The organism is Mesorhizobium sp. CA15, from assembly GCF_020165215.1.
Lineage (GTDB): Bacteria > Pseudomonadota > Alphaproteobacteria > Rhizobiales > Rhizobiaceae > Mesorhizobium.
This window is the reverse complement of the sequence record NZ_JAIUHQ010000005.1, coordinates 170,124-226,976: the sequence shown is the minus strand read 5'-3', so window position 1 is coordinate 226,976 and position 56,853 is coordinate 170,124. Positions and strand designations below refer to the sequence as shown.

General features: G+C 64.5%; 60 protein-coding genes (2 of these 60 running past the window's edge). 41 read left to right on the top strand and 19 right to left on the bottom strand.

Translation table 11 applies throughout. The features are described from left to right. From LB515_RS12115 to LB515_RS12100, 4 genes are all read right to left on the bottom strand, one after another. Positions 1-112, bottom strand: the start of a protein-coding gene (locus LB515_RS12115; RefSeq protein WP_224603474.1) for an ABC transporter permease. The gene continues 701 nt to the left of window position 1, outside the view; only the first 112 of its 813 coding nucleotides appear in the window; it begins with the start codon at positions 110-112; the stop codon falls past the left edge of the window. After that, complete coding sequence (locus tag LB515_RS12110) at positions 105-1,052, bottom strand: ABC transporter permease (protein WP_224707850.1); 948 nt, start codon at positions 1,050-1,052, stop codon at positions 105-107. The genes LB515_RS12115 and LB515_RS12110 overlap by 8 nt, the downstream gene beginning before the upstream one ends. Then, on the bottom strand, positions 1,052-2,155 hold the full coding sequence (locus LB515_RS12105; RefSeq protein WP_224707849.1) for an ABC transporter ATP-binding protein: 1,104 nt from the start codon (positions 2,153-2,155) through the stop codon (positions 1,052-1,054). The genes LB515_RS12110 and LB515_RS12105 overlap by 1 nt, the downstream gene beginning before the upstream one ends. A gap of 139 nt (positions 2,156-2,294) precedes the next feature. Beyond that, entirely contained in the window at positions 2,295-3,962 is a 1,668-nt protein-coding gene (locus tag LB515_RS12100; RefSeq protein ID WP_224707848.1) for an amidohydrolase, read from the bottom strand. Positions 3,963-4,212: 250 nt separating this feature from the next. Here LB515_RS12100 and LB515_RS12095 point away from each other — a divergent pair, with 250 nt between their 5' ends. The 4 genes from LB515_RS12095 (at position 4,213) to LB515_RS12080 (ending at position 7,853) form a co-directional block, all read left to right on the top strand. After that, on the top strand, positions 4,213-4,866 hold the full coding sequence (locus LB515_RS12095) for a TetR/AcrR family transcriptional regulator (protein WP_140689327.1): 654 nt from the start codon (positions 4,213-4,215) through the stop codon (positions 4,864-4,866). Positions 4,867-4,908: 42 nt separating this feature from the next. After that, a complete protein-coding gene (locus LB515_RS12090) occupies positions 4,909-5,940 on the top strand; it encodes a histone deacetylase family protein (RefSeq protein ID WP_224707847.1) in 1,032 nt (343 codons plus the stop codon). Between the two features lie 435 nt (positions 5,941-6,375). Beyond that, positions 6,376-7,086, top strand: a complete 711-nt coding sequence (locus LB515_RS12085; protein WP_140842032.1) for a helix-turn-helix transcriptional regulator — start codon at positions 6,376-6,378, stop codon at positions 7,084-7,086. After that, positions 7,083-7,853 carry a helix-turn-helix transcriptional regulator gene (locus LB515_RS12080; RefSeq protein WP_140541759.1) on the top strand — a complete coding sequence of 257 codons (771 nt, stop codon included), beginning with the start codon at positions 7,083-7,085 and terminating at the stop codon, positions 7,851-7,853. The genes LB515_RS12085 and LB515_RS12080 overlap by 4 nt, the downstream gene beginning before the upstream one ends. Before the next feature lie 161 nt (positions 7,854-8,014). On the opposite strand, the gene LB515_RS12075 is transcribed toward LB515_RS12080, so the two are convergent. Genes LB515_RS12075 through motA form a run of 6 tightly spaced genes read right to left on the bottom strand, consistent with a single transcriptional unit; the run spans position 8,015 to position 12,899 of the window. Further along, entirely contained in the window at positions 8,015-8,452 is a 438-nt protein-coding gene (locus LB515_RS12075; RefSeq protein ID WP_095766394.1) for a hypothetical protein, read from the bottom strand. Between the two features lie 17 nt (positions 8,453-8,469). Beyond that, a complete protein-coding gene (flhB, locus tag LB515_RS12070) occupies positions 8,470-9,552 on the bottom strand; it encodes a flagellar biosynthesis protein FlhB (RefSeq protein ID WP_095766393.1) in 1,083 nt (360 codons plus the stop codon). A 24-nt stretch (positions 9,553-9,576) separates the two neighbouring features. Next, positions 9,577-10,599, bottom strand: coding sequence for a flagellar motor switch protein FliG (locus tag LB515_RS12065; RefSeq protein ID WP_224707846.1), 1,023 nt, complete (start codon positions 10,597-10,599; stop codon positions 9,577-9,579). A gap of 43 nt (positions 10,600-10,642) precedes the next feature. Then, complete coding sequence (gene fliN / locus LB515_RS12060) at positions 10,643-11,023, bottom strand: flagellar motor switch protein FliN (RefSeq protein ID WP_140541755.1); 381 nt, start codon at positions 11,021-11,023, stop codon at positions 10,643-10,645. Positions 11,024-11,053: 30 nt separating this feature from the next. Further along, positions 11,054-11,989 (bottom strand): FliM/FliN family flagellar motor switch protein, encoded by a 936-nt coding sequence (locus LB515_RS12055; RefSeq protein ID WP_224707845.1) that lies wholly within the window; start codon positions 11,987-11,989, stop codon positions 11,054-11,056. Between the two features lie 34 nt (positions 11,990-12,023). After that, positions 12,024-12,899 carry a flagellar motor stator protein MotA gene (gene motA, locus LB515_RS12050; RefSeq protein WP_095766389.1) on the bottom strand — a complete coding sequence of 292 codons (876 nt, stop codon included), beginning with the start codon at positions 12,897-12,899 and terminating at the stop codon, positions 12,024-12,026. Positions 12,900-13,047: 148 nt separating this feature from the next. Between motA and LB515_RS12045 the strand changes: the two genes are divergently transcribed. The 32 genes from LB515_RS12045 to LB515_RS11890 all read left to right on the top strand — a co-directional run bounded on the left by LB515_RS12045 (position 13,048) and on the right by LB515_RS11890 (position 43,567). Next, positions 13,048-14,169 (top strand): DUF1217 domain-containing protein, encoded by a 1,122-nt coding sequence (locus LB515_RS12045; protein WP_224603453.1) that lies wholly within the window; start codon positions 13,048-13,050, stop codon positions 14,167-14,169. 7 nt (positions 14,170-14,176) lie between these two features. Beyond that, a complete protein-coding gene (gene flgF, locus LB515_RS12040) occupies positions 14,177-14,899 on the top strand; it encodes a flagellar basal-body rod protein FlgF (RefSeq protein ID WP_140688792.1) in 723 nt (240 codons plus the stop codon). A 4-nt stretch (positions 14,900-14,903) separates the two neighbouring features. Beyond that, on the top strand, positions 14,904-16,310 hold the full coding sequence (gene fliI, locus LB515_RS12035; RefSeq protein ID WP_224707844.1) for a flagellar protein export ATPase FliI: 1,407 nt from the start codon (positions 14,904-14,906) through the stop codon (positions 16,308-16,310). Continuing rightward, on the top strand, positions 16,291-17,067 hold the full coding sequence (locus tag LB515_RS12030) for a hypothetical protein (protein ID WP_224707843.1): 777 nt from the start codon (positions 16,291-16,293) through the stop codon (positions 17,065-17,067). The genes fliI and LB515_RS12030 overlap by 20 nt, the downstream gene beginning before the upstream one ends. A 192-nt stretch (positions 17,068-17,259) precedes the next feature. Further along, positions 17,260-17,640, top strand: coding sequence for a flagellar basal body rod protein FlgB (flgB, locus tag LB515_RS12025; RefSeq protein ID WP_140542872.1), 381 nt, complete (start codon positions 17,260-17,262; stop codon positions 17,638-17,640). A 2-nt stretch (positions 17,641-17,642) separates the two neighbouring features. After that, on the top strand, positions 17,643-18,059 hold the full coding sequence (gene flgC, locus LB515_RS12020; RefSeq protein ID WP_095766383.1) for a flagellar basal body rod protein FlgC: 417 nt from the start codon (positions 17,643-17,645) through the stop codon (positions 18,057-18,059). Next, the gene (locus LB515_RS12015; RefSeq protein WP_095766382.1) at positions 18,059-18,388 is read left to right on the top strand and encodes a flagellar hook-basal body complex protein FliE; all 330 of its coding nucleotides are present in this window, start codon (positions 18,059-18,061) and stop codon (positions 18,386-18,388) included. Before flgC ends, LB515_RS12015 begins: the two co-directional genes overlap by 1 nt. A gap of 4 nt (positions 18,389-18,392) precedes the next feature. Further along, entirely contained in the window at positions 18,393-19,181 is a 789-nt protein-coding gene (gene flgG, locus LB515_RS12010; protein ID WP_095766381.1) for a flagellar basal-body rod protein FlgG, read from the top strand. A 6-nt stretch (positions 19,182-19,187) separates the two neighbouring features. Further along, positions 19,188-19,709 (top strand): flagellar basal body P-ring formation chaperone FlgA, encoded by a 522-nt coding sequence (gene flgA, locus LB515_RS12005; protein ID WP_224707842.1) that lies wholly within the window; start codon positions 19,188-19,190, stop codon positions 19,707-19,709. Positions 19,710-19,858: 149 nt separating this feature from the next. Beyond that, positions 19,859-20,947, top strand: a complete 1,089-nt coding sequence (locus LB515_RS12000) for a flagellar basal body P-ring protein FlgI (protein WP_224707900.1) — start codon at positions 19,859-19,861, stop codon at positions 20,945-20,947. A gap of 2 nt (positions 20,948-20,949) precedes the next feature. After that, positions 20,950-21,561 (top strand): MotE family protein, encoded by a 612-nt coding sequence (locus LB515_RS11995; protein ID WP_411969129.1) that lies wholly within the window; start codon positions 20,950-20,952, stop codon positions 21,559-21,561. Continuing rightward, positions 21,558-22,262, top strand: coding sequence for a flagellar basal body L-ring protein FlgH (flgH, locus tag LB515_RS11990; RefSeq protein ID WP_224707841.1), 705 nt, complete (start codon positions 21,558-21,560; stop codon positions 22,260-22,262). Before LB515_RS11995 ends, flgH begins: the two co-directional genes overlap by 4 nt. An 18-nt stretch (positions 22,263-22,280) precedes the next feature. Further along, entirely contained in the window at positions 22,281-22,775 is a 495-nt protein-coding gene (fliL, locus tag LB515_RS11985) for a flagellar basal body-associated protein FliL (protein ID WP_224707840.1), read from the top strand. Next, the gene (gene fliP, locus LB515_RS11980; protein ID WP_095766375.1) at positions 22,772-23,503 is read left to right on the top strand and encodes a flagellar type III secretion system pore protein FliP; all 732 of its coding nucleotides are present in this window, start codon (positions 22,772-22,774) and stop codon (positions 23,501-23,503) included. Before fliL ends, fliP begins: the two co-directional genes overlap by 4 nt. A gap of 245 nt (positions 23,504-23,748) precedes the next feature. Beyond that, positions 23,749-24,744 carry a flagellin gene (locus LB515_RS11975; protein ID WP_140842058.1) on the top strand — a complete coding sequence of 332 codons (996 nt, stop codon included), beginning with the start codon at positions 23,749-23,751 and terminating at the stop codon, positions 24,742-24,744. Between the two features lie 259 nt (positions 24,745-25,003). Then, positions 25,004-26,074, top strand: a complete 1,071-nt coding sequence (locus LB515_RS11970) for a flagellin (protein WP_224707839.1) — start codon at positions 25,004-25,006, stop codon at positions 26,072-26,074. A 162-nt stretch (positions 26,075-26,236) separates the two neighbouring features. Beyond that, positions 26,237-27,895, top strand: coding sequence for a flagellar basal-body MS-ring/collar protein FliF (fliF, locus tag LB515_RS11965; RefSeq protein ID WP_224524342.1), 1,659 nt, complete (start codon positions 26,237-26,239; stop codon positions 27,893-27,895). Between the two features lie 3 nt (positions 27,896-27,898). Then, positions 27,899-28,525, top strand: a complete 627-nt coding sequence (locus LB515_RS11960; RefSeq protein ID WP_224524338.1) for a hypothetical protein — start codon at positions 27,899-27,901, stop codon at positions 28,523-28,525. Next, on the top strand, positions 28,522-29,940 hold the full coding sequence (locus LB515_RS11955) for a MotB family protein (protein ID WP_224707838.1): 1,419 nt from the start codon (positions 28,522-28,524) through the stop codon (positions 29,938-29,940). The genes LB515_RS11960 and LB515_RS11955 overlap by 4 nt, the downstream gene beginning before the upstream one ends. Beyond that, positions 29,937-31,379, top strand: coding sequence for a chemotaxis protein MotC (locus LB515_RS11950; protein WP_224707837.1), 1,443 nt, complete (start codon positions 29,937-29,939; stop codon positions 31,377-31,379). Before LB515_RS11955 ends, LB515_RS11950 begins: the two co-directional genes overlap by 4 nt. Further along, positions 31,376-32,725: a flagellar hook-length control protein FliK gene (locus LB515_RS11945; RefSeq protein ID WP_224707836.1), complete on the top strand. Its 1,350-nt coding sequence runs from the start codon at positions 31,376-31,378 to the stop codon at positions 32,723-32,725. Before LB515_RS11950 ends, LB515_RS11945 begins: the two co-directional genes overlap by 4 nt. Further along, on the top strand, positions 32,655-33,245 hold the full coding sequence (locus LB515_RS11940; RefSeq protein WP_224707835.1) for a transglycosylase SLT domain-containing protein: 591 nt from the start codon (positions 32,655-32,657) through the stop codon (positions 33,243-33,245). Before LB515_RS11945 ends, LB515_RS11940 begins: the two co-directional genes overlap by 71 nt. A gap of 222 nt (positions 33,246-33,467) precedes the next feature. Continuing rightward, a complete protein-coding gene (locus tag LB515_RS11935) occupies positions 33,468-34,136 on the top strand; it encodes a response regulator transcription factor (protein WP_095766367.1) in 669 nt (222 codons plus the stop codon). A gap of 214 nt (positions 34,137-34,350) precedes the next feature. Beyond that, positions 34,351-35,604 carry a flagellar hook protein FlgE gene (locus tag LB515_RS11930; RefSeq protein ID WP_095766366.1) on the top strand — a complete coding sequence of 418 codons (1,254 nt, stop codon included), beginning with the start codon at positions 34,351-34,353 and terminating at the stop codon, positions 35,602-35,604. A gap of 29 nt (positions 35,605-35,633) precedes the next feature. Beyond that, positions 35,634-37,085 (top strand): flagellar hook-associated protein FlgK, encoded by a 1,452-nt coding sequence (gene flgK, locus LB515_RS11925; RefSeq protein ID WP_224707834.1) that lies wholly within the window; start codon positions 35,634-35,636, stop codon positions 37,083-37,085. 3 nt (positions 37,086-37,088) lie between these two features. Beyond that, on the top strand, positions 37,089-38,138 hold the full coding sequence (locus tag LB515_RS11920) for a flagellar hook-associated family protein (RefSeq protein ID WP_224707833.1): 1,050 nt from the start codon (positions 37,089-37,091) through the stop codon (positions 38,136-38,138). Positions 38,139-38,169: 31 nt separating this feature from the next. Further along, positions 38,170-38,517, top strand: coding sequence for a flagellar biosynthesis regulator FlaF (gene flaF, locus LB515_RS11915; protein ID WP_040989989.1), 348 nt, complete (start codon positions 38,170-38,172; stop codon positions 38,515-38,517). Further along, entirely contained in the window at positions 38,514-38,951 is a 438-nt protein-coding gene (gene flbT, locus LB515_RS11910; RefSeq protein ID WP_095766363.1) for a flagellar biosynthesis repressor FlbT, read from the top strand. The genes flaF and flbT overlap by 4 nt, the downstream gene beginning before the upstream one ends. Position 38,952: 1 nt before the next feature. Beyond that, on the top strand, positions 38,953-39,360 hold the full coding sequence (flgD, locus tag LB515_RS11905) for a flagellar hook assembly protein FlgD (RefSeq protein ID WP_224707832.1): 408 nt from the start codon (positions 38,953-38,955) through the stop codon (positions 39,358-39,360). Positions 39,361-39,481: 121 nt separating this feature from the next. Beyond that, positions 39,482-39,748 carry a flagellar biosynthesis protein FliQ gene (gene fliQ, locus LB515_RS11900; RefSeq protein ID WP_095766361.1) on the top strand — a complete coding sequence of 89 codons (267 nt, stop codon included), beginning with the start codon at positions 39,482-39,484 and terminating at the stop codon, positions 39,746-39,748. Positions 39,749-39,907: 159 nt separating this feature from the next. Further along, positions 39,908-41,773 carry an asparagine synthase (glutamine-hydrolyzing) gene (asnB, locus tag LB515_RS11895; RefSeq protein WP_224707831.1) on the top strand — a complete coding sequence of 622 codons (1,866 nt, stop codon included), beginning with the start codon at positions 39,908-39,910 and terminating at the stop codon, positions 41,771-41,773. Between the two features lie 150 nt (positions 41,774-41,923). After that, positions 41,924-43,567, top strand: coding sequence for an MFS transporter (locus tag LB515_RS11890; RefSeq protein WP_224707830.1), 1,644 nt, complete (start codon positions 41,924-41,926; stop codon positions 43,565-43,567). A 13-nt stretch (positions 43,568-43,580) separates the two neighbouring features. Here LB515_RS11890 and LB515_RS11885 read toward each other — a convergent pair whose 3' ends face one another. From LB515_RS11885 to LB515_RS11845, 9 genes are all read right to left on the bottom strand, one after another. Beyond that, entirely contained in the window at positions 43,581-43,949 is a 369-nt protein-coding gene (locus LB515_RS11885; RefSeq protein WP_224707829.1) for a cupin domain-containing protein, read from the bottom strand. Positions 43,950-43,951: 2 nt separating this feature from the next. Beyond that, positions 43,952-45,337, bottom strand: coding sequence for an NAD(P)/FAD-dependent oxidoreductase (locus LB515_RS11880; RefSeq protein ID WP_224707828.1), 1,386 nt, complete (start codon positions 45,335-45,337; stop codon positions 43,952-43,954). 78 nt (positions 45,338-45,415) lie between these two features. Next, entirely contained in the window at positions 45,416-46,528 is a 1,113-nt protein-coding gene (locus LB515_RS11875) for an ABC transporter ATP-binding protein (protein WP_224524300.1), read from the bottom strand. Beyond that, the gene (locus tag LB515_RS11870) at positions 46,525-47,322 is read right to left on the bottom strand and encodes an ABC transporter permease (protein WP_224707827.1); all 798 of its coding nucleotides are present in this window, start codon (positions 47,320-47,322) and stop codon (positions 46,525-46,527) included. Before LB515_RS11870 ends, LB515_RS11875 begins: the two co-directional genes overlap by 4 nt. Beyond that, positions 47,322-48,191, bottom strand: a complete 870-nt coding sequence (locus LB515_RS11865) for an ABC transporter permease (protein ID WP_224524293.1) — start codon at positions 48,189-48,191, stop codon at positions 47,322-47,324. Before LB515_RS11865 ends, LB515_RS11870 begins: the two co-directional genes overlap by 1 nt. Positions 48,192-48,213: 22 nt before the next feature. Beyond that, positions 48,214-49,287 (bottom strand): extracellular solute-binding protein, encoded by a 1,074-nt coding sequence (locus LB515_RS11860; protein ID WP_224707826.1) that lies wholly within the window; start codon positions 49,285-49,287, stop codon positions 48,214-48,216. Between the two features lie 38 nt (positions 49,288-49,325). Next, positions 49,326-49,994 (bottom strand): helix-turn-helix domain-containing protein, encoded by a 669-nt coding sequence (locus LB515_RS11855; RefSeq protein ID WP_224543354.1) that lies wholly within the window; start codon positions 49,992-49,994, stop codon positions 49,326-49,328. 119 nt (positions 49,995-50,113) lie between these two features. Further along, the gene (locus tag LB515_RS11850; RefSeq protein ID WP_224707825.1) at positions 50,114-51,895 is read right to left on the bottom strand and encodes a chloride channel protein; all 1,782 of its coding nucleotides are present in this window, start codon (positions 51,893-51,895) and stop codon (positions 50,114-50,116) included. Positions 51,896-52,217: 322 nt separating this feature from the next. Continuing rightward, on the bottom strand, positions 52,218-52,517 hold the full coding sequence (locus LB515_RS11845; RefSeq protein WP_224707824.1) for a putative quinol monooxygenase: 300 nt from the start codon (positions 52,515-52,517) through the stop codon (positions 52,218-52,220). Positions 52,518-52,640: 123 nt separating this feature from the next. Between LB515_RS11845 and flhA the strand changes: the two genes are divergently transcribed. The 5 genes from flhA to LB515_RS11820 form a co-directional block, all read left to right on the top strand. Next, the gene (gene flhA, locus LB515_RS11840; protein WP_095766356.1) at positions 52,641-54,728 is read left to right on the top strand and encodes a flagellar biosynthesis protein FlhA; all 2,088 of its coding nucleotides are present in this window, start codon (positions 52,641-52,643) and stop codon (positions 54,726-54,728) included. Next, entirely contained in the window at positions 54,725-55,477 is a 753-nt protein-coding gene (gene fliR, locus LB515_RS11835; protein ID WP_140542845.1) for a flagellar biosynthetic protein FliR, read from the top strand. The genes flhA and fliR overlap by 4 nt, the downstream gene beginning before the upstream one ends. Before the next feature lie 5 nt (positions 55,478-55,482). After that, positions 55,483-55,869 carry a hypothetical protein gene (locus LB515_RS11830; RefSeq protein ID WP_224707823.1) on the top strand — a complete coding sequence of 129 codons (387 nt, stop codon included), beginning with the start codon at positions 55,483-55,485 and terminating at the stop codon, positions 55,867-55,869. A 70-nt stretch (positions 55,870-55,939) separates the two neighbouring features. After that, positions 55,940-56,509 (top strand): rod-binding protein, encoded by a 570-nt coding sequence (locus LB515_RS11825; RefSeq protein ID WP_224707822.1) that lies wholly within the window; start codon positions 55,940-55,942, stop codon positions 56,507-56,509. 8 nt (positions 56,510-56,517) lie between these two features. Then, a protein-coding gene (locus LB515_RS11820) for a hypothetical protein (RefSeq protein WP_224707821.1) crosses the window boundary here: on the top strand, positions 56,518-56,853 show its 5' portion. 84 nt of this gene lie beyond the right edge of the window; only the first 336 of its 420 coding nucleotides appear in the window; its start codon is at positions 56,518-56,520; its stop codon lies beyond the right edge, outside the window.

Genomic DNA, 56,853 nt, shown 5'->3' with positions numbered 1-56,853 from the left:
ACGAGAAGATCATCAGGATCAGCACCGGCACATACAGAACCAGCAGGCAGATGATGGCGATCGAGCGGAAGCCCGGCTGGTCCTTGATGTCCATGACGCGGGGCTCAGCCATGCTGCACCTTCCCCGACGTGTTGCGGACATAGAAGTACAGCGCCACCAGCACCGCCGCCATCAGAATCAGCGCCTGCGCGCAGCCGAGCGGCCAGTTGCGGCCCGAACCGAATTGCTGCGCGATGAGATCGCCGATCATCAGGTGCACGCCGCCGCCCAGGATCAGCGGCGTCACATAAGCGCCGAGCGCCGGGATAAAGACGAGCAGGCAGCCGGCGATGATGCCGGGCTTGGACAGGGGGATGATCACCCGCCACAGCACCTGCCGGCGCGTCGCGTAAAGATCGTAGGCTGCCTCGACCAGGCGGAAGTCGAGTTTCTCCAGGCTCGAATAGAGCGGCAGCACCATGAACGGCAGGAAGGCGTAGAGCAGGCCGAGCTGGATGGCGAAGTTGGTGTAGAGCATCGTGATCGGCCTATCGATCACGCCGAGCGCCAGAAGCGCATTGTTGACAAGGCCCTCGTCGCGGATGATGAACATGATCGCCAGCGTGCGGACCAGGAGGTTCGACCAGAACGGGATGGTAATCAGAAGCACCCACCAGTTGCGCTGCGCCGGCGGCCGCGTCGCCATGAAATAGGCGGTCGGAAAGCCGAGCAGCAGGCAGATGATCGTCGTCACCACCGCGAACAGGAAGGAGCGCAGATAGATGATCAGGAAGTCCGGCGTGAACTGCAGCGTGTCGTCGAAAATGTCGCGCTGGAACAGGAAGTTCAGATAGGCGTCGGTCGAGAACTGCCACTGCACGCCGCCATAAGGCGCAGCGACGAGGAACGAGTAAACGCAGATGATGAGAAGCGGCAGCACGCCGAAAATGCCGATGATGATCAGCGCCGGAAGTGACAAGAGCCGGTTGCGCCGCGCGCTGGTTTTCACCGCCTGGGCTTCAAACAGCGCGGCCTTGGAGAGCGGGGCTGAGGAGAGAGCAGCTGTCGTCATCAGTCTTTCAGGACGCGGGCGGCGTCCTCCTCGAACTGGATGCCGACCTTGGCGCCGGTCTCGTACGTCACCGCGGTCGAACGGCTGTTCTGGTGGCGCACGATGAAATTCTCGCCGTCGCCGTCGAGTTTTACGTGGAAATGGGTGTCGGTGCCGAAATAGACGATGTTGGAGAGCGTGCCGGTAATCGTGCCCTTGGTCGGATCGGGAACCAGATCGGCATGCTCGGGACGCACCACCAGCGTCACCTCGCCGGTCGGATTGAAGCCTTCTGGATAGCCGGCACTGATCGTGGCGCTGCTGGCGAATTTGACCGTCGCCACGCCGCCCTGCTTCGACACCACCGTGCCAGGCAGGAAATTCGTTTCGCCGATGAAGTCGGCGACGAAGCGTTCGGCAGGCCGGTCATAGATGTCGCGCGGCGTGCCGACCTGCAAGATCTTGCCGGCCGACATCACCGCGATGCGGTCGGACATGGTCAGCGCTTCCTCCTGGTCATGGGTGACGAAGATGAAGGTGATGCCGGTCTCGTTCTGCAGCCGCTTCAGCTCGATCTGCATTTCCTTGCGCAGCTTGTAGTCCAGCGCCGAGAGCGGCTCGTCGAGCAAGAGCACTTTCGGCTGCGGCGCCAGCGCCCGGGCCAGCGCCACGCGCTGCTGCTGGCCGCCTGAAATCTGGCTGGTGCGGCGGGCCTTCAGCGCCTCCATCTTGACCAGCTTCAGCATCTGAGCGACGCGCGCCTCGATCTCGGCTTTCGGCTTGCCGAGCATCTCCAGTCCGAAGCCGATATTCTGCGCCACCGTCATATGCGGGAAGAGCGCATAACTTTGGAAGACGGTGTTGACCGGGCGTTTGTAGGGCGGCAGCGGCGCGATGTCCTGGCCGTGCAGCAGAATTTCGCCGGCGGTTGGGAAATCGAAGCCGGCAATCAATCTCAGCAGTGTCGTCTTTCCGCATCCGGAGGGGCCGAGCAGTGTGAAAAACTCGTTCTCGCGGATCGACACCGATACCGTGTCGAGGGCGGCTACCTGGTTTTCGCCGGTTCCGAAAACCTTGCGAACACCGCGAACTTCGATCGCGTTCTTACCCGGTTGTTCCGGCACGATTACCCCATTGAGAGCGCCTGCTCTTGTCGGCAGGTGTGTTCCTGTTTGATTGTCACCACAAGCCGGCGGGCTTGGCAACTGCGGAGCAGTGACTCGATCCGAGCCCCTATTCAATTAAGCAAATCCTATGCCATCGTTAGGCTTGGTATGTGACCCTCCCTCCGCAGATGGTGGTCACCGGACGCACGGTGTGCAACGCTTCCGGCGCGGTCGCCTCGATATCGGCCGAGAGGACGACGATATCGGCGAGGTAGCCCTTCTTCAGGCGACCCTTGCGATGTTCGTTGAACTCCGCATAAGCGCCCTCCACCGTGTAGCCCTCTATTGCCTCCCGCAACGAGAAGCTCTGGTCCGGCATGCCTTCTGCCCAAGGTTTGCGCATTACTGCCGCCTGGATGGACAGGATCGGATCGACCGGCGAAACCGGCCAGTCGGACGCGAAGACGACGCGCGCGCCGGCGTTTTTCAGGGTGCGCCAGGCATAGCTCAACGGCCACTTGTCGCGACCGATGCGCGAGATCGTCGGCTCCATTGGGAAGTTCAGCGCGCCTGGCGGATGCGCCGGCTGCATCGAGGCCAGCACACCGAGTTCGGCGAAGCGCGGCACGTCGGGAGCCGTGATCACCTCGATATGCTCGATGCGATGCCGGCTGTCGCGTCGACCGTTCTTCTTCAGCGCCGCCTGGTAGCCGTCGAGCACCGCCCGTACGGCGCCGTCGCCGATCGAGTGCACGGCAATCTGCAGGCCGCGCCTGTCGGCCTCGACCGCCACCTCGGCGAAATGCTCGGGCGAAAACAGCGGCTCGCCGCGCCATCCGGGCCGGTCGGCATAGTCGTCGACCATCACCGCCGTCCAGGAATCCAGCACGCCGTCATAGAAGAGCTTGACCATGCCGGACGACAGCCACTCGGAATTGTAAGTCGCGGCCATCCGCGAGGCTTTTTCCAGCATGTCCAGCTTCATGAAATTCTTGAAGTGGAAGGGGATTTTGGTGCGGCACAGCAGCCGTCCCTCTTTTTCCAGCCCGGCCAGCAGCTCGAGCTGGTAGAGATTGCCGTCCATGTTCTGGATCGAGGTGATGCCATGCTTGGCGCACCATTCAAGGCCGCGATGCATCAGATCGCGATCGGCCGCCAATTCCTTCTCCGAAGGATATGGATCCGGCTCGGCACCCTCGAGGCCAAGCCGCGCCCGGCTCGCCCCGTAATGGTCGAGGACCGGTCCGAATGCCTCGCTTTCGCGCAGCTCGCCGGCGGCAAGCCCGTCGGCGCCCATGACGATCTCATTGCCCTGTCCGACCTGCCTACCCTGGAGCAAGCCGGCCTCTTCCAGCGCCTTGGTGTTCGCCCACATCGTGTGGTGGTCCGAAGCCGACATGGCGAAGGGGCGGTCGGGAATGATGCGGTCGAGATCGTGGCGCGTCACCGGCTCCGGCAGGATGGCGTAGTCGACCCCGGCGCCGATCAGCAGCCTGGCGTCCGGGCGTTTGGCCGCGAAGTCCTGGATCGCGTCGCGCAGCGCCTCGAAGCCGTGCACACCCGCCAGATGCAGATTGTCGAGCTCGGCCGCGCCGCCGAACAGATGCATATGCGCCTCGATGAAGCCCGGCAGAACGGAGCCGCCCTGTGCATCGACGACCTTTGTCGTCGGACCTTTGAGCTCCTCGATGGAAGCGCGGCTGCCAATGGCGATGATGGCGCCGTCTTTGACGGCAACGGCCTCGGCAGCGGGATTGTCATTGTCCATGGTCAGCACGCGGCCGTTGACGACCACAAGATCCGCACCACCATCCGCAACCGACATCGCGACTCCACATTTTGCTGAGGGACCGGCAACGCCAGATCCAACGAGCCGCCGCTCCACATGGACAGCGCCGTGGGACAAATCGATGCCGATGCGCCGTCTTCGAAATTCCCCTTGTTATCGTGGAAGACAGCGTGGATAAAGAATGCGACTGATTATTCGCGTTTGTCAACATGCCGGATTTAGAATGTACTGTGGACTGCACCGCGCGCCGATGGCGAGGCCGAGCGGGGAACGGGGGCAACAAGCAGTGAAGCGCAGTCTCGACCGCAAGACCAGGATAGCGCTCGAACCGCGCAAGCAGCCGCGGCAGCAACGGTCAAGCAAGGTGGTCGACAGGATTCTCGATGCGGCCCTGATCCTGACGCGAGAGCAAGGAACCAGAACGCCGACGACGCTCGCCATCGCGCAGCGCGCGGGCCTGTCGGTCGGTTCCGTCTATCAGTACTTTCCCAACAAGGAAGCCATTCTTCTGGACCTGGCCCGGCGCTGGCTGTCGTCTTTTCCCGAGGTGATCCGGAAACGCATCAACGTCCCTCGGCCGACCAACCGTGACGAGTTTCGGCGCGAGGTGCGCAAGCTCTTCGCCGACACATCGAGGCTCTATCTCGAAAACGCCACGCTGATGCCGGTGATCGAGGCAATATCCGGCAACGCCGACCTGAGGCCTATCCAGGACGAATACGACAAAGAGATCGTCGCCCTTTACGCCGCGTGGCTGCGGCATGTGAATCCGGCGCTTGAGGACAAGATCGCCAGTCGGCTCGGCGTGCTGATGATGGAAGTCGGCCATGTCTGCCGGCTTGTCGGGCTGAAGAGAGACCGCAGGACCTACGACCTCATCGAGGACGATGTGGAAACCATGTGGCTCGCCCTGGTCAGCCCCCATCTCAATCTCGAGTGATTTCGTACTTCCAATCGATTTCGCACTTCCAAGGGAGTTTCCATGAAAACTGTCTATTCGCCACTTCATGCCGGCCATTCAGGCCAGATGGAACTGGTTACGTCGGCGATCGTGCCGGGTTTCGAGAAGCCGTCGCGGGCGCAATTCATCAAGGCGCGGGTTGAGAGCGAGAAGCTCGGGCCGATCATCGGACCGGCCGAGCATGACCTCGCCGCCGCAAAGCGTGTGCATGAGGCTCACTACATCGACTTCCTGCCGACGGTGTGGCCGCAATGGGTCGCCGCCGGCTTCACGGGATCGGCGATGGGATTCACCTGGCCGACGCGCGGCCTGCGCGGCGATGTGCCGCCGAAGCGCGTCGATGCCTTGCTCGGCTATTATTCCTTCGACGCCGGCGCCACCTTCGTCGAAGGCACCTGGGCGGCGATCAAGTCGTCCTATGATGTGGCGCTGACCGCCGCCGCTTTGGTCAAGGACGGCGAGCGCAGCGCCTTCGCGCTTTGCCGCCCGCCCGGTCATCATGCCGGCGCTGCCTTTATGGGCGGCTACTGTTTCATCAACAACGCCGCCGTCGTCGCGCAGTGGTTCCGCGACCACGGCGCCAAGCGCGTTTCAATCCTCGATGTCGATTACCATCACGGCAACGGCACGCAGGAAATCTTCTATCGCCGCGGCGACGTCCAGGTGCTCAACCTTCATGGTGATCCGATGGTCGAGTATCCGTTCTTCCTTGGCCATGCCGACGAGCGCGGCGAAGGCGAAGGCGAAGGCTTCAACATCAATTACCCGATGCCTTTCGGCACCGATTGGGACGGCTGGAGCGCGTCGCTGGAGAACGCCTGCGCCAAGCTCACGGCCTACGCCCCCGATGTCGTCATCGTCTCGCTCGGCGTCGACACTTTCGAGAAGGACCCGATCAGCCAGTTCAAGCTGAAGAGCGTCGACTATCCCAAGATCGGTCGCCGTATCGCCAAGCTCGGCCTGCCGACGTTGTTCGTCATGGAAGGCGGCTACGCCGTGGAAGAGATCGGCATCAACGCTGTCGGCGTGCTGACCGGCTTCGAGGATCGCTAAGCTATCTCCTGTTCAAGGCCATACGCTCCCGGATGCAACCGGGGGCGTATTTTTTTACGACTTCGCCTCGAAATCATCGGCTCAATTCAGCTTTGAACTACCGCCAAATAACGCGAAGACCGGCTGCTGAGTCGCAATGCGAGTCCATCGGAATCGATTTTGTCAAATCGCGTTTGATGTCAGATTCATCTGCGGGTAGATTAGACCCGAATCAGCCGGTCCATGGGGGCGCGGCGACCACCCAAAGTCTCGAGTCCGGCGCCAGGCCGGCACCAGACGCGGACGGTTTCGCGTTCCCTAGAAGGATTCGGCGCGGTTGGGCGCCGTTCGCGCCCGTGAGTGTGTCTTCGTAAACGTGACGCGTTTCGGGTCCGGCCGTTGGCTTCGCCAGCACCGGGCACAAGGATCGATTCCGGCAAGAATCCAAGAATTAAAATGAGCAGTCCCGCCGCGCTTCTCCAACCCGACGCTTCAGGCTCGCGCCTGACGTCGCGCGGCGATCTCACCAGCTTCTTCATGCAGCTCGCCGCCGATATCGGCGCCGACAGCTACATGCTGGTCGCCATCGTGCACGACCAGGACCGTAACGATGCGCGCATCGTCTCCTCCAACTGGATCTTCGACGCCATCGAGCTGATCGGCAAAAGGCTGATCGCCAATTTGGCGCTAGGCCCCTTGACCGTGGCGCCGGGCGTACGCCCGAAGCCGTTGGTGGCGGCGCACGCGCCCGACGCCGGTGCGTTGCTGAACGGCGAGGAAGCCCGCCTGCTCGACGTGCTCGGTCACGCCGAAATCTATTCGCTGCGGCTCAATGTCGGCCGGCAGCGCCTGTTCGTGCTGTTCTCGGCTGCCGAGGCAGGCAGGATCGACCTGGCCGCCCTGATGAAGGCGCAGATCAAATGCTGTTATGCGCTTTCCAGCATTCCGCAGCTGATCGCGGCGGCATCCATGCAGGACCCGCTGTCGGACCGCGAGCGCGAATGTCTGTTCTGGGTTTCGGAAGGCAAGACCACCGATGAGGTGGCCGTCATCCTCGGTGTCTCGTCGAACACCGTCAACAGCTACATCACGCACGCTATCCAGAAGTTCGCGGCCAGCAACCGCGCGATGGCGATCGCGACCGCGATCAGGAGCGGCATCATTTGAAGCACGCACAGGTCAAAGAGGCGGCCGCCGCCCTTTTCAACGATCAGCGCAATCCGTTCGGCGCCTTCTCGCTCGGCTCGGAGACCCATCAAGCGGTCACCATTCCGGATGCCGTGCGTCGCTGCCGCTGGATCGCCGTCGATATCAATGCCTCGGCCTTCGGTCTCTATTTCGTCAGCCCCTCGCCCGAGCGCGCGCGTCTCGTGGCGTGTTTCGATTCCGACTATCCCGGCACCGCTGTCGCGACCAAATTCATCTCCGGCGCCAATGGCGAGGACATGGTGCGCCACAGCCGGCTCTCGACGGCGCCGCGCTGGTGGGCCGACGACGGCAGCGCCGGATCGCGGCAGGTCTTCCACTCGCTCGCCTGGGCCGAGCCGACCACGCCGCTGGCGCCCGGCACCAACGGCATCGCCTTTCCGGTGCATGCCGATCGCGGCCAATGCGGGCTGGTCGTCTTTCTCGGCTCGGAGATTGCGCTGTCCGACGAAACGCTGTGCGAGATCCACGCCCGCTCCTTCGCGCTTTTCGCGGCGGTTGCCCGCATCCGCCCCGGCGACACCGGCAGGGCGCGTTCGATCTCCAAGCGCGAGCTGGAATGCCTGAAGCTGACCGCCAACGGCAACACCAGCGAGGAGATCGCCAAGCTCCTCAAGCTCTCGGTGCATACCGCCAACCAGTACCTCACCCAGTCGACGCAGAAGCTCAACGCGGTCAACCGCAACCAGGCGGTCGCCAAGGCGTTGCGGCTCGGCTTGATCGAGTGACGTCACGCCTGCGGCGCTGAACGTGCCGCGGCTAAAGCATGTCTCCCGAAAGTGGGAACCGGTTTCGGGGCAAAGACATGCGCAAAATCAAAAGCCTAAAGCGCAGAGAGCGAATCCAAAAGATTGCGACGCGCTTTAGGTTGGCTCGCCTGCTATCAATCTCAGGGGAATGCCAGCGGCTCGGTCCTGCGGATGCGAGCCTCTTCGATCGCGTCCTCGAGCAAGGCCGTGTTGTGCTCGGGCGTCTCGCCAGGCTTCTCGAACGACACGTAGTTGACCGTCACGGCTGCCTCGTGCTCGATCAGCGTAAGCTGGAAATAGACCGTCACGCCGCGCGGCCGAAGCTCGAGGTCGAGCACGATGCGCGGGCTGCCGCTCCAGTCGACATGCGCCTCGCCGCCATGGCCGAGCCGCAGCATGCCCGGCCGGAAGTAGAGCTCGGCCGCCGAATCCACCAGGTCCGAGAGGCAGGCGAAATGCTCAAGCCGGATGAAGGCGATATAGTCGGCAACGTCGATGAGCCTCAATTCGCCCACCACGGGCTCGATGGCGCTGGCGACGATCAGCTCGCGGGAATTGGCGTGTGGTTGCCGGTCCATGGGTTAGCGGCGTCCGTTCATTGGGTTGCTTTTCGCGCTGCCTTCTTCGAGTAGACGATCCGCACCAACTCGGCGACCGCCTGGTAGAATTGCGACGGGATCACGCTATCAACCGAAACTTGCTTGTACATGGAGCGCGCTAGCGCCACGTCCTCGAAGATCGGGATGTTGTTCTCCCTGGCGATCTCACGGATCTTGAGCGCCACCAGGTCCTGTCCCTTGGCCAGCACGATTGGCGCGGAATCCTCCTCGCGCACATATTTCAGCGCGATCGAATAGTGCGTCGGATTGGCGATCACCAGCGTGGCGCGCGGCACGGCCGTCATCATGCGTTTGCGCGCCCGGTCGCGCGCCAGCGAGCGCAGCCGCGACTTGACGATCGGATCGCCTTCCGACTGCTTCAGCTCGTCCTTGACTTCCTGCTTGGTCATGCGCAGGTCGCGCCGCCAGTGGAAACGCGACCAGACGATGTCGACCACCGCGATCAGCCCCATGACGAAGACGATCGCCACCAATATGTCGACGAAGATGCCGCGTATGACCAGGCCGAACGAGGCCGGATTGGTGATCATGCCGGCGAGGAGCTTGCGATGATCTTCCGAGAGCGTGAAGGTCAACACCGCGATAGCGAAGCCGAGTTTGGCCAGCGATCTCAGGAATTCGACCCAGCCCTGCACGCCGAACATCCGGCTCCAGCCCTTGGCGATCGAGATGCGCGACAGCTGCGGCCTGATCCGCTCGCCGACGATTTGCGGCATGTTCTGGAACACCGAGGCGCCGATGCCGGCAACCGTCAGCAGCACCAGCAGGCTGACGACGGCGCCGCCGATCTCGACCAAGACCTGCTTGTAGAGCGAGATGACGTCGGTCTCGGTGTCCATCGGCCAGGCTTCCGGCTTTTCCAGGAACGTCGACAGGAACATGCCGAGATCGACGATCGCGTCCTTGGCGTAGAAGACGGCGAAAACCAGTATGGCGAGGAAGGAGGCAAAGATCGCGGTCTCACGCGAATGGGGCAGCTTGCCCTGTTCGATCGTGTCGCGGATCTTCTTTTCTGTGGCTTCCTCTGTTTTGGAATCCTTGTCGACCGCTTCAGCCATGGCGTCCTGACCGGGCTATGATCGTCAGGCGGCTTCGGCGGTGGCGGTCTGCGTCGAGGGCAGCTCGAAAGCCCCTTCGCGCGACAGCCGGATGGCGGCGACCGATATGCTCTTGCGCGCCGCCATGATGTCGGCAAGGGCAATGCCTTCCGATCCTTGTCCGAGCTCGGATTCGATCATGCGGCGGGAGCGTGCGCCGATCGCCGAGAGCACCGATTCGGCGAGTTCCGGCGGCGCGCCGCGCAGCGCCAGCGTGACGAGCTCCGTCGACAATCCGTCGAACAGCAGAACCCGGGCTTTCTGCGGCAGCAGCGGCAGATCGTCGAAGGCGAACAGCCGCGACCTGACGCCGGCGAGATCTGGCGTGCCGGCTTCCTCCAGGTCCTGCATAAGGTCGTCCAGTTCCGGCTTCGCCATTTCATTGAGCATGCTGGCGACGCGCTCCTGGCCGGCAGTGGTGTCCCGGCTGGCCTTCTGCGACAGCACGCTCACGCGCAGCTGGTTCTCGACGATCCGCGATGCCGCGTCCGGGATGTTGGCCATTGTCACCATGCGCTTGATGATCTGGCTGCGCATCGGTTTTTCCATGGTGAGCAGCACGTTGGCGGCTGTCTGCGGCGCAAGCTTCGACAGCACCATGGCCGATGTCTGCGGATGCTCGCCCGCAAGGAAGGAGCCGAGACGCGACGGCTCGAGCTTCTCGAGGTCCGGCCATATCGGCGCAGGTCCTTCCGGGACAGGCTCGAACTTCTTGTCGCCCATGATGGCGCTCATTTCCTCGGGCGAAAGCGATTCGTTGAGGATCGTGTCCATCCGGTCGGCTGAATCGAGCAGGCCGGCGCCCTCGGTGAACTCGGCTTCGAACTCGGCGACGATGCGTTCCAGATCGGCCTGCGGAATGGTGCGTAGGAGACGCGCGCCCTCGATCAGCGCCTTCAGCTCATCCTGCTTGAAGAATTTGAGCAGGCGGCTGGCGGCGGGCTTGCCCATGGCCACCAATATGGCCGCCGCCTTTTGCGGACGTGTGAGCGCCAATGCCGTCGTCATACGTGTTGTCCTCGCTGCCGATTGGTCCGCCCGCCGGCCATTCTCAGGCGCTCTTCGTCGCGGCGATGATTTCGGTGAGCCGGATACCGAAACGCGTCGGATCGCTTTCCAGCACCGTGATCTCGCCGCGCGCTATTCTGCGGCCATTGACCACGACGTCGACCGGCTCGCCGATGCGGCGGTTGAGCGCGACGGTGGAACCCTTTTGCAGCGCCATCAGCTCCGACACGGGCATCTCCGTGCTGCCGAGGATGATCTGCACGTCGACCGGAATGGTCATGATGATCGAGGAATTGGCACCCGAATACAGCGCCCCATCCGGGCGCTTTTCCTCTTCCCGCAGCACGCCGCGCAGTTCCTCGATGGCGCGGTCGAGCTGTTCGTCGGGCTGATCGGGTTCGGCTTCCACCTTGGTTTTTGCCATCTGTCGTCTCCATGAATCCCGTGCCTGGCGTCAGCCCGGCAACAGTCCGTCGATGAAATCCTGCCCGGCATCATGCGGATGGCTGATGCGGACGGTGTAGTTCTGCCCCAGCTTGCCGAACTCGCAGACAAACAGTGTCTTGTCGCGGGCGCTGAGCCTGGCGTTGAGCTGGGCGTTCTCCTCCAATTCGATCACCTGGCCGGGCTCGAACGCGGCGAGGTCGCCGAGCGTCAGCCGGGCAAGCGGCATCGTCGCTTCGAGCCGGACGGTCGAGCGCATCACCTCTTCGGAGAAGCGGGCCCGCCAGTCGAATTCACTGGCTTCGCCTTCTTCGGTTCTGGCGGTGGCTCCGCGCGTAGACAGAAGGACGCGCTGCGGAATCATCACCGTGATGGTGCCGGTATCGGTCGGCGTGGAGACACCGAACACGATGCGGACCGCGGCGCCGTCGCGCAGCACGCGCCGCCTCGCTTCGCCGCCAGACGTCGCCTTTGGCACCGGCAGGCGCAGCTCGAGCGAGCGCTTGCCGGATCCGTTGAGCGCCGCCGCGACCTCCTGGAACACCATGGTCGCGACATCGGCCTCGATCTGCGACAGGTCGCGCTCGATCGGCGCCACCGGCTGGTCAGGATCGCCGCCGAACAGCGCGCTCACCATGACGGCCACCGCATGCGCATCCATCACCAGCGTCATAGCGTCGGCCGAGGCCGGCGAAGACACGATGGTCAGCGCGAAGGCATCGCCGGCGCGCGAACGCGCCTCTGGAACGCGGCCGACCTCTACCACTTGCAGATCGACGGTCACCGCCGCGCCGAGTTCTGCGACAAGCGCCTTCTGCAGCAACGGCAGCGCCCGCTCGGCCATGCCGCGGCCGACGCCGATCACCTGCGCCGCCTCGCCGCTGTCGCCGACGAGCCGCTCGATGATCAAGGCCCGCGTTTCTGACGGACTGGCCGGACTGGTCATGACGGCAGGCGGCCCTGTCTGGGATGGAGCATGCTCAGGCCGCCTTCTTCTCGGCGGTGCCGGCGTTCATGGTGCTCTGCTCCACCGCATCGATCGTCGGACGTTCGTAAGAGGATATGGTCTTGCGGCCGAATTCGATCGCCACCTGCGGCAGGGCGCCATTCATATACGCAAGCAGCGTCTGTTTGACGATGATGTAGAGGCGGTTCTTCTTTTCGCGCACCGTCTTGATCTTGGTGGCCACCGGACCGACCACAGCATAGGACAGAAAGATGCCGAGGAAGGTTCCAACGAGTGCCGCGCCGATCAGGCCGCCGAGGATTTCCGGCGACTGGTCCAGCGCACCCATCGCCTTCACCACGCCGAGCACGGCCGCGACGATGCCCAGCGCCGGCAGGCCGTCGCCGACCGCGACCATCGCGTGATAGGCCTTCAGCTTGTCGGTACGGATCGTCTGGATCTCCTCGTCCATCAGCGCCTCGATCTCATGCGAGCGGGCGTTGCCGATGATGATGATGCGGCAGTAGTCGCAGATGAAATGGGTCAGGTCGTGGTTCTTCAGCACGGTCGGGAAGGCCTGGAAGATGGCCGACTCCTCCGGATTGTCGATATGCGCCTCGACCTCGCTGCGCGACTTCGAGCGCAGCTCGCGCATCAGGCTGTGCAGGACGCCCAGCGTCTCGAGGTAGTCGCGCTCCTTCGGCACCGCCTGCTTGAAGGCTTCGAGAATGCCCTTGCCGGTATCCTTGACCGTCTTCATCGGATTGGCGACGAGGAAGGTGCCGAGCGCGGCGCCGCAGATCACCACCGCTTCCCACGGCTGCAGCAGCACATGCAGATGGCCGCCCATGGCCATGAAGCCGCCGAGAACGCAGCCGAGCGTCACCACAAGTCCGATCAGAATGCCCACGACAGGTCCTTCCGCATGTCACATCGTGGATCAGGGATAGTCCTCGTGCCTTGTGTGAGGCTTGAATCGCAGGCATCGGAAGCGATTCAGCTTCGCGCAAGGAAGTGACGCTATTGTGCGGGGATAGCTTCGGCCGGAGGCACGCCCTTTGCTTAGTACCTACCTCAGCTACCAGTTGATCGCCAAAGACATCCCCAAGTCTATCGCCCGCATCGAGCAGCAGCCGACGGTCGATCGCGACACCCAATACTATCTGGCCAACATCACTAAGGTGAAATCGATCGACGATTTCGTCAAAAACGACCGCCTGTTCAAATACGCCATGAAGGCTTACGGGCTGGAGAACATGGACTATGCCAAAGCCTTCATGGTCAAGGCGCTCAAGGAAGGCGTCTCCGATCCCAACAGCTTCGCCAACAAGCTGACCGACAAGCGCTACGCCCAATTCGTCCGCGCTTTCAACTTCGCGGCGGATGGCGCCGATGCGACGGTCTACAATCCGGCGCAGCAGCTGGTCACGAAGAATTACGCAATGCAGGCTGAGATCGCCGGTCTCGACCCGGATTCGGACTATGTGAAGGGCGAGACGACATATTATCTCGCCAACATCACCAAGGTGAAATCGGTCGACGACCTGATGTCGAACGACCGGCTCTACACCTACGCGCTGGCCGCATTCGGTCTCGACTCCGCCACCGAAGACAAGGGCCTGATCAGGCAGGTCCTTGAGGGCGGTGTGCGCGATCCGGACAGCGTTGCCAACAAGCAGACCAACAAGGCCTATGCCGGGCTGGCCTCGGCCCTCAACTTCGAGCAGTACGGCGCAAATGCCACCACCTATGTTCCAGCGCAGCAGCCGACCGTCGACAAATACCTGCGCCAGACCTTGGAAGAGGACGCCGGCCAGACCAACGAGGGCGTGCGGCTGGCGCTCTATTTCCAACGCAAGGCGCCGGACATCACCAGCTGGTACGACGTGCTGGCCGACACCGCTTTGGCCAGCTTGGCGCGTACCGCGCTCGGCCTGCCCGATTCCTTCGCTACCGCCGACATCGACAAGCAGGCGCAGCTGTTCGAGCAGAAGCTCGACATCAAAGACTTCACCGACCCCGAGAAGCTCAGCAAATTCCTGACCCGCTTCACCAGCATGTACGAGATCAACCACCCCACCTCGACAGCGGTGACGTCGGTCAGCGTGCTCTTCGCGCAGCCGACCAGTGTCGGCATATCCACCGACCTGATGATGGCCATGCAGCAGTTGAAGTTCTGAGAAGATCATGCAGGATAGCCTTTACGTCGCCCTTTCCTCGCAGATCGCGCTCGAGCGCCGTCTCGACACCATCGCCGACAACGTCGCCAACGCCTCGACAATCGGCTTTCGCGCCACCGGCGTGAAGTTCGAGGACGTGGTTTCGGGCACCGGGCCGAAGTCCGTTTCCTTCGCCTCCTCCGGCAAGACCTATCTTTCCGGCGCGCATGGCGCGCTGACCGAAACCGGCAACCCGTTCGACTTCGCCGTCCAGGGCGACGCCTGGTTCGCCATCGAGACGCCCGCCGGCACGGTGATGACGCGCGACGGCCGCTTCTCCATGAACGAGAACGGCGAATTGATGTCGATAGAAGGCTACCCCGTCCTGGACGGCGGCGGCGCCCCGATCCAGCTCGATCCGCGCAACGGCCCGCCCAAGGCGGGCGCCGACGGCTCGCTCAGGCAGAACGATCAGCTGGTCGGCGCGATCGGCCTCTACAATTTCGACCCCGGCGAGAATTTCGTCCGCTATGGCAATTCGGGTGTCGTTCCGGCGCGCACGCCCGAACCCGTCACCGACCGCTCGGACGTCGGTATCGCCCAAGGGTTTCTGGAAGAGTCGAACGTCAACCCGGTGCTGGAAATGACTCGGCTGATCCAGGTGCAGCGCGCTTTCGAGAACACGGCGGCGCTGATGCGGCAGACCGATTCCTCCACCGACGACGCGATCAAGACGCTCGGCTCGAAGTGACGGCATGACGACCGGCTCGTCCCTGTTGCGCGCTTCCGACAGCCCGCCGGATACCGGACGGACCGACAGGCTGGCCGCGCTCGAACGCGTCTGGCGGCGGTTCGACGATCCGCAGGCGCTGCTTTCACGCGGCGGCCGCGTCGTCGAGATCTCGCCGACGCATTACAAGGTCCGCGGCCTGTCTGGAATTGCCCGGCTCGGCGACATCGTCGAGCAGCGCGGCAAGGCCGGCGCGCGACGCGGCGAGATCGTCAAGATCGGCAGCGACGAGGTGGTGGTCGCGCCTTTCGAACGCAGCGCCGATGCCGGAATCGGCGACGCCGTCTTCCGCCGCGGCCCGCTCGCGGTCACTCCGCATGTCTCCTGGCGCGGGCGCGCCATCGATGCCTTGACGCGGGTCATCGACGGCGGACCGCCGCTGATCAGGCCCAATACCGCCGGTGCTGCGGACGGGGCGACGCCCGGCGCCTTGGCACGTCAGCGCGTCGGCACCGGCTTCCTCACCGGCGTCAGGGTCATAGACATCTTCACCCCGCTCTGCTTCGGCCAGCGTTTAGGCATCTTCGCCGGCTCCGGCGTCGGCAAGTCGACGCTGCTTGCGATGCTGGCCGGCGCCGAGGCCTTCGATACGGTGGTCGTGGCGCTGATCGGCGAGCGCGGCCGCGAGGTGCGCGAATTCCTCGAGGATACGATCGGCGCCCAGAGCATGGCCAAGACCGTCGCCGTCGTCGCCACCAGCGACGAAAGCGCCATGCTGCGCCGGCGCGCGCCCGATACAGCCATGTGCGTGGCAGAGCATTTCCGCGACGAGGGCCATCGCGTGCTGCTGGTGCTGGATTCCATCACCCGCTTCGCCCATGCGCTGCGTGAGGTGGCGACGGGGACCGGCGAGCCGCCGGTCGCGCGCGGCTATCCGGCGTCGGTGTTCACCGACCTGCCGAAGCTGCTCGAGCGAGCCGGGCCGGGGGCTGAAGGCAAGGGTTCGATCACCGCCATCATTTCCGTGCTGGTCGACGGCGACGACCATAACGATCCGGTCGCCGATTCGGTGCGCGGCATCCTCGACGGTCATGTCGTGCTCGACCGCGCACTTGCCGAGCAGGGTCGTTACCCGCCGGTCAATCCGCTGTCGTCGATCTCGCGCCTCGCCGACAAGGCTTGGAGCGCGGAGCAGCGCATGCTGGTGACAAGGCTGAAATCGATGATCGCGCGCTTCGAGGACACGCGCGACATCCGTCTGCTGGGCGCTTACCAGAGCGGCGCCGATGCCGAGCTCGACATCGCGGTGCGCCAGGTGCCGCTGATCTACGAGGCGCTCTCGCAATCGCCGAGAGACCGCGCATCGGCCGATCCGTTCGCCGATCTCGCCCGCCACCTCAAGGGGAAGCTGAATGGCGATCAAGGAGACTGAGCTCCGATACACCGAGCGCATGTTGCGCGACATGCTTGCCGAGGCCGAGGCGGCGGAGAAAGCCGCTGCCGATGAAGCAAGAATTGCCAGGAACAGAGCCGCGCGCGCCAGGACGGAGAAGGTGACGGCTCTTCCAAGCAGAGCCAACAGGCCGCATCCCGCGAGGGCGACCCCCGACATTGCACAGGCCAGTCGCGATTCGTTGCTCGATGGCCTTTTTCCCCGCACCGAGTGGCCGGAACCGCCGAAAACCCAGTTCCCGCGCCTCGCCGACAAGAGCGCGGACCGCCGCAGCGATTTCGTCATCGCCGCGCTCGGCATTACGCTCGGGCTGATCTGCGCCCTGTTTCCCTGGTACATCTTCTTCAACCAGGAGCAGTTCGGCGTTCAGGCCATCAAGTTCGGCGGCAGCGGCAGCAATTCCGGACGCGAGGGCGGCGGCGTTGTGGCCGAACGCAGCGGGCCGCTGACGGTCGAGGACATTCCAAATGCCGATATCGACCTGTTTGCCACCGGAACGGTGCAGGACGACCCCGCGCCGGCGCCCGGCGATCAGCCCTTCCCGGCCGCCGCTTCGGAATTCAAGATGGTGCATGTCGCCAACGGCCGCGCCATGATCGAGGACGATACCGGTCTGTGGATCGTGCAGCGCGGCTCCGTCCTGCCGGATTCCAGCCGCGTCGCCTCGATCGAGCAGCGCGGCGGCAAATGGGTGATCGTCACCAGCGCCGATAAGGTGATCCAGCTCTCGAAGTAGCCGCTAGAGCATGATGCCGAAAAGTGTGAAGCGGTTTTCGGACGTCGTGCTCTATTCCTTGATTTAGAAGCGGATTCAGATTTCAGGTCCATAGACCTGAAATCATACGGCTCCAGGGCGCAAGCCCACCCCGCGCAAGGTCCACGCAAGACTGGCCGCCTAGTCTTGCGCGTACTTGCCCGGGAGATTCCCATGGAACCCGTAAATCTTTTCGATCTCGCCACGCGGCAGTCGCAATGGCTGGCCGTGCGCCAGTCGGCGATTGCCTCCAACATCGCCAATGCCAACACGCCCGGCTACACCGCCAATGACGTCGAGCCCTTCGAAAAGGTCCTCGACCGGACCGCGGTGACGCTTGCCGCCACGCAGACTGGCCACCTTGGCGCCGAAAGGGCCAATGCCGGCTTCAACGTCAAGCCCGAGGACCCTGACGGCGCGATCATGCCGTCGAAGAACACCGTGGTTCTCGAACAGGAGTTGATGAAAGCCGGCGAGGTTCGCCGCTCCTTCGAGCTCAACACGGCGATCGTCAAGGCCTTCCACTCGATGATGACGATGGTGGTGAAGAGCTGATCATGGATGCGCTGACTGCAGCCCTCAAAGTCGCGGCATCCGGCCTTGGCGCCCAGTCCGAGCGGCTGCGCGTGGTCTCGGAGAACCTTGCCAACGCCCAGTCGACCGGCAGCACGCCCGGCGCCGATCCCTATCGCCGCAAGACCATCACCTTCCAGTCCGAGGTCGACCGCGCAACCGGCGGCTCGCTGGTGGAAGTCAACGCGATCTCCCGCGATCCTTCGGACTTCCCGATCGAATTCCAGCCCGGCAACGAAGCTGCCGACGCCAAAGGGTACGTCAAGATGCCCAATGTCAACACGTTGGTCGAAATGGCCGACATGAGCGAGGCGAACCGCTCCTATGAAGCCAACCTGCAGGTCATCAAGCAGGCTCGCGATCTGATTTCCATGACCATCGACCTGATGAGGAACCAGTAATGATCGGCGGTATCGGGGCAATACAATTCAAGACGGCGGTTGACGGGGCGGAGCAGGCGTCACCGAACCTGCTGCAGGGCGGCGTCGGAACGCAGACCGGCGAAAGCGTCGGCAGCAGCTTCGCCGAGGTGCTCAGCCAAGCGGCGACGAAGACCGTCAACACGCTGCAGGGCGCCGAGCAGATGTCGATACAGGCCCTGAAGGGCGACGCCGATACGCGCCAGGTCGTCGATGCGGTGCTGAGCGCCCAGCAGGCGCTGCAGACCACCATCGCGATCCGCGACAAGGTCGTCTCGGCCTATCTCGAAATCAGCCGCATGAGTATCTAGCGTCATGAAAGCCCTTGCCATCGCCGCCACCGGCATGAATGCCCAGCAGACCAACCTGGAAGTCATCGCCAACAACATCGCCAACATCAACACCACCGGCTACAAGCGGGCGCGGGCCGAATTCTCCGACCTGCTCTACCAGGTCGACCGCACCCAAGGGGTGCCCAACCGTTCCAACACCTCGCTGGTGCCGGAAGGCGTCTCGATCGGTCTTGGCGTCAAGACGACGGCGGTGCGCAACGTCCACACGCAAGGCGAGCTGACCAGCACCGGCAACAGCTTCGACCTGGCGTTGACCGGCAGGGGCTGGTTCCAGATCGAGGGCGCCGATGGAGCCACGCTCTACAGCCGCGCCGGCGCCTTCAACACCAACGCCACCGGGCAGCTCGTGACGGTCGACGGCGCCAATGTCATTCCGGCCATCTCTGTGCCGACCGACGCGGTCGAGGTGATCGTCAACAAGACAGGCCAGGTCTTCGCCCGCATCCAGGGCCAGACCGACCTCCAGCTGCTCGGCCAGCTTCAGATCGCCAACTTCGCCAACGAGGCGGGCCTGGCGCCGCTCGGCGACAACCTCTTCCAGGAAACGGCCGCCTCAGGCCCGGCCAATGTGGGCGTCCCCGGCGATCCGGGCTTCGCCACGATCCAGCAGGGCTATCTCGAATCCTCCAACGTCGATCCGGTGAAGGAAATCACCGAGCTGATTTCGGCGCAGCGCGCCTACGAAATGAATTCCAAGGTCATCCAGGCCGCCGACGACATGGCCTCGGTGGTCTCAAAGAACATCAGGTAACGGATGATGGCCTGGCCGATCTCCTCCGCACTCCGTCGCGCCGTGCTGGCCACCGCCCTGGTGGCCGCCGGCACGCCGGCTCTGGCGCAGGACCCGACCGGCCAGTCGGCAAACCAGATCGCCGCCGGCCAGGTCGTCGGCGAGGCCGTGCTGATCCCCAACCGGGTCATCTATCCCGGCGAGACCATCGAGCCCGCCTCGCTCAAGCAGGTGACGCTCATCCCCGGCAAGCACAAGCCGGACGGCATGGCGACGCGCTCGGAGGAGCTTCAGGGCAAGGTTGCCAAGCGCACGCTGCTGCCCGGCCGCTACATCCCGGTGACTGCCATCCGCGACGCCTGGCTGGTCGAGCAGGGCGCTTCCGTGCAGGTCTATTTCACCGCCGGCTCGCTCACCATTTCAGCCGCCGGCGTCACGCTGCAGCCAGGTGCTGCCGGTGACCAGATCAAGATCCGCAACACCGACAGCGGCAAGATCATCTCCGGCACGGTGATGGCCGACGGCACCATCAAGGTCGGCGCTTCGTGATGCGCGCCTTTGTTCTTCTGCTGAGCGCCGCCATCGGCCTGCAGCCGGCATTGGCGGATGGGCTGACGCCCAAGGCCAAGCGGGAGCTCGCGCAGAAAAACGGCGGTGTCTATGACGATCCGGAATACGATCCGGCCACCACCCAGCGCATGTTCCGGGTCTCGACCGGGCCAAGCACGCTGCCGCCCGGTCAGGTCGCGGCGCGCATCAAGGACATCGCCCAGCTGCAGAGCGCGCGCGACAACCAGCTCGTCGGCTATGGTCTGGTCATCGGCCTCGCCGGAACCGGCGACAGCCTGCGCAACTCGCCGTTCACCGAACAGTCGATCCGGGCCATGTTGGAGAATCTCGGCATTGCCACCGAAGACGGCCGCGCGCGCGCCAAGAACGTGGCCGCCGTCATCGTCACCGCCAACATGCCGCCCTTCGTCCAGTCGGGCAGCCGTATCGACATCGACGTCTCCTCGATGGGCGACGCCACCTCGCTCGCCGGCGGCACGCTGGTGATGACGCCGCTGAAGGCGGCCGACGGCGAAATCTATGCCGTCGGGCAGGGCTCGGTGATCGTCGGCGGTTTCACCGCCCAGGGCCAGGCCGAGCAGTTGACGCAAGGCGTGCCGACCGCCGGCCGCGTGCCGAACGGCGCCATCGTCGAGCGCTCGGTGCCGGCCGAGTTCGATGACCAGGGCGTGTTGACGCTGCAATTGCGCAATCCCGATTTCTCGACCGCCATCCGCATCGCCGACGCCATCAACGACTACACCTCGCAGCGCTTCGGGATGCGGGTCGCCGCCGAACGCGATGCCCGCACGGTGCAGATCAAGCGGCCGAGGAATGTCTCGGCCGCGCGTTTTTATGCCGAGATCGAAAATCTCGTCGTCGAATCCGACGCCCCTGCCCGCGTCGTCATCGACGAGCGCACCGGCACCATCGTCATCGGCAGCAATGTCAGGATCTCGCGCGTGGCGATCAGCCACGGCACGCTCACCGTGCGCATCACCGAAGCGCCGAAGGTGGTTCAGCCGGAACCCTTCTCCAGGGGTCACACCGCCGTCGAGCCCTTCACCGCCATCGAGGCGAGCCGGCCTGACGCCCGCGTTGCCGTGCTCGACGGTCCCGACCTCGAAACGCTGGTCTCGGGCCTCAATCGCCTCGGCGTGAAGCCCGACGGCATCATCGCCATCCTGCAAGGCATCAAATCGGCCGGCGCCTTGCAGGCCGATCTGGTTCTCCAATAGGCATGCCGATGATCGCGCTTTCCTCCCTAACACCCCGCGGTCACCTGAGCTTCCGGGCCATCGCAGCAATGGTTGCTCTGCTTGGCGGCACCGCTGCCCATGCGGACGAGGTACGACAGGTGTTGCCGGGCGGTCAGGCGCCGGTTCAGCCGGCACAGCTCACACATGAAAACGCGCCGCTTCAGCCGGCTGCGCTCGCAGGCGGCAAGGCGCCGGACGAAAGCGAGATCCAGCGCTTCTGTTCCAACATCGCGGACGCCGCGCGCGACCGCCGCTACGCTCTCCAGGCCGAGGAATTGAAGCAGCTGCAGGCCGGCATCGACGAGCGCATGAAAGCGTTGGAGGCAAAGCGGGCCGAATACGAGGAATGGCTGAAGCGCCGCGAGGTGTTCCTGGCGCGTGCCGAGGACGGCGTCGTCAAGATCTATGCCGGCATGAAGCCCGATGCCGCCGCCGAACGTCTGGCGATGGTCAACGCCGAGCTCGCGGCGGCCATCCTGATGAAGCTCGATTCGCGCAAGGCCGGCGTCATCCTGAACGAAATGGACCAGAAGGCGGCGGCGACGCTCACCGGCATCATGGCCAGCGCGGCGCGAAGGGTTGATCCGTCATGAAGTTGAAATTGCTGGCCCTGATCGCCCTCGCCACCCTGGCCGGTTGCGGTACCGATCTCAGGGAGGTCGGCAGGGAGCCCGCTTTGTCGCCGGTCGGCTCCGGCATCGGCGAAGGCGGTTCCGGCCCTTACAGCTACCCCGAGCCGCCTGCCTCCCGGCCGAAGAAATTCTCGCTGTGGGACGATCGCCAGAGCCGGCTGTTTACCGATCCGCGCGCGCTGCGCGCCGGCGACATCCTGACCGTCAACATCAGGCTCAACGACAAGGCCAATTTCAAGAACCAGAACGACCGCAGCCGCACCGCCGCGCGCAAGCTTGGCTATGACATCAATCTCGGATGGGAAAAGGCAAGCACCAACGGCAAGGGCGACGCCGGCCTGAGCTCCAGCACCGAGACCAATGCCGATGGGGAGATCAAACGTTCGGAAAACCTCGAGCTCAATGTCGCCGCCGTCGTCACAGACGTGCTGCCCAACGGCAATCTGATGATCAGGGGCTCGCAGGAGGTCCGCGTCAATTACGAGCTTCGGGTGCTGACCATCGCCGGCATGGTCCGTCCGTCCGACATCGGCGCGGAAAACACCATCCCCTACGAGCGCATCGCCGAGGCGCGCATTTCCTATGGCGGCCGTGGCCGTGTGAGCGAGGTCCAGCAGCCGGCCTATGGCCAGCAGATCCTCGACCAAGTGCTTCCCTTCTAGGACCGGGAGAGCGCTGCCGTGGCAAATGTCGAGCAAGTCCAGCCCAAAAAGGGACCTTCCCTGGCGATCCAGCTCGCCATGCTGTTGGCTATGACCGGCGCGGCCGTCGGCATGGGTTGGCTTTCCGGCGGCTATCTCCAGCAAGGCGAAACGCCGGCAGCGGTGCCCGCGGCGCCGGAGAACGCCGGCGCCGCCGAAAAACCCGCCGAAGGCGGCAAGGCGGGCGCCGGGCCAGCGCTGGTGCAGCTGGCACCGATCACCACCAATCTCGCCTCGCCGTCGGAAGTCTGGATCCGGCTGGAGGCGTCGCTGCTCTACGATGCTCCGCAGCCGCAGGAAGTGACCGAGCAGATCCACCAGGACCTGCTTGCCTATGTGCGCACCCTCAAGCTGCATCAGATCGAAGGCGCCAGCGGCTACCAGCATCTCAAGGCCGATCTCGAGGAGCGCGCGGCGCTGCGCAGCGGCGGCCACGTCAAACAGGTTCTCGTCAGGACGATGCTGCTCGAATGAGAAAGTTCCTCATAGCCACGGCGCTCATCGTCGTCACCACCTCCGTCGCCGCGGCCCAGCAGCTCGATCTCGGCGGCATCGGCAAGGCCGACGGCACGACGGTCGGCTATCTGATCCAGATGTTCGGCCTGCTCACCGTGCTTTCGGTGGCGCCCGGGCTCTTGATCATGGTGACGAGCTTCACCCGCTTCGTCATCGCCTTTTCGATCCTGCGCGCCGGTATCGGCCTGCAATCGACGCCGGCCAACCTGATCCTGATCTCGCTGTCGCTGTTCATGACCTTCTATGTCATGGCGCCGACTTTCGACCAGGCCTGGAACACCGGCGTGAAGCCGCTGATGGACAACCAGATCACGCAGGGCGAGGCGTTCGAGAAAATCTCCGGCCCGTTCCGTGACTTCATGCTGCACAATGTGCGCGACAAGGATTTCGACCTCTTCGCCGACCTCGCCCGGGAGCGCGGCCAGACCGTCTCGCGCGAGACTGTCGACCTGCGCATCCTGGTGCCGGCCTTCATGATCTCGGAGATCCGCCGCGGCTTCGAGATTGGCTTCCTCATCGTCCTGCCCTTCCTCGTCATCGACCTGATCGTCGCCACCGTCACCATGGCCATGGGCATGATGATGCTGCCGCCGACGGTGGTATCGCTGCCGTTCAAGATCCTGTTCTTCGTGCTGATCGACGGCTGGAACCTTCTGGTCGGCAGCCTGGTACGATCCTTCACCTGATCGTTCCCGCCGGACCGCGCAAGCATGCCGCGCCAAGCCTCGACAGCTTGAGCAAGCTGCGCGCAAGCCTTCCAACATTATTTTCGATTAACCGTCCGATTTAGCTCTTTGGTAGCAACTTACCGCCATAGTCGCTCGCAGATGGCGGGTGACCTGACTGAGCGGTCATTGGCATGATGCCGCACCGTCATACCGGACATGCCGGTATGTCAAAAAAATCCGTGTAAAAACAAGGTACGAGTACCATGGCCAGTATCATGACCAACGCCTCGGCGTTGACCGCTCTGCAGAGCTTGAACGCCACCCAGAAGAACCTCGACACCACCCAGTCCCGTATCTCGACGGGCTATCGCGTCTCGCAGGCTTCCGACAACGCCGCTTACTGGTCGATCGCCACCACGATGCGTTCCGACAACCAGGCCATGTCCACCGTTTCTGACGCGCTCGGCCTCGGCGCCTCGAAGGTCGACACCGCTTACACCGGCATGGACAGCGCGATCTCGACCATCAACCAGATCCAGCAGAAGCTGACCGCTTCCTACGGCCAGACCGATGCTTCTAAGGAAAAGACCCAAGTCGAAATCGCCGCTCTTCAGAACCAGTTGAAGGCCTATGCGGATGGCGCCACGTTCTCCGGCACGAACATGCTGTCGGTCAACAGCGGCGCCACCGCCACGAGCGCAGCCGACGTCAAGATCGTTTCGGCCTTCAACCGCGATGCCACCGGCGCAGTTTCGATCTCGACGATCGACGTCAAGGTCGACAGCATCAAGCTGTATGAAGCCGGCACCGCGGCTGGCGTGTCGAAAGGTATCCTCGACGCCGACCGCGTCGGTGCGACCGGCGCTGTCACCACCACTGCGCAAAACCCGACCCTGGGTGCGGCAGCTGCGGCGGGCGACACCTATTCGGTCGCCACGATGAAGATCTTCTCCGGCACCACCGCTGCAAGCGATACCCAGATCGCGGATATGATGAAAGTCGTCGACGCCGCGCTGAAGGACATGACGACCGCCGCGACCAAGCTCGGCGCCGCCAAGAGCTCGATCAACCTGCAGAAGACCTTCACCTCGAGCCTGATGGACTCCATCGACCGCGGCGTCGGCCAGCTCGTCGATGCCGACATGAACAAGGAATCGACCCGCCTCCAGGCGCTGCAGGTGCAGCAGCAGCTCGGCGTCCAGGCGCTGTCGATCGCCAACGGCTCGTCGCAGTCGATCTTGTCGCTCTTCCGCGGCTGATCGCTCCATACTGACCGGACCAAAGCATCGGGCCGCGCCAAAAGCGCGGCCCGATTTGCGTTTGCTCAAGGCTCGCGCAACCCTCGTTCCCTAACCTCTCGGAAGCCTACTTTTAACAGGCCATTAACCATATCGCGCTAGGTATGGTTAACCAATCACTTAGGTTGTCGAATCGGCCCGACCGGCACGATTCGCAACCCATGGACAGGTCGAGACCCGGCCTGCGTGGCATGCCGGCTTTTGAGAAGGAGCGAGTTTCTTGGCGAGCATCATGACGAACGCTGCGGCGTTGACTGCACTTCAAAGCCTCAACGCCACCAACAAATCGCTCGAGCAGACGCAGGCCCGGATCTCCACCGGCTACCGGGTCTCCGAGGCCTCCGACAACGCCGCCTACTGGTCGATCGCCACCACCATGCGCTCCGACAATTCGGCGCTGTCGACTGTGCAGGATGCGCTCGGTCTCGGTGCCTCGAAGGTCGATACAGCCTACACTGGCATGAACAACGTCCTTTCGACGATCGGCCAGATCAAGACCAAGCTTTTGTCGGCTGTCGGCCAATCGGGTGCCAACAAGGCCAAGACGCAGACCGAAATCACCACGCTGCAGGCGCAGATGAAATCCTTCGCCGATGCCGCCACCTTCTCCGGCTCGAATTATCTTTCGGTGACGTCCAAGCAGGTCGCGGCCGCCAATGACGGCGTCCAGCCCGACGCCCAGATCGTCTCCTCGTTCAACCGCTCCTCGTCCGGCGCCATCTCGCTCGGCACCATCGACATCAATGTCGAGAGCACCAAACTGTTCGATTCCGGCCTCGCGACGGCCGTCAAGAACCAGGGCATTCTCGATCGCAAGACTTCGATCTACTCCACCGCCGCCGACCAGTCGGCATATGACGCCGCCTATGCGGCCTCGATCGCCGGCGGCGCCACCGACATTGCCGCCAACACCGCGGGCCAGGCCGCTGTGTCGGGCTCGCCCGTCAAGATCGACAACGTCTCCGCCTTCAATCTCGACATCACGGCAACGGGCGTGACCGACGACATCATCACGCAGATGGTCACCAAGATCGACAACGTCATGAGTCAGCTTACTGACGCCGCCACCGTGCTCGGCGCCGCCAAGAGCTCGATCGACCTGCAGAAGACCTTCACCCAGAGCCTTATGGACTCCATCGACCGCGGCGTCGGCCAGCTCGTCGATGCCGACATGAACAAGGAATCGACCCGCCTTCAGGCGCTGCAGGTGCAGCAGCAGCTCGGCATCCAGTCGTTGTCGATCGCCAACAGCTCCTCGCAGTCGATCCTGGCGCTGTTCAAGAACGGCTAATCGGCAGAAATATTCCGACCGGCGAAAGGCCGCGCCACGGGCGCGGCCTTTTTCGTTTTTGGATAAGAGCCGGGTCGACGCTTTGCTGGCACGCCTATCATCCTCGCACAAGCTTCGCGGTCTAGTCTTCCGGCGGACAGTCATGCTGGGAGCGGTTGAATCGTGCCGGAACAGATCCAGAGCGTCATCGCGAATTTGAAGAGCTTCGGCGTTAGGCGTCTGGCGCTCATGGGCGGCATCGCGGCCCTGGTCATGGCCGTCATCGGCATCGCGTCGGTCTATCTCAACCGCCCGGCCTATGAGACGCTCTATGTCGGCCTCGAGCGTTCCGACGTCAATCAGATCGGACTGGTGCTGGCCGACGCCGGCATCGGCTTCGATGTGGGCTCTGACGGCACATCCGTGATGGTGCCGGCCGGCACCACCGCGCAGGCGCGCATGCTGCTTGCCGAGAAAGGCCTGCCGACCAGCGCCAACGCCGGCTATGAGCTGTTCGACAATGTCGGCTCGCTCGGCCTCACCTCCTTCATGCAGCAGATCACCCGCGTGCGCGCCCTGGAAGGCGAGATCGCGCGCACCATCCAGTCGATCTCCGGCGTCAAGGCGGCTCGAGTCCACATCGTCATGTCCGAGCGTGCCAATTTCCGTCGCGACGAGCAGCAGCCCTCCGCCTCGGTGGTCATCCGCTATGCGGGCAGCGATGCCGAGAAGAGCGCCATGTCGATCCGCCACCTCGTCGCCGCGGCCGTTCCCGGCCTCTCGGCCGACAAGGTCACCGTGCTCGATTCCAACGGCAATCTTTTGGCCGCCGGCGACGACCCGTCCAACACGAGCGCCGCGCGCACGCTGGGCGTCGAGCAGACGGTCGAGGCGCAGATCGGCGACAACATCCGCCGCGCGCTCACCCCTTATCTCGGCCCGGACAATTTCCGCGCCAGCGTCAAGGCCGACATCAACACCGACACGCGCCAGACCGAGGAGACGATCTTCGATCCGAACTCGCGCGTCGAGCGTTCGGTGCAGTCAGTGAAGACCAACGAGGCCAGCAACCAGAAGCAGGCTTCGACCCCGACCAGCGTCGAGCAGAACCTGCCCGAGACGCAGACCACCACCACCGAGGGCCCGCAATCCACCTCGCAGAACGACCGCAAGGAAGAGATCACGAACTACGAGATCAATTCCAAGAAGATCGCCACCGTCTCCAACGGTTACACGGTCAACAAGATGTCGATCGCGGTCGTGGTCAACCAGGATCGCCTGAAGACCATCCTCGGCAAGGACGCCACGCCGGAGCAGATCGCCAAGCGAGTCGCCGATATCCAGAAGATGGTCGCCTCGGCGACCGGCTTCGACGACAAGCGCGGCGACATCATCGACGTCTCGGCGGTCGAATTCATCAACGGCCTCGACGGCGAGCCGATAGATCAGCCTGGCATTCTCGCCTCGATCGGCACCTATACCGGCACGCTGATCAATGCCGGCGCCTTCATCGTCGTCGTCTTCCTGGTGGCGTTCTTCGGCCTCAAGCCGATGGCCGCCGCGCTGACGGCGTCGGCGAGGCCCGCGGCCATTGCCGGCCCGAGCTTCGACGACGTGCAGCGTTCCTTGCCGACGCCCGATGCGCCGGTCGCCGCGATCACCGCCGAGGCCCCGGCCGGCGCCCTGCCCGGCGCGCGCGCCGGTGCAACCCCGCTCGATGACCTGCGCCAGAAAATCCGGCCGGCGCCGCAGGACCGGCTTGCCCGCATGGTCGACCTCAACGAGGAGCGCACCGCGCAGATTCTGCGCAAATGGGCAGCCGTCCCGGAAGCCGTAGGTTAGGCCATGGCCTCCGCAGCCCTCTTCGATCTCCTGCCCGATTTTGGTTCGCGCACGCCGCGTGCCAATCAGGCGCCGACCGCGCGCGACGCCGAGCATCTGCCGGCCGCGCCGGAGCCGCAGGCCGATATCGGCGCGCTGATCGCCGAGGCCGTGGCCGACGCGGAGGCAGCGCTCGAGGCGCGCCTCGCGCTGGCCCATCAGGCAGCGCTCGACGCCGAGCGCCAGGCCAGCAACCAGGCCGCGCAAACTTTCCTTGAGAGCTTCGGCGGCGATCTCGGCGCCGCCCTCGCCACGCGCATCGAGGCCATGGAGCAGCGCGTTGCCGAGCTTGCCGGCGCAACCGTCGCCCGTATCGTCGGCGGCCTTCTCAGCGACGACCTGCAGGAGCGTTCGCTCGCTGCCCTTTCCCGCGCCATCAGTGCGGCGGTCGCCGACAGCGAGGCCGTGCGCATCGCCGTCCGCGGCCCGTTGTCGCTGTTCGAGCCGCTGCAGGCGGCGCTCGGATCCCGCGCCGCCAATCTCGACTTCAGCGAGGCGCCGGGCTTCGACCTGACCGTCACCATCGACGAAACCGTGTTCGAGACGCGTATCGCCGAGTGGTCGGCGTCCTTGTCGGAGGTCCTGTCATGAGCGCCGTCGACCATGCCGACCCCCGGCACGAGATCATCATCGTCAAGCGCAATCACGACGGTCATGACGACGGCCACCATGGTGGCGTATGGAAGATCGCCTTCGCCGACTTCATGACGGCGATGATGTGCTTCTTCCTCGTCATGTGGCTGATCAACGCCGCCAACGAGCAGACCAAGGCGGCCGTCGCCAGCTATTTCAATCCGGTCGAGCTGATCGATCGCAACTCCAGCCGCAAGGGCCTGGAAGATTTGGGCGACGGCCCGAGCAAGGTCGGATTGACCGCGGACAACCCGCAGCAGGGCGCGACCAAGGCGGGCGATGACGGCAAGGGCGGCGCCGGTTCCTCCGAGCGCCGGCAGACGAAGGCCGGAGCGCAGGATGCCCAGCTCTCCGATGAAAAGCTGTTTGCCGATCCCTACGCGGTGCTGGCGGAAATAGCCGCCGACACAGGCGTGATGCAGAACGTCAGCGCCAAGGGCGAAGGCGGCGCCCAGGCGGCCGGTCCGGCAACCGGCGCATCCGGCGGCGAGTCCTACCGCGATCCGTTCGCGCCGGATTTCTGGTCGCAGCAAGTGGCGGCGCCTGGCGCCGAGGCCACCGCCGAACGCGCCAGGATCGAAGGCGATCCGGTCAAGCCCGGCGAGAAGGTCGCCGCCGTCGCGGTGCCGAAGGTGAAGGTCGTTCCGGCCGCTCCTGCCCTGACGGCCGCGCCGCTGGAGCCGCTGGCAACCCCGCAAAAGACCGACGCTAAGAGCGGGCCAAAGGCCGCGCAAGGCGACGCCGAGAAGGCGTCGGGCGAAGCAGACAAGACCGAGAAAGCCCAAACCGGGAAAGCTGAAGTCGACAAGCGCGAGGCTGCAGCGGCCGACACCAAAGCCGAAAGCGCGAAGGCAGAAAAGGCCGAACCCGAGCAAGCCGCCGACAAAGGCGACAAGGCGCCGAGCAAAGCCGCTCTTCAGGAAGCGGCGGATATCAAGAAGGAGCTCGCCAAGGCATTCCTGCCGGGTGAAAAGCTCGCCGACGGCGTCTCGGTCGAGGCCACCGACAAGGGCGTCGTCATTTCGATCACCGACCAGCTCGATTTCGGCATGTTCGAGATCGGCTCGGCCATGCCACGCCGCGAGCTGGTGCTGGCGATGGAAAAGATCGGCCGCATCGTCAACGAGAAGAAGGGCACCATCACCATCAGCGGCCACACCGACGCGCGGCCGTTTCGCAGCAACACTTACGACAACTGGCGGCTGTCCACCGCGCGAGCCCATTCGGCCTACTACATGCTGGTGCGCGGCGGCGTCGACGAAAGCCGCATCACCGAGGTCGCGGGCTTCGCCGACCGGAAGCCCAAGATCGCCTCCGATCCAATGGCGGCCGCGAACCGGCGCATCGAAATCCTGATGACGGCCGGCGGATGAAGGGCAGGAGCGCCATCGGCTGCGCGGTAGCGCTGCTATTGCTTGCGGCAGGGTCGCCGTCGGCGGCCTTGGCGCAGGACGCCCTGCAACCCTATCAGCTGGTGCGTTCGCTGCAGCTGATCCAGGACCGGATTGCCGGCGGCGATCATGCCGCGCTGCCGATGCAGGCGAAGCTCCTCGAAATGATCGACGCCCGGATGCGCAATGCCGATGCCGAGGATTTCAAGGAGCCGAAGAACTTCCGCGCTCTGCTCGTCTACGGCATGAGCGGCGGCAACCCGGTGACGGTCGCGGCGGCGGCTTCGCGCGCAATAACCGACCCGCAAAGCCTGGTCATCGCCAAAGGCGTCGTCGCCTATCTGAGCGGCCGGCCGGCCGAGGCGATCGAAATGCTGAAGCCGATCGATCCGATGGGCGTGCCCGCCGACCTCGGCGCCTTCCTGGCGCTGGTCAAGGGTTCGCTGCTTGCGACCGATGACCCTGCGGCAGCGCTGAACCTGCTCGACGAGGCGCGCCTGCTCAGCCCCGGCACGTTGGTCGAGGAGGCAGCGCTTCGCCGCTCCGTGGGCATCGCGGCCGCACAGGGCGACGCCGCCCGTTTCGCGCTAGCTTCGACCCAGTATGTCGCCTCCTACCTCTATTCGCCTTACGCCAGCCAGTTCGCCGATGCCTTTGTTTCCGGCGTCATCACGCTGCACATGGCGATCAGCCAGGACAAGATCGCCGACATCACCTCGATGATGGATCCCGAGCGCGAGAAAGTGATCTACCTGCGCATCGCCCGCCGTGCCGCGATCGACGGGATGACCGAGCTCTCGGCTTTCGCCTCGGCGAAGGCCGAGCTGGGCCGCAACGGCAACGGCAGCCGGGACGACCCGCGCACTCAGCTCTATTCGAGCCTTTCCACCATGACATCGGCCAATGTCGATGAAGTGCGCGCCAAGCTCGGCAAGATAGATCGCGGCAAGCTTTCGCAAGGCGACCGCGACCTGCTCGACGCCGCGCAGGCCGTGGCGGGCGAAGTGATGGCGCCGGTGAAAGCGCCCGCAAATGCCGAAACCGCACCGACAATCGTTGCAAGAGGCGACGGAGCTAAATCCGCGACCGAAGCCTCAGCTGACCCGGCCAGTGCGGACTTGCCTCCCGTGGAGGGAGCGATGCCCGAACAGGCAGCGGTCGCGGTGAGCAATCCGCCGGTCGCGCCGAGCGACCAGGCGAAAGACACGCCGCCCGCCGCTTCGCCGCCCCCTGTCCCGCAGCCCGCGCAAGCATCGGCTGAAACCCTGGCGGCCGCTCCGGCTCTGACCGGCGCCGCGCCGGTGGTACAGGCGTCCGCGCCGGCGAAGCCCGATATGCAAGACCCGATCGATGCGGCGGTCACCAGCACGCGGCGTCAGCTCGACCAGATCGACCAACTCCTCGGAGCAGCCCCAAAATGACCAGCGTCAACCAGACCTTGCCGGGCTTTGCTTCGACACAGGCCCAGTCCCGGCAGCACACTGCCGGCGACAAGGTTGGGGATCAGAATTTCGGCAAGATGGTGCATGGGACCGAGAGCCCACAGGACAAGCACACGGCCGGACCGGTAATACCGAACGCGCATCCGGCAAGGCGCTTGCCGGCCAATGCCGGCAAGCATGAGCCGGATCAGGACCCGCAGGGGAAAACCGGTTCGCAGAAGGCGACGGGAAAGTCCGCGAAGACCGACGGGCAATCCTTATCCGCGAAGCAGACCGCGGATAAGGATACCGCGGCGCAATCCGACGATCCCGCGCCGCTGCAGGACCGCTTGCCGTTGCTGATGGCGCTGGGCGACATGAAGCATTTCGCGCAATCGTCGGGCGCGGGCGGCGCTGATGGTGAAGAAGCCGCCGGCGACCACGGATCGCTGGAACTGCGGCTGCGCGCCGGCAAGCGCACGGCGATCGACAGTTCCGCCGAGCCGCTGTCGCGATCCACCCGTTCGACGGCAGCGGACGATTCCGGCCCCGATTTTGGGCTAAAGCCGATGAAGGCGCAAATGGCTCTCGATATGCCGGGCCGGCGTGATGCCGATGCCTTGCCGGCGCAAGGGGATGATCCGGCGGCCGGTAGCCCGTTGCCGCCGCAAGGCTGGCGGCCGGCTTCCGCATCCAAGGCTTCGCTGCAATCGCAGTCGGCCGCGCCGCAGACTCCGGGCAAGCCGTCTGCTTCCGCCGGACGCATGGAAGTCGTCAACCAGCAGAGCTTCCCGGCGCCGGCGCAAAACCCGATCGGCCAGACGGTATCGGCGCTGGTTGAAGGGCTTGCCTCCGACAATGGCGTCCAGCAAGCCTTTGCAAGCGCCTCGACGGGCTCCCAGACGACCAATTCTGTTGCCGTTCCGACACACGTGCTGAAGATCGAGCTGCACCCTTCGGAGCTCGGATCGGTTGTCGCCAGCCTGCGGCTCTCGGGGGAGCGACTTTCGATTGAGATGAAGCCCGAGACACACGAGGCATACCGCCGTCTCACCGCCGACAGCGACGCCGTCGTCAAGTCGATGCGCAGCCTCGGCTTCGACGTCGACAAGGTCACCATCCTGCAACCCTCGATAGCAGCGCATGCGGCCAGCCGCGCCGACCCAACCAGCGCCATGCCGATGTCGACAGGCCGCGACCAGCCTTCGTTCCAGCCTGGGAACTCGGGCAGCAACGGCGCGGGCGGCGGCCGGCAACCGGGAAGGAACAATGGCGATGGCGCACAGGAATTCGGTCGAGCTGCTTCGCCTCTTCGCGAGCGTGCTGACGACGATATGTATATCTAGTTTCGCTGCCGGCGCGGCCAGCGCCGCAGCCAATCCCTGCGAGCCGGAGATCCTGCGCGCCGCCGATCGCTACGGGGTGCCCGCCGGAATCCTTTACGCCGTCGGCCTGACCGAGACCGGAAAGAAGGGCAGCCTTCAGCCTAATGCCTTGAATATAGAAGGAAAAGCTGTGTTTCCTCGCAGCCGCGGCGAAGCGCTCGCCGCATTCGAGAACGCGCGTCGCGAGGGCAAGACGCTGATCGATCTCGGCTGCATGCAGATCAACCATCGCTATCACGGCGCGCAGTTCCGCAGCGTCGAGGACATGCTCGACCCGCATCGCAATGTCGACTACGCGGCGCGCTTCCTGGTCAGCCTGCATGCCCGGCACCTGACCTGGTCGATGGCCGTCGCCCGCTATCATGCCGGCCCCGACAACGACCCCGCGCAGAAGGTCTATGTCTGCCGCGTCATCGCCAACATGGTCGCCACCGGCTTCGGCAAATGGACGCCGAATGCCAGCACCTTTTGCAATCAGTAGTTGTTGTACGTGAGAGCCGGTCGACCTTCGCCAGCCTATCCCGCCGGCGCCGATATTCGTCGGCCAACAGTTGGCGCGAATACACCAGCGCAACCGCTTTTATTACGGCTCCCAAAAAAACTCCCAAGAAAATAGCTACAAGAAATGATGGTTTTTCAGGATTCATCGAGCCGGGTACGCCTTTCCCCACGGGGCAAGTGAAATGATTCGGAGGGCGGGCCGATGATCGTGATCGTTGACGAGCGAGAGCTCGTGACAGAGGGCTACTCTTCACTTTTCGATCGCGAGGGGGTGGCCACTGCCGGCTTTGCGCCAGGCGAGTTCGGCGAGTGGGTGAGTTCCGCCGCCGACACCGATCTCAGATCCGTCAGGGCCTTTCTCATCGGCGACTGCCGCGAAGGCGCGATATCGCCGCGCCAGATCCGCGACCGCACCGGCGCGCCGGTGATCGCGCTGAGCGAACATCACTCGCTCGAGCACACGCTGCGGCTGTTCGAAAGCGGCGTCGACGATGTCGTACGCAAGCCGGTGCATATCCGTGAGATTCTCGCCCGCATCACCGCCATCCGCCGCCGCGGCTCCGAAGAGGCCGCCTATACCGAGGTCGGGTCGATGCGGATCTTCATGGATGGCCGCGATCCGGAGATCAACGGCGAGCCGCTGCCGTTGCCGCGGCGCGAGCGGCGCATCCTGGAATATCTGGCCGGCAACCGCGGCCGGCGCGTGACCAAGACCCAGGTCTTCAACGCCATCTACGGCATCTTCGACGAGGAGGTCGAGGAGAACGTTGTTGAGAGTCACATCTCGAAGCTGCGCAAGAAGCTGCGCGAGAAGCTCGGTCACGATCCGATCGATTCCAAGAGGTTCCTCGGCTACCGGCTGGTGTTTTGATGGCCGCCCTCGAGCGTGATCCCGAACCGAAGGTCAGCGAAAGCAAAAAGTGGGAACCGGTTTTCGGACAAGGATCATGCTCCAACGAAGAGTCAGAGCGCGTTGGCGATTCAACGAAGCGCCATCGCGGTCTAGGCCCATCCCGCGCCAGCCTCGCGCAAGACACGAGGCATAGTTTTACGGCCTGCTATCCAGGCACTGCGGAGATCCATCGATGAGCCTCTACGGAATGATGCGGACCGGCGTTTCCGGCATGAACGCGCAGGCTAACCGCCTCTCCGCGGTGGCCGACAACATCGCCAACTCCGACACCACCGGCTACAAGCGCTCTTCGGCCGAGTTCTCGTCACTGATCATGCCCGGCACCGGCGGCGCCTATAATTCCGGTGGCGTGACCACCGCGATCCGCTCGGCCGTCAGCACGCAAGGCGTCATGACCTACACCACCTCGGTGTCCGATCTTGCCGTCAACGGCGACGGCTTCTTCGTCGTCCAGGATGCCGGCGGCACGCCCTACCTCACCCGCGCCGGTTCCTTCGTTCCGGATGCGCAGGGCCGGCTGGTCAATGCCGCGGGCTACCAGCTCATGGCCTACGACTACGCCAATGGCGATCCGGCAGCGACCGCCAACGGCTTCGAGGGCCTCGTGCCGGTGCAGATCTCCGATCAGCAAATGACGGCGACGCCGAGCACCGAGGGCCTGTTCTCCGGCAACCTGCCCGCGGGCGCGACGCCGCCCTCCGGTCCGCTGCCGTCCAGCAACAGCGCGACCGCCGAATACACGTCGAAAACGTCGCTGGTCGCCTATGACAATCTCGGCAACAAGAAGCTGCTCGACGTCTATTTCACCAAGACCGGCACCGGAACATGGGAAGTCTCGGTCTTCGATCAGTCGAAGGCGACCCCCGGCACCTCCTTCCCCTATACCGGCGGTGCGCTGGGATCGGCCAACCTCACCTTCGACACCACCACCGGCAAGCTCACCGGCGCGACCACGGGCGTCTCCTTCACGGTTCCGGGCGGCCAGACCCTCAACCTCGATCTCTCCAAGCTGACCCAGCTCGGCACCGGCTTCACCGTCGCCGACGCCAAGGTCAACGGCAACGCCCCGAGCTCCATCCAGAAGGTCCAGATCGGCCAGGACGGCGTCATCTACGCTCAGTTCGCGGACGGCTCGACCAAGGCGCTTTACAAGATCCCGCTTGCCGACGTTCAGAGCCCCGACAACCTCACCGCAATGCCCGGCAACGTCTATGTGCAGAGCACCGACTCCGGCGCCGTCCACATCGGCTTTGCCAATGAGGGCAAGCTCGGCTCCATCGTCTCCGGGGCGCTCGAAAACTCCAACGTCGATATCGCCGAGGAACTGACCAACATGATTGCGGCGCAGCGCAGCTACACCGCCAATTCCAAGGTCTTCCAGACCGGCTCGGACCTGATGGACGTCCTCGTCAACTTGAAGAGATAAACGACGGGCGCCGCCCGTGAAAGATCAGCATGTCGCTTTCCTCCGCACTAAGCATTGCCCAATCGGCGCTCCTGGCCACGTCCAAGCAGACCAGCGTCGTATCGCGCAATGTGGCCGACGCGTCGAACCCTGACTATACCCGCCGCATCGCCGTGGTGACCAGCACGGCGCCGGGCGCCCGGGCGGTGGAAATCCAGCGCGCCGCGAACGAGCTCCTGTTCCGCCAGAACCTTTCGGCCCTGTCGGCATGGAGCGGCCAGAGCGCGCTTTACAACGGCATGGATCAGCTCGAACTGTCGGTCAACGGGGTCGACAATGCGTCGTCTCCCTCGACGGCCCTCGCCAAGCTGCAACAATCTCTGCAGCTTTACGCCACGACGCCATCGAACCAGAACCTCGGCACCAGCGTCATCGATGCCGCCAAGCAGGTGGTGAATTCTCTCAACAGCGGCACCAAGGCGATCCAGGACTTCCGCACCCAGGCCGACAGCCAGATCGCCACCGCCGTCGACGACCTCAACTCCCTGCTCGGCCAGTTCCAGGATGCCAACAAGGCCGTCATCTCCGGCACGCGATCTGGCACCGACGTGTCCGACGCGCTCGATCAGCGCGACGCGCTCCTGAAGAAGATATCGGAATATGTCCCGGTATCGACCTTCACGCGCGGCGACAACGACATGGTCGTCACCACCAAGGACGGCACGACGCTGTTCGAGACCGTGCCGCGCTCGGTGACCTTCGCGCCGTCGGCCGGCTATTCGGCCGGCACGCCCGGCAACACGGTCTACATCGACAACGTACCGGTCTCGGCCGGCACCGGCGACAACGCGACCGCCGACGGCAAGCTTGCGGGCCTGCTGAAGCTGCGCGACGGCGTCGCCTCGACCATGCAGAGCCAGCTCGACGAGATCGCGCGCGGCCTTATCACCGCATTTGCCGAAACCGCGCCATCGCAGCCCAATGCGGCCGGCCTGTTCACATGGTCCGGCGCGCCGGCAATCCCGGCCGCCGGCACGCTGGTCGACGGCCTCGCCGGATCGATCGGCGTCAACGCCGCCTTCGATCCGAGCGCTGGCGGCAATCCCGCGCTGTTGCGCGACGGCGGCGCCAACGGCGCGGCCTATGTCGTCAACACCGGCAACGCATCCTATTCGGACCTTCTGATCGGCTACGGCAACAAGCTCGATCAGCCGATGGCCTTCGATGCCTCGGCCGGCATCGCCGTCAGCTCCGGCGTCTCCGACTACGCGGCCAATGCCATCGGCTGGTTCGAAGGCGTGCGCCAGCAGGCCTCGACCAACGCCGACAGCAAGCAGGCGCTGGCGGCGCGCACGGCCGAAGCGCTGTCCAACGATACCGGGGTCAATGTCGACCAGGAGATGTCCCTGCTTCTCGATCTCGAGCACACCTATCAGGCCTCGGCGCATATGATGAAGACCGTGAGCGACATGCTGGACGCCCTGATGAGCGCGGTAGGATAATTCATGAAAGCGACAGCCGTTTCCTCAGCCGCCATCTCCAACGCCCTGCGTCATCAGCAAGCGAAAATGCAGGCCGACCTTGTGAAGGCGACGACGGAATCCACGACCGGCAAGGTCGCGGATGTCGGTCTGGCGCTGGGCGGGCGCACGACCCAGGCCGTCACCTTCCAGCGCGACCTCGACCGGCTGAACGGCATCGTCGATTCCAACGCGCTCGTCACCGCGCGACTGACATCGACCCAGGATTCGCTCGGCCAGATCGCCGGTGCCGCGCAGAGCTTCCTGTCGGCGCTGACCAGCGGCGTGTCGGGCGACTCCTCGACCAGCATCCTGCAGACCGCCGGCGCCTCGGCGCTGCAGCAGATGACGGGTATTTTGAACACCAGCGTCAACGGCGAATATCTGTTTGCCGGCACCAACACCGACGTCAAGCCGATCGACGATTTCAACGCCACGGGCTCGCCGGCCAAAGCCGCCTTCGATGCCGCCTTCTCGAGCTATTTCGGCTTTGCCCAGACCGCCCCGGCGGCGGCCAACATCACCGCTGCCCAGATGGACGACTTCATCATCACCAAGGTCGAGCCGCAATTCCTGGGCGCCGGCTGGCAGGCCAACTGGTCGAGCGCCACCGATGAGCAGATCACCAGCCGCATCTCGCTCAACGAAACCACGCAGACCTCGGTCAGCGCCAACGAGCAGGGTATCCGCAAGCTCGCCATGGCGTCCGCCATGGTCAGCAGCCTGCTTACCGGCAGCATCAGCGAGGCCGCCCAGAACGCGGTCGTCAGCCGCGCGCAGGCGCTGGTCGGCGAAGCCATCGGCGGCATTACCCAGGTGCGGGCCGAAACGGGCCTTGCCCAGCAGCGCGTATCCGACGCCAGCGACCGCATGAAAACCCAGGTCGACCTGTTCGAGAAGCATATCGTCGATCTCGAAGGCGTCGATCCCGCGGAAGCCGCTACCCGGGTCGCCGACTTGACGCAGCATATCGAGACCTCCTTCGCCTTGACCGCGCGGCTGCAGCAGCTCAGCCTGCTGAACTATCTGACTTGAACACGTAAACCGGAACGCCAGAGCGCCGACGATGTATCAATTCTCCTACGCCGACATCCAGACCGACTCCGTCGCCGATGCCAAGGACCGGGAGCGGCAATTGCTCACCCGGTCGATCGACATGCTGGCAGCGGCAGCAGCCGTTGGCACCGAGTCGATGGAAGCCGTCGAGGCGCTGCATTTCACCAACCGCATCTGGACCACATTTGTCGAGGATCTCGGCTCCAGCGACAACGCCCTGCCCAAGGAACTGCGCGCCAACCTGATCTCGATCGGCCTATGGCTGCTGCGCGAGACGGAAGACATCCGCCAGGGCCGCACCAATAATTTCGAAGGACTGATCGAGGTCTCCCAGATCATCCGAGACGGCATCCAATGACCAACACGCTGAAGATCTCGCTAAAGCCCAACGAGAAGATCTATATCAACGGCGCGGTCATCCGCGTCGACCGCAAGGTCACCATCGAGCTGATGAACGACGTGCAGTTCCTGCTCGAAAGCCACGTCCTCCAGGCCGATCAGGCCTCTACGCCGCTCAGGCAGCTTTATTTCATCGTGCAGATCATGCTGATCAACCCGCTCGGCGCCCCCGAGGCGCGCGAGATGTTCCGCCGCTCGCTGCCGATGCTGATCGCAAGCTTCGACAACCAGGACATCTGCAAGAGCCTGAAGCAGATCGACCGGATGGTCGGCGAGGATGAGATCTACGAGGCGCTGAAAGCGATCCGCGCGCTCTATCCGCTCGAGCGCAGGGTGCTCGAAGACGATGACGACATTTCCCAAACGCCGCGCGCATTGGCTGTAGGAGCATAAAATGGCCGTCGACATGACGACAACGATCCCGGTTGGCGCCAACCAGGCCAGCCAGAAGACTTCCAAGACGGCGGTTGACTACCAGTCGTTCCTGAAGCTCCTGATCGCCGAGATGAAGAACCAGGATCCGACCAAGCCGATGGATTCCACGCAATATGTCGCGCAGCTCGCCACCTTCTCCCAGGTCGAGCAGTCGGTGCAGACCAACACCAAGCTCGACCAGATCATGCAGTCCTCGGCATTGTCGCAGGCCGATGCGCTGATCGGCCGCTCGATCACCTCGGCCGACGGCAAGACAACCGGAACGGTGGCTTCGGTGACGCTCTCCACCAGCGGCCTGATCGCCGTGCTGCAGGACGGCACCCAGGTTCCCGTCGGCGCGGGCGTGTCGATCAAGCCGGCCGCCTGAGCATGTCTCACGAAAGTGGATCCGGTTTCGGGGCAAAGACATGCTTAAATCAAAACCAAAAACAGGTCGCGTGAACTGTTTTTCATGCGACCCGCTTTAGCGGGCTCGGTAGAGGTCAGCCATGAACGAGGCGGATGCCCTCGATATCGTCCAGTACGCCGTGTGGACGGTTCTTACCGCTTCCGCTCCCGTGGTGCTGGTGGCGATGGTCGTCGGCATCGGCATCGCGCTCATCCAGGCGCTGACCCAGATCCAGGAAATCACGCTGACCTTCGTGCCGAAGATCGTCGCCATCATGCTCGTGGTGGCGCTGACCGGCCCCTTCATCGGCGGCCAGATCTCGGCCTTCACCAACGTCATCTTCGAACGCATCGAGCACGGCTTCTGACGCAAGGCAGCGAGCGTCGGGTGGGCTCCGCCCCGACCCGGATGATCTTGCAGCGGCATCTGTAGGAGCTAGATTGTGAAACGCGCCGGCATCGGTCGGCGCCCTTGTCCTAGGCCACTTTCAGGAAGCGATGCATCAGGCAAGAACGGCCGGCGGGCCATGTGCGCAATAGCCGGCGTCTGGCGAAAGCGCGATCCGATCGGCAGCGGCGATCGTCGCGACGTCGCGCGCATGATGCAGGCATTGGCGCATCGCGGTCCCGACGATCACGGCAACTGGAACGACGCCCGCCTGGCGCTCGGCCATCGCCGGCTGACCATCATCGACCCATCGCCCGCCGCGCGCGAGCCGATGCTGACCGCGTCCGGCGACGGTGTGCTGTGCTACAATGGCGAGGTCTATAATTTTCGCGCATTGCGCAAGTCGCTGGAGGCGGAAGGCCTGGCGTTCCGCACGGTGTCCGACACCGAGGTGGTGCTTCAGGCCCTGCATCACTGGGGCCCGCAAAAAGCGGTGCCGTTGTTCGACGGGATGTTCTCCCTCGCCTATTTCGATGCCAGCGCCGGCGCCTTGTGGCTTGCCAGGGACAGGCTGGGCATCAAACCGATGTCGGTCGCCGAGACCGGCGACCGACTGCTGTTCGCCTCAGAGGACAAGGCGATCCTCGCCTGCCACGACTTTACCCGCCGGATCGACACGCGCGAGCTGACGCTGCGGCTGGCCTGGCAGAGCCGCGATTCGAGCTACAGCGTCTTCGACGGCATCGAGCGCCTGCCGCCGGCCGGCCTCTGGAAGATCACGGCGCAGGGCATCGAGAAGCGCCGCTTCTGGCATGTCCTCGACGTCCTGGAGACCGCGCGCATCTCCGGCGACAAGACATCCGACGCCGAACATATGGCGACGCTCCGGACGCTGCTCGAGGAAAGTGTCGAGCTGCATTGCATCGCCGATACCAGCCTTGCCACCGCCTGCAGCGGCGGCATCGATTCCGGCCTGATCACCGCGCTTGCCAAACGCTTCAGGCCTGAGATGCATGGTTACGTCGTCGACCCGAAGCTCGGCCGCAGCGAGGCCGAGGATGCAGAGCGGACCGGTCGGCATGTCGGCGTCAGCCTGCGCCGGGTGCCTTTGGACAAGGACCGGTTCCTCGAGCTCTGGCCGCGCGCGGTCTGGCACCTCGAAACCGACGGCTGGCATGCCAGCCACGCGGCGCTGCTGGCGCTTGCCGAGCAGTGCCGCGCCGACGGCGTCAAGGTGCTGCTGACCGGCGAGGGTTCCGACGAGCTTTTCGGCGGCTACAAATGGCAGGCATCGACGGTCAGGCTCTGGCGCCAGTCCTGGCTGCAGCGCCTGTTCCGGTCGAAGGCCGGGCGTGACCGCAAATTCGCTGAATTGCGCCGCGCCCCGTTCCGCAACTCGATCGGTCGCGGCTCGCCGACGGACCGCGCCATGGCGCTCAGAGCCCTGTCCCCCGAGCTGAACTTCCTGCAGACCAAGCTGTTCGACAGGTTGGACGGTGTCGCGCCGCCCGGCGATCGCGCTTTCCTGGCAAGCTGTTTTTACGACCTCTATTCGCACCTGCAGGACCTGCTGCACCGGCACGACCGGTTGAGCATGGCGGCGTCCGTCGAGCTCAGGGTGCCGTTCCTCGAGAACCGGCTGATCGACTTCGCCCTTCATTTGCCGCGACGACAGAAATATCGCGACGGGACCGGCAAGTGGCTGCTCAAGAAGGTCGCCGAACGCCATCTGCCGCGCGAGAACATTCGCGCCGCAAAGAACGGCTTCGAGATGGATGCCGCTTTTTCGGCTGGCACGCAGGGCCTGCTGCGCGGTGGCCTGCTGCGCGACGCGATGAAATGGTCTGCTTCCGAATTGGACGACCTGATCGACATGGCAAGCAGCCAGGAAACGTCGCGCCTGCGTCTCGTCGGCATGGAAATGCTGCTCAGGCTTTACATGAATGGCGAGACAACAGGCGCGTTGACCGAGGCCCTGCATGCCGAGGAGAGAGGCGCGAAATAACCCAAAGTTGGTCCAGACAGGCCAGATGCTTGGCTTAAAGCTTCGCCGACGCATTTTCGCCTTTGCCATCCTGTTGTTGGGTCGCACTCTTTGGCGAGTCGCCCGCCTGCGCGGGCGCGGCGAGCCTCTATAGCGGACGAAGGCGCAACCATGATCGACGACGAGCCGGAAAGCGAACGCGTCTCCGCGCTGGCGCCGTTCCGGCACGGCATCTTCCGCGCCGTCTGGTCGGCCAGCCTGGTGTCGAATTTCGGCGGCCTGATCCAGGGCGTGGGCGCCGCCTGGATGATGACCACGATCGCCACCTCGCCCTACCAGGTGGCGCTGGTCCAGGCCTCGACCACCTTGCCGATCATGCTGTTCGCGCTCGTTGCCGGCGCCATCGCCGACAGCTTCAACCGCCGCAAGGTGATGCTGGTGGCGCAGACCTTCATGCTGGTCGTCTCGGCGCTGCTGACCTTGTTCACCTGGCAAGGCTGGATGACGCCCTGGACGCTGCTTGCCTTCACCTTCCTGATCGACAGCGGCACGGCGCTGAACAGCCCGTCATGGCAGGCCTCGGTCGGCGACATGGTGCCGCGCGCCAAGGTGCCGGCGGCAGTCGCGCTCAATTCGCTGGGCTTCAACATCACCCGCAGTGTCGGCCCGGCCATCGGCGGCGTCATCGTCGCCGCCGCGGGTGCGGCGGCCGCCTTCGCCGCCAACGCCGTCAGCTATATCGGCCTGATCGTCGTGCTCGCCCGCTGGAAGCCGGCGCTGCCCGAGCAAACCCTGCCGCGCGAGTCGCTTGGCGCGGCGATGGGCGCCGGTCTGCGCTATGTCGCCATGTCGCCCAACATCGCCAAGGTGCTGGTCCGCGGTTCGGCCTTCGGCTTCAGCGCCGGCGCGGTGCTGGCGCTTCTTCCCCTGGTGGCGCGCGATGTCGTCAAGGGCGATGCGCTGACCTACGGCATCATGCTCGGCGCCTTCGGCATCGGCGCGGTTGGCGGCGCGCTGATCAGCGTGCGGCTCAGGCAGCTGCTGTCCAGCGAGACGATGGTGCGCATGGCCTTTAGCGGCTTCGCGCTCTGCGCCCTCAACGCCGCCGTCAGCCACAATGCCTGGCAGACATCGGCGGGCCTGCTCATCGGCGGCGCCTGCTGGGTGATCGCGCTCTCGCATTTCAACGTCACGGTGCAGATGTCGACGCCGCGCTGGGTGGTCGGCCGCGTGCTGTCGATCTACCAGACGGCGACCTTCGGCGGCATCGCGCTGGGCAGCTGGATCTGGGGTGTCGTCGCCGACGCGCATGGCGCGGAGACCGCGTTGACCGCTGCGGCGGTCGCGATGCTCGCCGGCGGCGCCATCGGCTTCGTCCTGCCCTTGCCGCGGCAGACGGTGCTCAACCTCGATCCGCTCAACCGTTTCAAGGAACCGATGCTGGCGCTCGACCTCAAGCCGCGCAGCGGCCCGATCGCCATCATGATCGAGTACATCATCCGCGAGGAGGACGTGCCGGAATTCCTGGCGACCATGGCCGAGCGCGGCCGCATCCGCCGCCGTGACGGCGCCCGCAACTGGACCTTGGCCCGCGACCTCGAAAATCCGTCGATTTGGATCGAGCACTATCACACGCCGACCTGGGTCGAGTATATCCGCCACAACCGGCGCGCCACCCATGCCGACGCCGTGGTCGGCGAACGCATCCGCGCGCTGCACAGCGGCGACAACCCGCCGCGCGTGCGCCGCATGATCGAGCGTCCGACCACCGCGGGCACGACGCTTGTCTCGCCGAAGGGGCCGATCGAGCATTAAGGACTTTCAGGGATCAGCCGGCGCTCTGGATCATGTAGAGCTTGCGCGTGGTCTCGTGGATGCGCCATTCGCCCTTCCATCCCTGCGGCAGGACGAGGAGGTCTCCCGGTCCCAGCTCACGCATCTCGCCATCGGCGCGGCTCACCTCGACGCGGCCGGAGATGATGTGGCAGATCTCTGACGAGTTGGTGCGGTCGGCGGTGAAGCGGCCGGGCGTGCATTCCCAGATGCCGATGTCGAAGCTCCCGTCCGGCGACTGGAAGAAGGATCGCGCGGCCTCCAACTGATCCCCTTGGATCGAGGTCGGTTTCGGTGAAAAGGCGCCGATGTCGGCGTTGGCAAGGTCGTGGAAAGTCGAAAGATCGATCAAGCTGGTCTCCATGATCAATGACCGGTGAGGCTGTCCGCCAGGGCGGCAAGCTTCGAGCTATGGGCAAGCCCGGCAGCCTCGCGGTTATCGGCGATGCGGTAGAGCTGGTACATCGAATGGACGCCCAGCCAGCGGAACGGCTCCGGCTCCCAGGGCCGCACCTTGCGGTTGACCCAGGGCAGCCGCGTCAGCTCGGTATCCTGGCCGAGCACGAGGTCGGTCAGCGTGCGCCCGGACAGGTTGGAGCTCGACACGCCGAGTCCGACATAGCCGCCGGCCCAGCCGATCCGCGTTTTGGAGTCGAGCCCGACGGTCGTGCACCAGTCGCGCGGCACGCCGAGCACACCGCACCAGGCGTGGTCGATGCGGCACCCGGCCGTCTGCGGCAGGAGCGTCGTCAGGATCGCGTGCAACTGGTCGATCGTCGCCTGCTGCGTCTGCCCGTTGACGTCGGTGCGCGACCCGTAGCGATAAGGCACGCCGCGGCCTCCCATGGTGATGCGCCCCTCGCGCGTTCGCTGGGCATAGCAATAGGCATGCGCGGCGTTGCCGAGCAGCTCGTGTCCCTCCCAGCCGATCTTGCGCCAAAGCTCTTCCGACAGCGGCTCGGTGACGATCTGCGCGCTGTTGAGAGCCAGCCATGTCCGCTCCTCGCCAGGAATGCCGGCGGTGAACCCTTCGGTGGCGCGGATGATGGTTTCGGCCCGCACGGTGCCGCGATCCGTGGTCACAACGCCCTTGGCAATCGCAGTGACCGTCGTCTTCTCGTAGATGGAAACACCGAGACGCTCGACCGCTACCGCCAGCCCGCGCACCAGCTTGGCCGGCTGCACACGCGCCTGGCCGTGGATGACGAAGCCTCCCATGACATTCCGGATGTTGATGCGCGCCCGGGTCGCCTCGGCGTCGAGCAGCTCGATGCGTTCGGGATTGGCATCCCAGGAGCGGATCGTCTCGCATTCTTCGCGCACGCGTTCCAGCTGCGCCGGGTTGGTGGCGACCGTCAGATTGTCGACGCGGCGGATGTCCGCGTCGATGCCCTCTTCCGTCGCGACCCGGATCACCTCGTCGACGCAGCCGGCCATCGCCTTCTGCATGGCGGTGACGCCTTGCCGTGTTGAGGTCTTCAGATACTTTTCGCGCGACCAGCCGAATCCGCCCGACAGCCAGCCGCCATTGCGCCCCGAAGCGCCGAAGCCGGCAAACTCGCGTTCGATGAGCACGATGCGCAGCGATGGCTTCGCCTTCTTCAGATAGTAGGCTGTCCACAGCCCGGTATAGCCCGCCCCGACGATCGCCACATCCGCCTCTATGTCGCCCGGCAAAGACGGACGTGGCGCCGGGATATGACCCAGATCCGCATACCAGAACGAGATATCGCCGTTGCGCTTGACTTGCATGGGATGGTTTCCGCCAAAGCAATTCCAGGAAAAGTGTGAAACGGTTTTCCGTCCGGAATTGCGTTTAAACAAAGATGATCAGGTGAGCGTCGTGTCGGCCGTGCTGTCGTCGGGCAGGAGTTTCGCATCGGCGCCGTCGAAGCAGAGCTCGACCTTCTCGCCGAGGCCAAAACTCTCGCCGGCGAGCGGCGAACGCACGATCGCGGTCGAGCCGTCGCCGAGCTTCACTTCGTATTTCGAGCCCGAACCGAGATAGATCGCCTCGGCGATCGTTCCCGACAACCGGTTCGTGCCGGCGGCATCCTGGCCCGGTCGACGGATGGCGAGCTTTTCCGGCCGCAGCAGCATCACCGGATGGGCTTCGCCCGCGAGGCGACGCGGCGCGCTAACTGTTTCTCCGGCGACCGTCAGAGCCGTGCCGGTGCCGTCGCATTTCGCCTCGCCGCGCAGCACGGTGGAATCGCCGATGAACCGGCCGACGAACAAAGTCGTCGGTTCGTCATAGAGCTGGCGACCGGTGCCGACCTGCTCGATGCGCCCGCGATTAAAGACAGCGATGCGATCCGACAGCACCAGGGCCTCCTCCTGGTCGTGCGTGACATAGACGAAGGTGGTGCCGAGCTCGCGATGGATGCGCTTGATCTCGAGCTGCAGCCATTCGCGCAGCTTCTTGTCGAGCGCGCCGAGCGGCTCGTCCATTAGAAGCAGCGGCGGATCGAAGACGATGGCGCGCGCCAGCGCCACGCGCTGCTGCTGGCCGCCCGACAACTCGCTCGGATAGCGATGCGCGAAGTCGCCCATCTTGACCATGTCGAGCGCTTTTGCGACGCGCTTCTTGCGCTCGTCCTGCTTGATGCCGCGCAGTGTCAGCGGATAGGCGACGTTGCGGCCGACGGTCATATGGGGAAACAGCGCGTAGTGCTGGAAGACGACGCCGATATTGCGCTTGTGCGCCGGCACGCCGACGACGCTTTTCCCCCCGACCAAAAGCTTGCCGCTGGTCACGTCGGTAAAGCCGGCAATCACGTTGAGCGTCGTCGTCTTGCCCGAGCCGCTCGGTCCAAGCAGCGTCATGAACTCGCCGGGCTCGATCCTGAGCGAGACGCCGTCCAGCGCCTTGAAGGAGCCATAGGCCTTGCTGACCGTATCGAGGTCGATCGCGGCGCCGCGATTTTCCGCTCTCGGGTTCATAGGCGTCCCTTCCGCTCGCGGCCAAGGAGGAGCATGCCGCCGCCGATCAGGATCGTGGTGGCGAACAAAAGGATGGTGCCGACGGCCGCGACCGTCGGATCGGCGTCGCGCGTGATCGAGGAAAATATCTGCACCGGCAATGTTTTGAGATAGGGATTGGTGATGAACAGCGACACCACGATCTCATCGAGGGAGGTGGCGAAGGCGAACAGCAGGCCCGACAGGATGCCGGGCAGGATCAGCGGCAGCGTCACCGTGCGGAACGTGGTCAGCGCGCCGGCGCCGAGGCTTGCCGCCGCCGTCTCCAGCCGCCGGTCGAACACTTCGAGATTGGCCGAGACCGCGATCAGCACGAAGGGCAGCGCCAGGATGGTATGCGCCAGCACAAAGCCCGTCAGCGTGCCGACGAGCTGCGCATCGAGATAGACGGCATAGATGCCGATGGCCAGAACGACGCCCGGCACGACCATCGGCGTCAGCATCAGCATGCGCAAGAGATTGGCCGGCCGCGCCTTCATGCGGTCGAGGCCGAAGGCGGCCAGCGTGCCGAGCACCGTCGCCAGCACCGCCACCAGCGAAGCGACCTTGAGCGAGTTGAGGAAGCTGGTCGACCATTCCGGATTGGTGGCGAAGTTCTGGTACCACTGCCAGGAAAAGCCCTGCGGCGGAAAAGCAAGCGACTTGTTCTCGTTGAACGACATCGGCACGACGACCAGCGTCGGCGCCACCAGCCAGATCGCCACGAGCAGGCAGACGAGGCCGAGGATGAGGCGGGTGAGCGGCTTCATTTCCATCAGCGTCGCCCCGCTTCACGATACCTGGACCGCATCACCGGGGCCGCCAGCGCCAGCAAGACGAAGGTCGCGACCAGGAGCACCACGCCCATGGCGCCGCCGCGTCCCCATTGCAGAAGGCTCAGCACCTGTGTCTGCACCAGGGTCGACAGCATGGTGGAGCGCGGTCCGCCGAGCAGCGCCGGCGTGATATAGAAACCCAGCGCCAGGATGAAGACGATGATGGCGCCGGCATAGACGCCCGGCAGCGACAGCGGCAGGTAGACCGTGAAGAAGGCGCGCGACGGCCGCGCGCCCAGGCTTCGCGCCGCTTGCACCAGCCTGAGGTCGATGCCCTTCATCACCGAATAGAGCGGCAGGATCATGAAGGGCAGCAGCACCTGCGCCATGCCGATCACCACGCCGGTCTGGGTGCGGATCAGCCGGACCCCGTCGAAGCCGGCTGATCTCAGCAGCGAATTGATGACGCCGGAATCCTGCAGCAGGATCACCCAGGAAAGCGTGCGCACCACGCCGCTCACCCAGAACGGGATCAAGACGCAAAGCACCAGGACGAGTCGCGCGCGCGGCCCGACGGCGGTCATCAGATAGGCGTAAGGGTAAGCGCAGAGCACGCAGACCACGGTCACCCAGGCCGAGATGGTGAAGGTGCGCTGAAGCACCATCAGGTTGACGGGCGCGCCGAAGAACCAGGCGTAGTTCTGCAGGCCCCATTGCGGCTCAGACAGGCTGCGCAGCACGATGGTCAGCAGCGGGTAGCCGATGACGGCTACCAGCAGCACGAGTGCCGGCAGCGTGAGCGCGTACGGCCGCCATGCCCAGCCCGCCCGTTGCGGGGCGGAGGGCGTCGTCGGTTCGAGCGCGCTCACGGACTTCGCCTCTCTCAGCCGGTCAGTTGCCGGCCATCAGCGCGGACCACTTCTCCTGCGCCACGGCGAAGTTCGGCACCCAGAACTTGAAGTTCTGCTTGTAGCCCTGCTTCTGGCGCTCCGGCGTGTTGGTGAGGAAGGCGGCGACGGAAGCGTCGACCTTGGGCCGCGCCTCGCTGTTGATCGGCGTGTAGGAGGTCTTCTCGGTCAGGATCTCCTGGGCATTCTTGCCGAGATAGGCGTTGAGCAGCGCGTAAGCGGCATCCGTGTCCTTGACGCCGACCGGGATCGTCATCTGGTCCATCACCACCAGCCAATCCTGCCATGCGGGTGCGTATTTGGCGCCGTTCTTGACCGCGGTCATGGCGCGGCCGGTCCACATCATCAGCATGTCGGCCTCGCCGGATTCGGCGAGCTGCTGCGATTCAGCGCCCGTCTTCCAGAAGATAGTGTCGGGGCCGAGCTTGCGGACCACGTCGATGGCCTTGTCGATATCGGCTACCGTCATTGCTTTCGGATCGCCGCCGGCAACCTTCAAGGCCTGTTCGAGCAGGCCGCCGGTCGGGCTGCCGGAGCCGTCGATGCCGCGCACGCCTGGGAACTTTTCGGTGTCGAAGAAGTCGGCCCAGCTCTTGGGCGGACTATCCTTGTACTTCTCCTTGTTGTACATCAGCACGACACCGTAGTTCATCGCCGGCACCGAGCATTCGCCGACCTGGCCTTCCGGGATTTTCGAGACGTCGAGCTTGGTCAGGTCGAGCTTCTGGAACAGCTTGCCGCAATAGACGTAAGGCGGAAGGTCGTCGGTATCGACGACGTCCCAGGTGACATTGCCGGATTCGACCTGCGCCTGCAGCTTGGCGATCTCGGTCGGACCGTCATTGAGCAGCTTGACGCCGGACTTGTCGACGAACTCCTTCAGCGCCGCCGTCTGGCCGTCCTGATAGATGCCGCCATAGGAGACGAAGGTCAGGGTCTTGCCTTTGAGCGAGCCTTCCTTCACCTCGCCTGCCACGGGCTTGTCCTGCGCGAAGGCCGCGCCGGTCAGAACGCCGAGCGCCAGGACGGCGCCGATGCCATATCTCGATTTCAACATAACGATGACTCTCCCATTCATGCCCGCATTTTGGTCGGTTACCTGGCGGCGGGCGGTTTCCAGGTCGTGTATTGGTCGAGCTCGGCGCGCGCCGAGGTCGGCGGCGCGATGATCCACATCACTTCGGCCCGGCCGCTGCCGATGTTCTCCGTGCGATGCGGAGTGGCCGTTGTGTATTCGACGCTGTCGCCCTCTTCGAGGACATGACGCGCCTCGCCGAGCGAGACCTCGACAATGCCGCGCAGCACGATCAGCATCTCATGTGCGTCGCCATGCGTGTATTGGTCGGGGCCGGTCGAGCCGCCGATCTCGAACTCGCCGACATAGACTTCCATGTCGCTGAGCGGCGGCCGCGACAAGAGCATCTTGCGGCAGCCGTCGCTGGGCGGCAGGCTTGGGCGCTCGCTGCGCCTGAGCACACCGTGGTGATTTTGAGCCGCGCTTTCCGCAAACAGCAGCGCGACGCTGACTCCCAGCGCGGAAGCGATCTGATTGAGCGATGCCGTGCTGGCGCCGGTCAGGCCGCGCTCGAGCTGGCTGATGAAGCTGGCGCTGGTTCCGGTCGCCTCGGCGAGGTCGCGCAAGGAAAGGCGGCGAGCAAGGCGAAGGCTCTTGAGCCGCATGCCCAGAGCCTGATGGGCAAGCGTTGCGGCCGCACCGGCGGCGTTTGCCGCCTGCGCCCGACCGTTGCCAGATGCCTTGGGCATTCATGTTCCTCCACTGAACAACTTGTACAGTACCACTGTACAGATGGCAAGAGGCATGGTTGCGCGGTCGGGCCGCATCCTCGCGGCTGCCGAGCCAGGGCTTCAGTTGAAAGAGAGGGCTAGCCCTCGCCGGAAAGATCCCGCCGCGCCTTGTCGAGCTCTTCGGCATAACGGCGCATCAGATGGCTTTCGGTGAGCAGGCCAAGCACGATGCGCTCGTCGAAATCCTCGACCACCGCCAGTTCCTCGGCCCCGGTGCGCTGGAAGGTCTCGGCGGCGGTCTGGACATTCATCGACGGCACCAGCACCGCGTCCTTGAACTGGGCGAGCGCGCTCACCGGCATTTCGCCATCGGAGCGATCGCTGTGCAGTTCCGGCACCAGCAGCATGCCGACATATTGGTCGGCCTGCTCGACGGCGATGACCCGCTGCGCCGAGCCGAGCGGGATCTCCTTGCGGAATTCGGAGAGCGTGGTCGAGGCAGGGACGGTGCGGACGTCCTTGCGCATCATCGAGCCGACGGTGAGGCTGCGCATCCAGCCGACGTCATGGGCGCTGCGGATCGTTTCGCCGCGCAGGTGGAAACGCCAGGTCGAGAAGGAGTAGCCGAAGGTCTCGCGCACCAGGATCGCCGACATGATCGAGGCGGCCAGCACCACGCCGGTGAGCGTCAGGTCGCGGGTGGATTCCAGCGCCAGGAACGTCATGGTCAGCGGACCGCCGACGACGCCCACCGCAAGCGAAGTCATGCCGACGACGGCGGCGACCGCCGGGTCGATGCCAGCCGACGGCGCGGTCAGCGCCATGACTCCGGCAAAGACCTTGCCGAGCAAGGCCCCCAGGAACAGCGAAGCGAAGAACAGGCCGCCGCGGAAGCCCGAGCCGAGCGAGATGGCGGAGGCCGCCAGCTTCATCACGAAGACGCTCGCCACCACGGGAAGGGCATAATTCATGGCGAACTCGCGGTGCAGCGCGCCATGGCCGCTGGAGAGTACCTGCGGCGTGACCAGCCCGAGCAAGCCGACGAAGATGCCGCCGATGAACGGCCTGACCGACACGTCGATCGACAACCGTACAAAGAGCCGCTCGACGATGCTCACCAGATGCATGATGGCGATCGAGGCAGCCCCGCCGAGCAGCCCCAGAAGCAGGAACGGCACATACTCGCCGGCGGTCAGGTTCGGCAGACCTGAGAGTTCCAGCGGGAACGGCACGCCGCCGAACATTTCCGCCGTCAGCGAAGCGGCGATCGCCGCCGCCATCACCGGCGCCACATTGGCGACGGAGTAGATGCCGATGACCAGCTCGAAACCGTAGAAGGCGCCGGTCAGCGGCGCGTCGAAGGCGGCGGCGATCGCGCCGGCCGCACCACAGCCGACCAGAATGCGCACGTCATTGCGGCGCAGGTGGAAGGCGCGGGCAAGTCGGGAAGCTACGCCGGAGCCGATCTGCGTATAGCCGGCTTCCAGCCCGACCGAGGCGCCGAAGCCGCTTGAGATCATCGTCTGCGCCACGATGATGAAAGTATCGGTGAGCGACATGCGCCCGCCATAGAGGGCGTTGGCTTCGATCGGGTCGACAGGTGTGCGAAACTTGCGCTTTCTGAGCCAGATGACGGAAAAGCCGAGCAGCAGGCCGCCGATCGCCGGGAACATCGCCTGCATCGGATCGGCGAGCGAGAACATTGCTGAAAGCCGCCCGCCCGGCTGCACGTCGAACAGCAGGTAATGTATGCCTTGCACCAAGGCGCTCATGCCGGTGACCAGCGCGCCCGCGATGACGCCGACCATGCCGGCCATCAGCACGATCACGATGCCGCGCGCCTCGAGCACGGGGATCGAGCTGATCAGCACCGCGCGAAGCCGGCGGGCGTAAACTTGTGGGTCGTTTCTGGCAGGCAACGAAGCGGCTCGCCGGTATGCGAAAGATAAGAACTGCCGTGCCTGATACGCGCGGCGGCTTTGCGTGGCAATCGCAATGCCGACCGCATGTGGCGCCATTTTGGCGTTGCGCCGCATTAGTCTTAAGCAAGACTTGCCGCGTGACCAGGAGATAGACTTAGTCGGGCACCGGTATGGTGAAAGGGCCGGAATCGTCTTGTACGACGAAGATCGCCAGCAGCTCCGCCCGCCGGCCTCTCCGCCGAGGAGGAACGCGCTGTGCGGCGCTGGCTGGTCGCCGTCGCGACCGCGGATGCGGCACAGCCGTAAATGCCTCACACGATCAGGTCGGCGCGCCGCCGTCCGTCTCAAAAAGCGTGAGCTTGCGCTCGCCGATGCCGAGCTCGGCCCAGCTCGCGCGCCATTCGGCGATATGCGCCGATTTGAAATGCGCTTCGAGCGCGGCGCGGTCGCTCCAGGCCTCCGAGACATGGATGAGCCCGGCATCCAGCACATCCTGCGCGTAGGAATAGCCGAGGCAGCCGGGCTCGGCGCGGCTCGCCGAGATCATTCGCTGCATCGCCGGCTTTGCCTGTTCGAGCCTGTCGGGCGGCAAGCGGACCGTGCCAATGATCAGGAGCATGCGATTTCCTTCCGATAGGTGGCTAAGGCGCCGTAGCCGCTCTCCCACCTTCGCGCAAGCTTGGAGGGTTACGGTCGAGGGCCTGCCCTGTGCGTGGCGGACGGCCTGGATTTTGAGGACGACATGGCGATCAGCGAAACACTTCCGTCCGGCCTGGCGGTCAAGAACGGCCGTGACATCTTCTTCGCGCTCGGCATCGTCTTCATCCTCGCAGTGCTGTTCCTGCCGATTCCGGCCTTCCTCATCGATATTGGCCTTGCCTTCTCGATTGCGCTTTCGGTGCTGATCCTGATGGTGGCGCTGTGGATCCAGCGGCCGCTCGACTTCTCATCTTTCCCGACCGTGCTGCTCATCGCCACCATGCTGCGGCTATCGCTCAACATCGCCACCACCCGCATGATCCTGTCGCACGGCAACGAGGGCACGCATGCCGCCGGCTATGTCATCTCGGGCTTCTCGAAGCTGGTGATGTCGAGCGACTTCGTCATCGGCCTCATCGTCTTCATGATCCTGATCGTGGTGAACTTCATCGTCATCACCAAGGGCGCGACCCGTATCGCCGAGGTCGGCGCGCGCTTCACACTCGACGCCATTCCCGGCAAGCAGATGTCGATCGACGCCGACCTTTCCGCCGGCATGATCGATGAGAAGACCGCGCAGCTGCGCCGCCGCGAGCTGGAGGAGGAGAGCTCCTTCTTCGGCTCGATGGACGGCGCCTCGAAATTCGTGCGCGGCGACGCCATCGCCGGCCTGATCATCACCGCCATCAATATCGTCGGCGGCATCGCCATCGGCTATCTGCGCCACGGCATGGGCCTTGGCCAGGCGGCCGACGTCTTCATCAAGCTGTCGGTCGGCGACGGCCTCGTCACCCAGATCCCGGCGCTTATCGTCTCGCTCGCCGCGGGCATGCTCGTCTCCAAGGGCGGCACGCGCGGCTCGACCAACCAGGCGGTGTTCGGCCAGCTCGGCGCGCATCCGCGCGCGCTCTACGTCGCGGCCTCGCTGCTGGTCATCCTCGGCCTGATGCCCGGCCTGCCCCTGTTCCCCTTCTTCGCGCTTGCCGGCGGCATGGCCGGCCTCGGCTACATCATCCCGCTGCGCCTGAGCCGCGAGCGCGCCGCCGCCGAAGCCCTGAAGACGCAGGAAAAGGCGAACAAGGTCGAGGAAGAGAAGAACTCGGTCAAGGCCTCGCTGGTCACTGCCGAGATCGAACTTCTGATCGGCAAGCAGCTTTCGACAAGGCTGATGGTGGCGCATCAGGAACTGGTGTTCCGCATGTCGAAGATGCGCAAGAAATTCGCCCAGCAATATGGCTTCGTGGTGCCGGAGGTGCGCGTCGCCGACGACTTCGCCATCCCGCCGAAGAGCTATCAGATCAAGGTGCACGGCACTGTGGTCGCAGAATACCAGATGCGCGTCGGCGAGATCATGGTGCTGCTCGGCACGCGCGGCGTGCCGGAAATCCCCGGCGAGGAAATCCGCGAGCCGGCCTTCGGCATGCGCGCCTATTCGGTGCTCGAAACCTTCGCCGAGGATCTGAGACGCGAGAACTTCACCTTCGCCGACAACATGTCGGTGCTGCTCACGCATCTCTCCGAGGTCATCCGCAACAACCTGCCGCAGCTTCTGTCCTACAAGGACATGAAGGCGCTCCTGGAGCGGCTCGACCCGGAATATCGCAAGCTCGCCGACGAGATATGCACCTCGCACATCTCCTATCCGGGCCTGCAGGCCGTGCTGAAGCTGCTGCTCGCCGAGCGCGTCTCGATCCGCAACCTGCATTTGATCATCGAGGCGATCGCCGAGATCGCGCCACATGTGCGCCGCACCGAGCAGATCGTCGAGCACGTGCGCATCCGCATGGCGCAGCAGATCTGCGGCGACCTCTCCGAAGGCGGCACGCTCAAGGTGCTGCGCCTGGGCAACCGCTGGGATCTCGCCTTCCATCAGAGCCTCAAGCGCGATGCCAAGGGCGAGGTGCGCGAGTTCGACATCGATCCGCGTCAGCTCGAGGAATTCGGCCAGGACGCCACCAAGGCGATCCGCAAGCATCTCGAGGCCGGCGAGCGTTTCGTGCTCGTCACCGCGCCCGACGCCCGTCCCTATGTGCGCATGATCATCGAGCGGCTGTTCACGACGCTTCCCGTTCTCAGCCATGTCGAGATCGCCAAGGGCGTCGAGATCAAGGTGCTCGGAACAATCTCGTGAACGCGCTCTCGCAAGGCGTCGTCATCGCCGCCTTCCTTGCCTTCTGCCGTATCGGCGCCTGCTTCATGCTGATGCCCGGCCTGTCCAGCGCCCGCGTGCCGCTGCAGATCCGGCTGTTCGTTTCGCTCGCCGCCACCGGCGGCCTGCTCGCTTTCCTATGGGACCGCATCTACCCGTTCGTCGATCCGCGCCCGCAGGTCCTGGCGCCGATGATCGTCTCCGAGCTCCTGGTCGGCGGCCTGATCGGCGCCATGACCAGGCTCTACATGGAGGCGCTGCGCTTCATGGGCTCGGCCATCGCCATGCTGATTGGCTATGGCGGCTCGGGCGGACCGGCGATCGAGGAGCCGGAACCGCAGGCGGCCCTTGCCGCCATCATCTCGTTCTCGGCGCTGCTTCTGCTCTTCGTCTTCGACTTCGACCACGAGATCGTCAAGGCGCTCGTCGCCTCCTACACGGTCGCTCCGGTCAACGTGTTCTTCAACCCGCAGGCGGCGCTGGTCGACGTCACCGACACGGTATCGGATGCCTTCTTTCTGGTCATCCGCCTCGGCAGTCCCTTCGTCGCCTATGCCATCCTGGTCAATCTGACGATCGGCTTCGTCAACAAGCTGACGCCGCAGATCCCGGTCTATTTCATCTCGCTGCCCTTCGTCATCGCCGGCGGAATGATCATCTTCTATTTCGCCGTCGGCACCTTGCTGTCGCTGTTCGTCGACGGCTTCGTCGACCTCACGCTGGCGAGATAGGCTCCATGACCGCGCGAAAGGACCGCCTGAAGAAACTGGTCAAGGTGCAGGAACAGTTGAAGGCGCTGCACGAGACCCGCCACGCCGGCTTCCTCGCCGCCGCCGTCAAGGCTGAAGCGGAGGCCAAGGAGCTGATCGAGCGCTTCGACACCGACAGCTCGCTGGCCGGCCTCTTTCCCGCGCTCTACCACCGGCGCATCACCGACGCGCTCGGCCGGCAGCAACAGAACCTCGATAATGCCCGCCAGGAAGCGGCGCTGATCGCCACCGCGACGGCGCGCACCAACATGGTCGAGCGCGCCTACAAGGAGGTGCGCCGCCGCGACGAGCGCGAGCGATCCGACCGCGAGCGCCTCGATCTGATCATGCAGAAGCGGGCCTCCGACGGCTGATCATCGCAAGCCTGCCACAAGCTTCTTCAGTCATTGTGCAACTAACAAAACCGGCAAAGGGCGGACTTTCTTGGCCATTTCCCCACCCAGCGACATCGTCATGGACGTCGCCCGCGCAGCGGAGCCGGCCGATGTCGAGGCCGCGCGGGCAGCGCTCGCGAGAAGGGCGAATGGCGCCTCGGCACCGTTCGCGCTCGATCCCCCCGCGACGGTTGATGCCGGCTCCATTCTCTCGCGTGCAACGGCGGACAAGGCGGAAGCCGCCAATCCGGCGAAGAAGTTCCAGCGCTTCGAGGCGATGGTGCTGACGACCTTCATCCAGAACATGATGCCCAAGGACACCGAGGGCGTTTACGGCAAGGGCTTGGCCGGCGACATGTGGAAGTCGCAGCTCGCCGAAAAGGTGGCCGATGTCATGGCCGCGCATGGCGGCATCGGCATCGCCAGATCCATGCTTGCCGACCATTATCTCGACGGCAAGCACAAGGTGCCGGTCGGCCCCGTCGCGGGCGGAGCGCAGAAAACCGAGATCGACCGGCAGACCCGGCTTTCGACCTCGATGATCGAGGAGCTTGAGCGCAAAGCAGCACGGTCGATGACCGGCGACGAGACGACCATAAAAACAGATATCAAGATCTAGGGACCTACATGGCCGACCAAACGGACCTTTCCAGCCTTCCCGCACGCACCAGCGCAATGGAGGCGCCCGCCGCCGCGCGACCCGGCAACCTCGCCGCCATCATCGGCCGCATCGAGGAAGTCGTGGACGAGGAAACCGCCGGCATCCGCAGCGGAACGGCCTATGACCTCAAGGCCTCGAACGCGCGCAAGAGCCGGTATCTCTACGAGCTGAACCGCGCCATGAAGGGCGCCAACGAGATCGAATTCCTCGAGCAGCATCGCGAAGGCCTGCTGCGGCTGCGCCAGAAGCTGGCCAGGAACGAGGCGGCGATCCTTGCCCATCTCAACGCGGTCAACGAAGTC

Coding starts and splice junctions, on each gene's coding strand:
- LB515_RS12110 (WP_224707850.1), bottom strand. CDS start 1,052: ATGACGACAGCTGCTCTCTCCTCAGCCCCGCTCTCCAAGGCCGCGCTG.
- LB515_RS12100 (WP_224707848.1), bottom strand. CDS start 3,962: ATGTCGGTTGCGGATGGTGGTGCGGATCTTGTGGTCGTCAACGGCCGC.
- LB515_RS12090 (WP_224707847.1), top strand. CDS start 4,909: ATGAAAACTGTCTATTCGCCACTTCATGCCGGCCATTCAGGCCAGATG.
- LB515_RS12085 (WP_140842032.1), top strand. CDS start 6,376: ATGAGCAGTCCCGCCGCGCTTCTCCAACCCGACGCTTCAGGCTCGCGC.
- LB515_RS12075 (WP_095766394.1), bottom strand. CDS start 8,452: ATGGACCGGCAACCACACGCCAATTCCCGCGAGCTGATCGTCGCCAGC.
- flhB (WP_095766393.1), bottom strand. CDS start 9,552: ATGGCTGAAGCGGTCGACAAGGATTCCAAAACAGAGGAAGCCACAGAA.
- LB515_RS12065 (WP_224707846.1), bottom strand. CDS start 10,599: ATGACGACGGCATTGGCGCTCACACGTCCGCAAAAGGCGGCGGCCATA.
- fliN (WP_140541755.1), bottom strand. CDS start 11,023: ATGGCAAAAACCAAGGTGGAAGCCGAACCCGATCAGCCCGACGAACAG.
- LB515_RS12055 (WP_224707845.1), bottom strand. CDS start 11,989: ATGACCAGTCCGGCCAGTCCGTCAGAAACGCGGGCCTTGATCATCGAG.
- flgF (WP_140688792.1), top strand. CDS start 14,177: ATGCAGGATAGCCTTTACGTCGCCCTTTCCTCGCAGATCGCGCTCGAG.
- fliI (WP_224707844.1), top strand. CDS start 14,904: ATGACGACCGGCTCGTCCCTGTTGCGCGCTTCCGACAGCCCGCCGGAT.
- LB515_RS12030 (WP_224707843.1), top strand. CDS start 16,291: ATGGCGATCAAGGAGACTGAGCTCCGATACACCGAGCGCATGTTGCGC.
- flgB (WP_140542872.1), top strand. CDS start 17,260: ATGGAACCCGTAAATCTTTTCGATCTCGCCACGCGGCAGTCGCAATGG.
- flgC (WP_095766383.1), top strand. CDS start 17,643: ATGGATGCGCTGACTGCAGCCCTCAAAGTCGCGGCATCCGGCCTTGGC.
- LB515_RS12015 (WP_095766382.1), top strand. CDS start 18,059: ATGATCGGCGGTATCGGGGCAATACAATTCAAGACGGCGGTTGACGGG.
- flgG (WP_095766381.1), top strand. CDS start 18,393: ATGAAAGCCCTTGCCATCGCCGCCACCGGCATGAATGCCCAGCAGACC.
- flgA (WP_224707842.1), top strand. CDS start 19,188: ATGGCCTGGCCGATCTCCTCCGCACTCCGTCGCGCCGTGCTGGCCACC.
- LB515_RS12000 (WP_224707900.1), top strand. CDS start 19,859: ATGTTCCGGGTCTCGACCGGGCCAAGCACGCTGCCGCCCGGTCAGGTC.
- LB515_RS11995 (WP_411969129.1), top strand. CDS start 20,950: ATGCCGATGATCGCGCTTTCCTCCCTAACACCCCGCGGTCACCTGAGC.
- flgH (WP_224707841.1), top strand. CDS start 21,558: ATGAAGTTGAAATTGCTGGCCCTGATCGCCCTCGCCACCCTGGCCGGT.
- fliP (WP_095766375.1), top strand. CDS start 22,772: ATGAGAAAGTTCCTCATAGCCACGGCGCTCATCGTCGTCACCACCTCC.
- LB515_RS11975 (WP_140842058.1), top strand. CDS start 23,749: ATGGCCAGTATCATGACCAACGCCTCGGCGTTGACCGCTCTGCAGAGC.
- LB515_RS11960 (WP_224524338.1), top strand. CDS start 27,899: ATGGCCTCCGCAGCCCTCTTCGATCTCCTGCCCGATTTTGGTTCGCGC.
- LB515_RS11955 (WP_224707838.1), top strand. CDS start 28,522: ATGAGCGCCGTCGACCATGCCGACCCCCGGCACGAGATCATCATCGTC.
- LB515_RS11950 (WP_224707837.1), top strand. CDS start 29,937: ATGAAGGGCAGGAGCGCCATCGGCTGCGCGGTAGCGCTGCTATTGCTT.
- LB515_RS11945 (WP_224707836.1), top strand. CDS start 31,376: ATGACCAGCGTCAACCAGACCTTGCCGGGCTTTGCTTCGACACAGGCC.
- LB515_RS11940 (WP_224707835.1), top strand. CDS start 32,655: ATGGCGCACAGGAATTCGGTCGAGCTGCTTCGCCTCTTCGCGAGCGTG.
- LB515_RS11935 (WP_095766367.1), top strand. CDS start 33,468: ATGATCGTGATCGTTGACGAGCGAGAGCTCGTGACAGAGGGCTACTCT.
- LB515_RS11930 (WP_095766366.1), top strand. CDS start 34,351: ATGAGCCTCTACGGAATGATGCGGACCGGCGTTTCCGGCATGAACGCG.
- flgK (WP_224707834.1), top strand. CDS start 35,634: ATGTCGCTTTCCTCCGCACTAAGCATTGCCCAATCGGCGCTCCTGGCC.
- LB515_RS11920 (WP_224707833.1), top strand. CDS start 37,089: ATGAAAGCGACAGCCGTTTCCTCAGCCGCCATCTCCAACGCCCTGCGT.
- flaF (WP_040989989.1), top strand. CDS start 38,170: ATGTATCAATTCTCCTACGCCGACATCCAGACCGACTCCGTCGCCGAT.
- flbT (WP_095766363.1), top strand. CDS start 38,514: ATGACCAACACGCTGAAGATCTCGCTAAAGCCCAACGAGAAGATCTAT.
- flgD (WP_224707832.1), top strand. CDS start 38,953: ATGGCCGTCGACATGACGACAACGATCCCGGTTGGCGCCAACCAGGCC.
- fliQ (WP_095766361.1), top strand. CDS start 39,482: ATGAACGAGGCGGATGCCCTCGATATCGTCCAGTACGCCGTGTGGACG.
- asnB (WP_224707831.1), top strand. CDS start 39,908: ATGTGCGCAATAGCCGGCGTCTGGCGAAAGCGCGATCCGATCGGCAGC.
- LB515_RS11890 (WP_224707830.1), top strand. CDS start 41,924: ATGATCGACGACGAGCCGGAAAGCGAACGCGTCTCCGCGCTGGCGCCG.
- LB515_RS11885 (WP_224707829.1), bottom strand. CDS start 43,949: ATGGAGACCAGCTTGATCGATCTTTCGACTTTCCACGACCTTGCCAAC.
- LB515_RS11880 (WP_224707828.1), bottom strand. CDS start 45,337: ATGCAAGTCAAGCGCAACGGCGATATCTCGTTCTGGTATGCGGATCTG.
- LB515_RS11875 (WP_224524300.1), bottom strand. CDS start 46,528: ATGAACCCGAGAGCGGAAAATCGCGGCGCCGCGATCGACCTCGATACG.
- LB515_RS11870 (WP_224707827.1), bottom strand. CDS start 47,322: ATGGAAATGAAGCCGCTCACCCGCCTCATCCTCGGCCTCGTCTGCCTG.
- LB515_RS11860 (WP_224707826.1), bottom strand. CDS start 49,287: ATGTTGAAATCGAGATATGGCATCGGCGCCGTCCTGGCGCTCGGCGTT.
- LB515_RS11855 (WP_224543354.1), bottom strand. CDS start 49,994: ATGCCCAAGGCATCTGGCAACGGTCGGGCGCAGGCGGCAAACGCCGCC.
- LB515_RS11845 (WP_224707824.1), bottom strand. CDS start 52,517: ATGCTCCTGATCATTGGCACGGTCCGCTTGCCGCCCGACAGGCTCGAA.
- flhA (WP_095766356.1), top strand. CDS start 52,641: ATGGCGATCAGCGAAACACTTCCGTCCGGCCTGGCGGTCAAGAACGGC.
- LB515_RS11830 (WP_224707823.1), top strand. CDS start 55,483: ATGACCGCGCGAAAGGACCGCCTGAAGAAACTGGTCAAGGTGCAGGAA.